This window comes from Segeticoccus sp. (assembly GCF_035708005.1).
This window is the reverse complement of the sequence record NZ_DASSTI010000020.1, coordinates 1-55,322: the sequence shown is the minus strand read 5'-3', so window position 1 is coordinate 55,322 and position 55,322 is coordinate 1. Positions and strand designations below refer to the sequence as shown.

The window sequence follows — 55,322 nt, the reverse complement described above, 5'->3', positions numbered from 1 at the left end:
AGGTTGGCCGCGACCTGGTGCAGGCGCGCCGCGTCACCGCGGACGACGAGGGGCTCGTCGGGAACGGCCAGCCGCCAGTCGTGATCGGGGCCGGCGACCGCGGCATCGCCGACCGCGTTGACCAGCAACTGAGTCAGGTCCACCGGCTCCTGCTGCAGCGGCCGGCCAGCGTCCAGGCGCGCGAGGAGCAGCAGGTCCTCCACCAGCGTGGTCATCCGGATGGCCTCCGACTCCACCCGGTCCAGGGCGTGCGCCACGTCGGGAGGTGACTGTGCGCGGCTGCGCCGCGTCAGCTCGGCATACCCGCGGATCGCAGCCAAGGGCGTGCGCAGCTCATGGCTCGCGTCCGCAACGAACTGGCGCACCCGCGACTCGCTCGCCTGGCGCGCCGTGAGGGCGGTCGCCACGTGGTCCAGCAGGCGGTTCAGGGCCGTGCCGACCTGGCCGACCTCCGTGCCCGGGTCGGTGTCCACCTCCGGGACGCGCTCGAGCAGTGCCACCTCGCCGCGCTCCAGCGGCAACGTGCTGACACGCGTGGCGGTCGCGGCCACGCGGTCAAGCGGGCGCAGGGTCCGGCGCACGATGAGGGCGCCGGCGGCCGTGGTCAGCACGAGGGCAGCTCCGGTGAGGACCAGCTCGACCAGCGCCGTCTCCCACAGGGTGGCGTTCACCGTCGACATCGGCAGACCGGTCACGACCCGGTCGCCGTCCGGCATCGTCGCAGCCACCACCCGGTAGGCACCGTGCCCGGGGATCGAGACGGTCTGCGGGCGCCCGTCCGCCGCCAGGCCCGAGAGTGCGGAAGCCTGGTTCCCGTTGAGCGGGCGGACGACACCTTCGTCGTCGAGGACGGCGGCTGCGGTCACCTGGCCGGCGACGATCCGGGCGCCCAGGGTGCCGCTGGCCTGCCCCGGTGCGAGCAGGAACCGCGCCCCACGGTGCGTGTCCGTCCGGAGGTTCCCGTCCGGGAGCGGGCCGCGGGAGTGGTGTTCGGACCCGGCGACGTTCGCGGAGCGTCCACCGGCCGAGATGAGCTGGGTGTCGAGCTGGTGCACCAGCGAGTGCTGCAGTGCCGCCTCGGTGATCCCCCCGATCACCACGCACACGAGGGCGACAAGCGTGGTGACGGCGATGAGCAGGCGGGTGCGCAGCGACCACCGGGACCAGCGTTGGCTGAGCTGGCCGGGAAGGGCCCGGGCACGGCCGGTGAGGACGGACCACATGGAGCAGGTCCCGTCAGCCGGAGGGTTTGAGGACGTAGCCGACACCTCGCACGGTGTGGATCATCGGCTCGCGACCGGCATCCACCTTCTTGCGCAGGTAGGAGATGTAGAGCTCCACGATGTTGCCCTGGCCCCCGAAGTCGTAGCTCCAGACCCGGTCGAGGATCTGGGCCTTCGACAGGACCCGGCGAGGGTTGCGCATCAGGTATCGCAGCAGCTCGAACTCCGTTGCCGTCAGGGTGATCTCGTCATCCCCACGGCGGACTTCGCGGCTGTCCTCGTCCAGCGAGAGGTCACCGACCGTCAGCACGGAGTCGTCGGCGAGCGGGTGCGCGCCGGCGCGACGCATGAGCCCGCGCAGGCGTGCCACGACCTCCTCCAGGCTGAACGGCTTCGTGACGTAGTCGTCCCCGCCGGCGGTCAACCCGTGGATGCGGTCCTCGAGCGCGTCCTTGGCGGTGAGGAAGAGCACCGGAAGGAGTGGGGACTCCTCGTGCAACCGGCGCAGCACCTCCAGACCGTCGATGTCCGGCAGCATGACGTCGAGGACCACCGCGTCCGGGCGGAAGTCCCGAGCTTGGCGCAACGCCGTGCGGCCGTCCGCTGCCGAGCGCACCTCCCAGCCCTCGTAGCGCAGGGCCATCGTGAGCAGGTCCGCCAGGGTGGGTTCGTCGTCCACGACCAGGACGCGCAGCGGGCCGCCGTCCGGGCGCCGCAGCTCGACCCCGCGCGGACCGGGCGCGGTGGCGGGTCCGTGGCGGCGGGACGTCTCAGTCGTGGTCATGGTCACAGTCTCCGGTCGCGGTTGTGTCGCGGGTCGGAAACTCCTGTGCGTTGTCTGTGAGTGCGCGTGGCCGGCGGACCGTTCACACGGCATACCTAGTGAGGGCACACGGGCCGGACAGCGGGCCTCGACAACATCTCGGCATGACGACTTCAGACCTGACCGTCAGGGAGCTCATCATCGAGCTCGCCGACCTCGAGGACGCCATCCGCACCGTGGGCACCGGACGCGGCCCCCGGCGCGCGGCGCCTGTGGTCACCGAGCTGCCGCGGCTGATCCGGCAGCAGCACCAGGTGGTGCGGGAGCTCCGGCGTCGGCGGGCGGGTGGACGGGGCACTGGTCGGTGGCCGCTGGTGTCCCCCAGCTGAGCGGTCGGTGGCACCAACGGCCACCCCGCATCACGAGGCGGCGACGGCCGGGAGGAGCTCGCGCCCGGTCACCTCGTCCGCGCGTACCCGCACCCAGAAGCTGTCCTCCGCCGGTCCCGTCCACGGTATGCCGAGCAGCTCCTCGAGCCGCGCGCACACCTGCTCGTCGTCGGCGATGTCGGCGGTTCCCTTCACCAGCACGCTCCAGCCCGCCCGCGTGGCCGCGTCGTAGCCGTCCACCTCGAAGGCCACCGGCTTGCGGCCGACGGCGGCGGCGAGCTTGGAGCCCCACGTGGTGCGGAAGGCGACCGTCAGGCCGTCGGTCACATGGTTGACGGGGAGCACGAGGACCTCGCCGGCGTCGTGGAACGCGAGCCGCCCCATGGGCGCGGCGGTCACGCGCCGGAGGCACTCCTCGAAGCCGAGCACCCGCAGGCCACGGTGGTCGACGGCCCCGGTCTCGTTCCAACTGGTTTCGTCGATGGTGGTCATCGTGGTGCTCCTCTGTCCGACCTGGTGCTGCCGCGGCGAGGAAAAGCTCATCGCCGTCACTCCACGGTCGCTCCCCGAAGCTGGTGACGGCAGGGGAAAAGGTCCCGAGTCCTGTCGGGCACACAGCATCGCCCGCGGCCGGTGGGGCCGCGGGCGATGTGCTGCGGCGGACGCCTACTTCAGGATCGGGTGGTTGCGGACGATGGTCAGCTTGTCCCAAGCCTTGCCGAGACCGAGGGTGTGGCCGGCGCCGACGGCCAGCAGGGCCAGGGCGGCGATGCCGTAGATGAGGTGGTCGTCCAGGAAGGGGTTGTTGGCCGGCAGGAGGGTGGCCGACCACATCAGGACGAGCATGGCCACCGCGGAGATGGTGGACAGGCGCATCGCGATGCCGAAGGTCAGGCCGATGCCGATGCCGGCCAAGCCGATCATGAACAGGTAGTCGGCCCAGGTGGCTCCGGCGAAGCTCTGGTAGAAGCCGGCCAGCGGTCCGATGGTACCGAACTTGAGGAATCCCAGGGTGGGGGATCCACCGTTGAGCCAGGCGTCCGGGCCGAAGACCTTCACGGCGCCGGTCTCGGGGTTGCGTCCGGTGGCGAAGCCGAGGCCGAAGGTCTTGTCCAGGAAGGCCCACAGGAAGGTCCAGCCCAAGGCGATACGGAGGGCTGCGGCCAGGTACCGGAAGGTCTTCGTGGTGGTGTGGGCGCCGTCACCGCGGTCCGCGGCCGGCGTCACGGGCACGACGCCTTCGTGCAGTCGTGGCTGGTGGGGACGGGCGATGGTCTTCATGACCTGCTCACTTTCGAGTAGTTCAACTGTCCTGTTTGGACACTTCAAGTGTGCGGTGCGTGAGCTGGGCCTACTAGGGACCAAGGACCCGAATCTCCTGTCGTTCCACCGGAATCAACGAGAACCGCCCGCGGCCGAGGTGGCCGCGGGCGGGGCGTGACCGCCAGCCGGTGAGCCGGCTGGGGGTCAGGACGCCGGGGTCTCGTCGAACTCGTGCACCTCGATGTCCTGGAGTGCGGGCAGCTGGCCTCTGCGTACGACCGCGACCGGGCAGTGCGCCCGGTGCAGTACCTTGCGGCTGACCGAGCCGAGCAGGAGGCTCGAGAAGCCTCCGCGACCGCGGCAGCCCACGACGAGGAGCTCCGCGCTGTGGCTGGCGGCGACCAGCGCGTCCGCTGGCCGCATGCGCGCCAACATCGGCTCGACCTTCACCTCCGGGAAACGGGCCTTCCACTGTCCCAGCAGCAGGTTCACCGCAGCCTGGGCCTTCGCGTCGATGTCGTCCCAGTCCGCCGGCAGCGCCGTGGGCAGGAACAGGGGGTCCACCCACCATGCGTGCAGGGGAACGAGCGGGACGCCACGGGCGGCTGCCTGTTGGAAACCGAAGCCGAGGGCGTCGTCGCACTCCGGTGAGTCGTCGAGTCCCACCACGACGGTTGCGGAGAAGCGCGTGTCGCCCTCGTCCTTGGCCTTCTCGGACGCCGTGACGGTGGGAACCACCACGACCGGGCACCTGGAGTGCGCGGCCACGGTGGCGGCCGTCGACCCCATCGTCCCCGCCACGGGGTGGCGGCCGTGACCGACCACCAACAGGGTCGCCTCCGCCGAGGCTGAGACCAGTGCCTCGCCCGGAGTGGTGTCGGCGCGCGTGGCCACGAACGGGACGTCCGGGTGCGACTCTCGGACCCGCTTGCTGAGCTCGGCGAGCACCGCCTTCGCGTTGTCCCGCAGGGCTTCCTGCACTCGGACGATGTCGCCGGCCACCGGGTAGCCCCAGCCCCAGGGGTAGTCGGCGGCGGTGGAGTCGGCGTGGACGACGCGTAGTGGGAGGTGCCGGCGGCTCGCCTCCCGCGCGGCCCACTGCAGCGCGGCGTCGCTGTCGTGGTCGGCGTATCCCACCAGGATCGGTGCCTCGATGGTCGATGCAGTGCTCATCTGTCTCCTCCTGTCGGTTGACTCGACTCTGCCCACGGCGAACCCGGAGTGCCCGGGTCCTTGGTCCCGCCATGTGCATTTGGCGCCTGGGCTTGGGGGTCATGCGAAGAGAATCGGCACCGCCCGGGGAGAACGGTCGTGACAACGTGCCAAGGAGTGGTGTCAGCCGAGTCCGAGCGCGCGCGCCTCCTCCCAGAGCTCGGCGCGGACCCGTGGGTGCGCGGCGCAGTCGATGAGGTGCCGGGCCTGCGCCCGCTCGTCGTGACCGAAGATCTCCGCCGCGCCCTGCTCGGTGATCACGGCGGTGTGCTGGAACGCCGAGGTCGGTTCATCGAGCAGCGGCACGATCGTCGACACGTCAGCCTTGTGGTGCCACGACTCGAGAGCGATGAGCGCCTGCCCCTCCTCGGCGTGCACGGCTCCCACGACGAAGTCGGTCTGCCCGCCGAAGCCCGAGTAGATGCGCGACCGGATCCGGGAGGCGTTCACCTGGGCGAAGAGGTCGACCTGCAGCGCGGTGTTGATGCTCGTCATCCGCGGGTTCTGCGCGATCCGGGCCGGAGCGTTGGTGGTCTCCGTGCGCAGCACCCGCACACGCGGGTTCCCGTCGAGCCAGTCGTAGAGCCGGCGGCTGCCCAGGGCGAAGGAGGTGACGATCTGCCGATCGGTCGCGAGTGCGCCCGCCTGCGCGAGGCCGAGTAGGCCGTCGGAAACCATCTCGCTCCAGATGCCCAGGTCGCGCCGGTGGACCAGCCGGGCGAGCGCGGCGTCGGGAATCCGGCCGATGCCCAGCTGGAGCGTCGCGCCGTCCTTCACGCGGGCGGCGACGAGCTCGCCGATGCGGGCCAGGGCGTCACCGGCCGACGCGGCGGTTGCCGGGTCCGGCGCGGGCAGCGTGGTCAACGACCCGGGCGCCTCGCAGTCGGCGGTGGTCAGCGCGCCGTCCAGGGCGGACAGCTCCAGCTCGCCGTCACCGAACGTGTAGGGCATCTCCGGATCGAGCTGCGCCAGCACCAGTCCGCCGCGTGCCCGGCACGCCTCGATGGCCGCCGGGAGGATGTTGACCTCCAGACCCAGCGACACCCTGCCGTGCCGCGGCGGCGTCGCGCGTACGCACACCACGTCCGGCGGGCAGGTCGTGCCGAACAGCAGCGGCACCTGCGACAACCGTGCCGGCACGTAGCGCAGCCGGGCCGACCCGCGCATGCCCCTGCCGACGAAGGGTGTCTCGTGGACGACGCCTGCGCGGTCGGGGATGCCGGACGGCGCGTTGAGCATGAACAGCCCGTAGCGGTCGTAGGTCTCGTCGATGAGGCGGAGCAGTCCCCACGGGACGGCCGCATTGCCCCCGACGACCACCCGCGGTGGATGGGGCAGGTCTCTGGCGAACCGGGACAGCAGGTGACCATCGACCGGCGTGATCGACACGGGTACTCCTCGGAAGGCGGGGACGGGGGGCGGCAGGCATGCTCGCCGACGGCATCGTGCCGCGCCGGCGGGCACCGCGGACAGGGCCGATGGTCCCGGCCCGCGCCGTGCGTGAGCTTCCTCCGCGGCCCGGTGCTGACTTACCCTGATGCGGCCGCAGCTTTCCCGCCCGGGAGAGGCTCCCCCTCGGCACAGGAGCACGACATGCCCATCACCCCTGCCTGCTCGTCCCACCCCTCCGGCGTGCATCGATCGCGTGCCCTCGGGCTCCGCCGAGCGCCCACCTTCGGCCTGCGCCGAACGCGGCGCTTCGTCCTCGCCGTCCTTGGGACCATCTGTCTCGTGGTCAGCACGTTCGGGTCGGCCGGCGCCGCCTCGGCAGCGCCGCCGACGCGCGCCATGTGGGTGTGGACGCAGGCTGACCCCGCTGCGGTGGTCGACTTCGCGCAGACACACGGGGTCTCGACGCTCTTCGTCGCGGTCGGCAGCGACGTCGCCACCTCCGGCGACCTTCCGCGGTTGCAGCGGCTGGTCGCCATCGCCCACGGCGCCGGCATCCGGGTCGACGCGCTGGGCGGTGACCCGAGCTGGGCGACCAACCAGACGCCGGCCCTCGCCTGGGAGAAGGCGGTGCTCGGCACCGGGCTGTTCTCCGGTGTGCACGTCGACGTCGAGCCGTACGCCCTGCCGGGGTGGTCCACGCCCAAGACCCAGACGAAGATCATCTCGTCCTACCTGTCGATGCTCTCCGCGCTGCGGCAGGGGCTTCGCGGGACGGGGCTGCCGCTGGAGGCCGATGTGGCGTTCTGGTACGGCACCGTGCCCCTCGGACGCTCCACCCTCGCCGACGAGGTGCTCTCCCGCGTCGACGCGCTCACCGTCATGAGCTACCGCGACACGGCGACGGGTCCCAACTCCATCACCGACGTCGGCGCGGACCTGCTGGCGCGTGGCGCCGCGGCCGGGCGGCCGGTGCGGCTCGCCGCCGAGACGAACCCGTTGGCGGACTGCCCCGCCTGCACCTTCTACGAGGAGGGCGAGCCGGCCCTGCAGGCCGCGCTCGCGACGGTCGACGGCGTCGAGGCCTCCAGCCCCGCCTATGCCGGGATGGCGGTCGAGGACTACGACGGCTGGGCCGCCCTCGCGAGCAGGGGGCTCTGATCCGGCATACCGGATCTCTTCAGGGAAGACACAGGTTCGGTCGGCACCATGGGCCGGCACCGTCATCACCCAGGAGTTCCCCATGGCAGAGACACGACCGGCCGAGCCCGTCGCCGAGGCACCGCGCCACTCGCTCCTGGGCTACCTCGACCTTCGCAGCCACTGGCCGACGCTCGTCATCGGCCTCGTGATTGGTTGCCTCGGCCTCGGCATCGGTGCCTACGTGACCACCGAAGGGGCCCGGCACACGGGCGAGTTGGCCCTCGACGTGATGATCTCCCGCCACCGCGACTTCGTGCTGAGCGACATCGGCCTGGCCTTCCAGGTCGGGTTCGGCCCGATGATCGCGCCACTGGTGCTGCTGGTGACCTGTGCGGTGGTGTGGGTCAAGGACCACCTGGCCGCGCTCGTCACCGCGCTGCTGACCATCCCCGGCTGGTTCTCGGTGGAGGTGGGCAAGTTCCTCTTCCACCGCGCTCGCCCGCCGGCCGGCGTCGTGCATGCCCTCGTGAACGAGCAGGCACCGGACAGCTTCCCCAGTGGGCACACCGCGTTCGTCGCCGCCCTCGTGATCGCCCTCTTCGTGGTGGCCCACGGGCACCGACGGACGCAGGGCTGGGTGGCCGCGATCGGCATACCGTTGGTGCTCCTCGTGGCAGCCACCCGGCTGGAGGTGGGGGCCCACTACCTCGGGGACGTCGTGGCCGCGCCGATGTTCGCGCTGGGCACCATCCTCGTCCTCGTGGCGATCGGGGGACCGGTGGCCACCTTCCTGCGGCAGAAGCTGCCGCAAGGCGCCTGACCGGTCGTCCGGCCGGCGACCACCGGTGCGGTTCACACCGCCGCCCGCGCGAACGCACGCCCATTTCTCAGGCTTCGGCCACATGGGCACCCGCCTCCCTGTCAAGATGAGCGCGTGACGTGAGCACGAGCCAAAGGGGGGCGAAGGGTGCGGGGGGAGGACGAGCACGGCGAGGGGCCGATCCGAGTCCTGGTGGCGGACGACCACGGGTTGTACCGCCAAGGACTCACGATGGTCCTGAACCAAGAGAGTGACATCGAGGTGGTGGCCCAGGCCGGGGGAGGCCGGGAGGCCGTCGACCTCGCGGTCCGGTTGACGCCGGACGTGGCGCTGCTGGACCTGCACATGCCGGGGGGATCCGGTCTGGAGGCGTGCCGCGAGATCCGCCAGCGGGCACCATCGGTACGGGTCGTGATGCTGACGATCTCGGACGAGGAGACCGACCTCGTCGAGGCGGTGCAGTCGGGGGCGAGCGGTTACGTCCTCAAGAGCGTGGAGGTCGAGGAGGTCCTCGACGCGGTGCGTTCGGTGTACGTGGGTGACTCCGCGGTCAGCCCGCCGATGATGTCCAAGCTGCTGAGCCAGTTCCGGCAGGTGGCGCCCGCCCCGCAGGGCCGGGAGGAGACCGAGGAGGCGCGCGACGTGTTGCCCACGCTGACCCGTCGCGAGCAGGAGGTGCTCCCGCTGCTGGGCCGGGGCCTGTCCAACGCCGAGATCGCCCGTCAGCTCTACATCTCCGAGAACACCGTCAAGACGCACGTGCGCAACGTGCTCGTCAAGCTCAAGGTCGGTTCGCGGGTGGAGGCCGGGCTGCTCGCCGGGCGGCTGGGCCTGGTCGGCCCCAGCAACGAGGGCCCGCAGGGCGAGGACTGCGCCACCGCCGACTGCTGACCGGGCCGGACCTGTGACGGCTCGGTGAGGGCCCGGTGACGGACCGGGTCGTCGCGCGGGGCGCATCCCGGTGCTTGCCCTACATTTGGGGCGATGACGGACGCACCCGAGCCGGCTGAACCGGCGTCGCCCGGAACCGGCGTCGGCCCCGCGGCCGCTGCCGCGGGCGGGCACGTCTCCGGGCGTGGGCCGGTCGGCACGGCGATGGTGCTGGCCGCGCTCGGTGTCGTCTTCGGCGACATCGGCACCAGCCCGCTCTACGCCTTCCAGACGGTCTTCACCATCGACAACGGGATCGTGCAGCCCACGCCGGCGGATGTGTACGGCGTCATCTCCCTGATGTTCTGGAGCGTCACGATCATCGTCTCCATCAAGTACGTCAGCGTGCTCATGCGCGCGGACAACAACGGGGAGGGCGGCGTCATGGCGCTCGCCGCCCTCGCCCAACGGCTGTATGCCGGCCGCTCCGGTCGCGCGGGACTCCTCCTGGTCGTCGGCATCGTCGGTGTCTCGCTGTTCTACGGCGACTCGGTGATCACGCCGGCGATCAGTGTGCTGTCGGCCGTGGAGGGCCTGGAGGTGGCTGCCCCCAGCGTGGCGCACCTGGTCGTGCCCGTGTCGGCGGTGATCCTCACCTGCCTGTTCCTCGCCCAGCGGTTCGGCACCGGCAAGGTCGGCTCGCTGTTCGGTCCGATCATGCTGCTGTGGTTCTCGGCGCTCGCGGCGATCGGGCTGGCCAAGGTCGTACCCCACCCACAGGTGCTGCAAGGGCTGTCCCCCAGCTATGCCATCGAGTTCGTCGCCGCACACCCGGTGATCACGTTCATCGCGATGGGCGCCGTGGTGCTCACCATCACCGGCGCCGAGGCGCTGTATGCCGACATGGGCCACTTCGGGCGGTCGCCGATCAAGCGCGCCTGGTTCTTCATCGTCTTCCCCGCGCTGACCCTCAACTACCTGGGCCAGGCCTCCCTGGTGCTCACCCACACGGGCGCCGCGGCCAACCCGTTCTTCCTGCTGATTCCCGACTGGGCGCGGATCCCCATGGTGGTGCTCGCGACGATGGCGACGGTGATCGCCAGCCAGGCGGTCATCTCCGGCGCGTTCTCCCTGTCCCGCCAGGCGATGCAGCTCGGACTGCTGCCCGCGCTGACCATCCGGCAGACCTCGGAGGAGGAGGGTGGACAGGTCTACCTGCCCGCCGTCAACGCGTTGCTGTTCCTCGGGGTGATGGCCGTCATGCTGACGTTCCGCTCGTCTGCACGGCTCGCGACGGCATACGGCGTGTCGGTGACGGGAGCGCTGGTCGTGGACACCCTGCTGCTGCTCCTCGTCTCGCGGCTGCTCTGGCGCTGGCGGCCCTGGCAGGTGGCGATCGCGGCGGTCGTCTTCGGTGGACTGGAGGCGACGTTCCTCACCGCCAACCTGTCCAAGGTGATCCACGGCGGCTGGGTGCCGTTGCTCATCGCCGCGCTCGTGCTCACCGTGATGACCACGTGGCGGCGCGGGCGCCAGCAGCTCATGGCCACCCGGCGACAGATGGAGGGGAGCCTGAGCTCCTTCGTCGAGGAGATCCGGGTCAAGGGCGTGCCGCGCGTCAACGGGATCGGCGTGTTCCCCCACCCGAACAAGGAGACGACGCCGCTCGCGCTGCGGGCCAACGTGGACCACAACCACGTGCTGCACCGCGAGGTGCTCATCGTGTCGATGCGCACCGCCAACGTGCCGCACGTGCCCCCGTCCGAGGCGTTCGCCTACGACGACCTCGGCTACGCCGACGACGGCATCCAGCACCTGTCCGTCCGAGTGGGGTTCTCGGACGCCCCCGACATCCCTGCGGCGCTGCGTGCCGCCTGCGCGGTCGGGGTGCTGGACGAGCGCCTCAACGACTCACCGGACGTCTCCTACTTCGTCTCGCGAGGGGCCGTCCGGCGCACCAGCGCGCCGGGGATGCCCCGTTGGCGCAAGTCCCTCTTCCTGACCCTCGCGCACAACGCCGCGAACCCGGCGGCCTACTTCGCCCTGCCGCCGGACCGGACCGTCACCATGGGCAGCGACGTCGACCTCTGATCCGTCGGGCGCCGGTCACCTCGGGTGGACGATGAGCTCGATGTGTCAGGCACGGAGAAACAGGGACCTTGGGCCCGGGTCACGAAGCGGTCACGGCCAGATCATGGGGACAGCTCCCCGCCACGACTGCTGCCGAAGGACCCACGATGCTGGTTCGCGAGATCATGTCCACGCCCGCCCTCACCATCGGTGCGGAGGAGCGGCCCCGGGAAGCCGTGCGCCTCATGGCGTCCGCGCACGTGACCATGCTGCCGGTCGTCGACACGACCGGTGCGCTGGTCGGCGTGATCGGCGAGGCTGACCTGCTGCGCCCCGCGCTAGGCCCTGACTCCCGGGCGCACCTGCAGCCCTCCAGCCACGAGGGCGCGCCACTGCCCCGCAAGGTGTCCGAGCTGATGACCTCGCCCGCGCACACGGTGACCGAGGAGACCGACGTCGCCGACCTGGCACTGACGCTGGAGGCGACCGGCTGGAAGAGCATGCCGGTGATGCGGGGCCGGGAACTGGTCGGCGTCGCGAGCCGCAGCGACATCGTGCGCGCCCTCTGGCGCACCGACTCCGACATCCGCCAGGACGTGATCGCCCGGCTGCACGACTTCGCGCTCCTGGGCGTGAAGACCGCCGTCGTCGACGGGGTGGTGCAGATCACCGGGGCGCACACGCCCTACGAGCGCCAGGTGGCGGCCGCTGTCGCCTCCGGGGTGCGCGGCGTCCGCCGCGTGCAGTGCGAGCGCTCGGTGACCACGACGCGCTGACCAGAACTGACCACTCACCACACGAAGGGACTCCCTCCACATGTGCTCCTACTGCGGGTGCCGCTCCATCAGCGTGATCGGTCGCTACTCGGCCGAGCACGAGGAGCTCGTCAATGCCTCCGGTGCGCTGGTCCGTGCCGTCAAGGGTGCCGACAGCGCCAGCGTCCGGGCCGCCGCCACCACACTGGCGCACCGGCTGGACGAGCACACGGGCTCGGAGGAGCGCGGCCTGTTCGCGGAGCTGCGACTCGACCCCGACTTCACCGAGCACGTCGACTCCTTGTGCGCGGAACACACCGACATCCACCAGCTGCTCGAGGCGATCGACTGCGGCGAGGTGGCCCTCGCCCAGCGGTTCGACGACGCACTGCGGCGCCACATCGACCGCGAGGAGAACGGCCTGTTCCCCGCCGCAGCGGTCGCGCTCGACGGGCCGGCCTGGGAGCGGGTCGTCGCGCTCGCGTGAGGGGCGGGGGAGCGGCCCGCGGCCGGGTGGCCGTGGGAGCGTGGTCTTGCCGGTGCCAGACTGACCGGGTGGCAGCCCAGGCGACGACGGTCGATGTCCCGACGAGCGACGGAGTGGCGGACGCCGTCTTCGCGGCGCCCGACGACGGTTCGCCGCACCCCGGCGTCCTGCTCTACACGGACGCCTTCGGGCTGCGCCCGCAGATCGAGCAGATGTGTGCCCGGCTGGCCGAGGCGGGGTATGCCGTGCTCGCACCGAACGTCTTCTACCGCAGCGGTCGTGCCCCGGTCGTCGAGCTCGGCGACCTGAAGGACGGCGGCCGCTCGGGCGTGTTCGGCAAGCTGCGTCCGCACATGAACGCGCTCACGCCCCCACTGGCGATGCGGGACGCAGATGCCTACCTGGACTACCTCGCCAAGGACGACCGGGTGAGCGAGGGGCCGGTCGGCACGGTGGGTTACTGCATGGGTGGGGCGCTGGCCCTGCGCACGGCAGCCCACGCGCCCGCGCGGGTGGCTGCGGTGGCGAGCTTCCACGGGGGGCGCCTCGCGACCGACGCCGAGGACAGCCCACACCGCGGCTTCGGGTCCATCCAGGCGGAGGTCTACATCGCCCACGCCGACAAGGACGGCTCCATGACGCCGGAGATGCAGCGCACGGTGGCCGAGGCGCTCGGCGCCGCAGGCGTGCACCACACGGTGGAGCTCTACCGCGGTGCGACGCACGGCTTCACCATGGCCGACACCGCGGCCCACGACGCGCGGGCCGAGCAGCGGCACTGGGACGCGCTCCTCGACCTGTTCGGGCGCACCCTGCGCTGACCGCAGTCGACGCCGGGCGCGGCGAGGGCGGCGGCCTCAGTCGCGGGCTCCCCAGACCACCCAGTTGCCGACGAAGTGCCCTCCCACCACGGGAGTTGCCGGGTCACAGGTGATGAGCCGGATCTCCGGCTGTCGGGCGCCCGGCTGCCAGATGGAGTGGTCCTGCGGCACGGCCTTCTTGCTCAGGGCAGCCGATCGGGTGACGACGAAGCGAACGCGTTCGCCACTGCTGTAGTCGACCGTGACCCGGTCGCCGGGGCGCACCCGGGGAAGGTTCCAGAACACGTCGGGCACTCCGTTCCAGCTCACGTGCCCCACGACGATCGACGAGCCGGGGAACCCGGGCCGCGGCCAGCCCGCTTCCGCGTACCAGCCGGCGCGACCGGCCACCGGCTCGAGTGCCTGGTCCCGGTTCAGGTAGGCCGGTTGCAGCGGCGCCTCAACCAGGTCACGTCCCGCGGCGCTGGCCACCCGCACGTGGACCGGGCTGCCCTCCGGCGCTGCCGTGCTGCTGAGGCGCGGGGCGGCGGCCGTGGGGGACGGCGCGGTGCTCCGCGGCGACGTGCGTGGTGTAGGTCGGGCGCTGGACGAGCTCGACTGCGGCGCAGGGCTGCTCGGACTCGGTGAGCTGCTCCGCGTGCGGACGGGGCCTGCTGCGGAGGCCCTGCTCGCCGGCGCCCGGCTCGTGGAGGTGTTGCTCGGCGCGGTCGCGATCGACGAGGGACTCACGTAGCCCGAGGGCGTCGCGGAGGCGCCGAGCAGTCCGGTGCCGACGAGGGCAGCGAACACCCCGCCCACGAGGAGCAGTGCGGCGAGGAGCAGAGCCGGCCAGGATCGGCGAACCATGGCCGGCGTCGCTCACTCGGTCGTGTCGCGACGGCGCAGAGAGGCCCCGGCGAGTCCGACACCACCGACGGTCATGGCCAGCCCGCCGAGCAGCAGGCCCGGCGAGCCGCCGGTGGCCAGGGGACCGCCGTCGGTCTGCACGACCCGGGGAACCTTGGGGCCCTGCGGCGGCTTCGGGCCGCTCACGGGAGCGGACGAGGGGTCGCTCGAGCTGGGCGAGGGCGTGGACGACGGCGTCTTGCCCGGGTGGCTCGGGTCGGACGGTGACGTCGGCTCACCCGTCGGGGTCGTCGTCGGCTGGTCGGTCGGGGTCTTGCCCGGGTGGCTCGGGTCGGACGGTGACGTCGGCTCGTCCGTCGGGTTCGACGTGGGCTCCCCGGTGGGGTTGTCCGAGGGGTCTCCCGTGGGCGACGTCGGGTCGGTGGGCGTGCTCGGCTGCTCCGTGGGCGAGGTGGTCTCGCTGGGTGACGTGCTGGGGTCGCTCGGCTGGCCGGTCGTGCTGGACGTCGGCTCACCGGTCGGGCTGGAGGTGGTCTCGTCGCTCGGCTGCGAGGTCGGCTGGCCGGTCGGGTTGTCCGTCGGACCTGACGTGGGGCCGTCGGTGGGCTCGCCCGTGGGATCCGAGGTCGGATCGTCGGTCGGCTGGCCGGTGGGACTGTCCGAGGGGTCGCCGGTCGTATTGTCCGTCGGAGCCCCGGTGGCACTGTCCGAGGGGTCGCTCGTGGGACTCGAGGTCGGCGCCGTGGTGGGGCTGCCGGTCGGGTTGGAACCGGGGTCGCTGCTTCCGGGATCCGGCTGTACCTTGGGCTGGCAGGCGGCATAGGCCGTCTGGTGGCCCTCCCAGTTCCATCCCGGGAAGTACGTCGGTTGCTGGTTCTCTTCGTACCAGAACGAGGGCACGATGTCGGACGACCCGACGCTGGAGCTGAACACCGAGTTCACGCTGATGTCGGTCAGCACCCACGTATTCGTGTGCGAGCTCGTGGCATGGCACACAAGCACCTTCGTCACGAGCGGCTCACCGTTGTAGGGAGGGCCAGCGGCGTTGGCTGCGCCCACGCCGACGACCATCGTCCCGAGACCCGCGAGCGCGACAACGGTCCCGAGCGTGACCGCCGTGCGGCGTCGACGGGTGGCACTGCGTGCACGCATGGTTTCCCCCTGCGCTAGGTGTGGTGACGACAGGACCCCCCGGTCGCCAGACGCCCCCCGGCGTCATCTCCGGACTCTAGAGCACAGGTAAGGGGAACACCAGCACTTCTTCAAGAAAAGGTAAAGAAAAGACAAATCGTGTCCGGCGCGTCCGGCCCACCTGGCCGACCCGTCGTCCCCGCTGCATGCTCCCCTCTCGTGCGATCTGCGCCCGGAACCCTGTGTCGAGAGGTCCGGGGCCGCCCGCCCCCGGCCGCCGGACCTCTACCCCTGATGGTGCCTCGGCCAGGGCCGCAGTGGAGGTGTTTTCGCAAAACGGCTGGCCCGGCACCACGAGCTTCCGCCGCCGGCGGGTCCGCCCAGCTGGCGCAGCCGCACGTCACGCGGCCGATTCGCCCACAGCCGAGCCTTGCATCTATGATAGATACATCATGTCTGCAAGCTCCACGCGCCTGCCCTCAGCCGCCGAACGTGCCTATAGCCACCTGAAGACCGGGATCCTCGACGGGAGCATCGCTCCCGGCGTCCTGGTCACCGAAGGTGACGTCGCCGAGGAGCTCGGCGTCTCGCGCACCCCGATCCGCGAAGCTCTTCTGCGGCTGGAGGTGGAGGGCCTGGTGGCCCTCTACCCGAAGAAGGGAGCACTCGTCATACCGGTGTCGGCGGACGAGGCGCGGGACGTGCTGGAGGCCCGCGAGGTGATCGAGGTCTGGGCCGCGGGACGCGCCTGGTCGCGCCGCCACGACCTGGTGGAGCGGCTCAAGGAGCACCTCAAGGTGATGAAGGGGGCGCGCACGAGCGACGACGTCGCCGGCTTCAGTGAGGCGGACCGCTCGTTCCACGAGGAGATCGTCGCCGCGGCCGGCAACCTGATCCTGACCAAGCAGTACCGCATGCTCCGCGAACGGCAGCTCTGCGTCACCAGCTCGGCGATGCGCGTCTCGCGGACGCGGATGGATCGAGCGGTCCGGCAGCACGGTGAGCTCATCAGCCTCCTGGAGGAGGGCACCAAGAGCGACTTCCTCGCCGCGATCAAGGGCCACCTCGAGGTCGCCCGGCAGCAGGCCCAGGGTGTGCGGTGACCGCTGCGATCCAGCACGTCGGGGGCGACCGCCGTTCGGTCGACCCCGCGCTGCGCTTCTCCCTCGGTGGCCGTCGCGCCTGGGTGGTGTGGGCGGCGGCGCTGGCCGTCTACGTGCTGGCCGTGTTCCACCGCAGCTCGCTCGGCGTCGCGGGGCTGCTGGCGGCACACCGCTTCCACATCAGCTCCGCGCAGCTGGCGACGTTCACGATGCTGCAGCTGGCGGTCTATGCCGCCATGCAGATCCCCGTCGGGGCGATCCTGGACCGGGTCGGTTCCAAGCGGCTGATCCTCACCGGTCTGCTGATGATGACGGCCGCCCAGGCCGCCTTCGCCTTCGTGAGCAGCTATGCCGGTGGGCTCGTCGCCCGCTTCTTCGTCGGCATGGGCGACGCCATGGTCTTCATCAGCCTGATGCGGATCGTCGCCCTGTGGTTCCCGCCGGCGCGCACGCCCATGGTGACCCAGCTCACCGGCCTGTTCGGGCAGCTCGGGGCGCTCCTCGCGGCCCGGCCGCTGTCGGCGGCCCTGCACGGGCTCGGCTGGACGACCTCGTTCCTCCTGGCCTCCAGCATCGGCGTCCTCCTCGCCGTCGTGCTCGTCGTGATCGTCAAGGACTCCCCGTATGCCGACCACCGGCGCGAGCAGCTCAAGGTGCGCGAGGTGGGGCGGGCGCTGCGCGCCAGCTGGCGCCAACCCGGGACCCGGCTCGGGCTGTGGACCCACTTCTCGACCCAGTTCGGTGCCAACGTCTTCGCCCTGCTCTGGGGCTTCCCGTTCCTGGTCTCGGGGGAGGGGCTGTCGGCAGCAACGGCGAGCAACCTGCTGATGCTCATGGTCGTGACCACCGTGGTCACCAGCCCGCTCGTGGCCCAGTTCGTGGCCCACCACCCGTTCTCGCGCTCCACCTTGGTGCTCGGAATCGTCCTCGCGATCATGACGGTGTGGGGCGTGGTCCTGCTCTGGCCCGGGCGGGCGCCGCTGTGGCTGCTCGTCGTCCTTGTCGTGGTGACCGCCATCGGCGGCCCCGGCTCGATGGTCGGGTTCGACCTGGCGCGCACGTTCAACCCACCGGCCCGCATCGGCAGCGCCACGGGAATCGTCAACGTCGGTGGCTTCGTCGCCTCGCTCACCGTGGTCTTCCTCATCGGCTTCGTGCTCGACCGGGTCGCGCCCGGAGGCCCACGGACCTACACCATCGACTCCTTCCGTCCCGCCATGGCCGTCCAGTACCTCACCTGGGGGCTGGGACTGTGCCAGCTCGTGCGCTACCGGCGGCGCGCGCGGCGCGGCCTGCTCCACGACGACCCGGAGCGGTATGCCGCGCTGAAGGCAGGTGCCCTGCACACCTGACCGGGTAGGTCCGGGACGGGCGGGCAGCCGCCGCGGGCGGCCGAATTCCCTCTCGGTTGGGCCATATCACGAACCGTTATCAGTTTGTGATGTATCAGCCCGGTGGTTGAGCGCTCAACCGCCCGCGTCCGGATTGACCTGCGGAAAAACATATGTGTGATTCGGCGTGTCGCAGCCTGCAGGAGGCCGCTGGGGCGCATGATCTGCTTGGGACCTCTGTGACAGGTGTTCACAGAGGGGTGAAACAGCCCTACTCTCGACCGGCCGACGTTCCCCGATCGAGAGGCGTTGTCCCGTGTCGTCTCCTCAGCGGTCCCCACGCCGTCTGGTGGCTGGTGCCACCGGGCTGGCGCTGGCCCTCGCCGTGGCCACGCCCGCCCTGCCGGCCTGGGCCGACCGCGTCTACCCCTCCGCCAAGGAGGTTGCCGCGGCGAAGGCGGCAGTGCAGTCGAAGGCTCAGCAGATCTCAGGGGTGGAGCAGCGGCTGCAGGACTCCTACACCCGACTGGCCCACGTGCAGGCGAAGGCGGAGCAGGCGGCGGAGGCCTTCAATGGCGCCCGGATGGAGCTGCAGCAGCGGACGGCCGCGGCACAGAAGGCCGCTGGCAAGGCGGCCACGGCGCGTCAGCAGGCGCAGGAGGCCTCGGTGCAGGTCGGCCGGTTTGCGGCCGACGCCTACATGCAGGGCGGCAGCCTGGGCAGCCTGGAGGCGTTCTTCTCCGACGCCGGTCCCCAGGCGGTGCTCGACCGCGCCTCCGCACTGTCCGTCGTCGGGGGGATCCGCAACCGCACGCTCCAGGACGCGGCGGCCTCCGCCGAGCTGGCCTCGACGTTGGAACGGCAGGCCGCCAAGGCCCGCGCCCAGCAGGAAGCGGCCGCGATGACCGCGGCGCAGGCCAAGGACACCGCGACCAGTCGCGCGACCCAGGCGGCCCAGGAGACGCAACAGATCCAGTCCCAGCAGAACGCGATGATCCGGCAGCTCGCCGAGCTGCGGAAGACCTCCGTGGCCAAGGAACGGGCTCGCCAGTCCGGCCTGCGCGCCGAGGAGGAGCGACGCCAGCAGGAGGCGATCCGACGGCGGATCCTGCAGCAGCAGCGGGAGGAGCAGGCCAAGCAGGAGGCCGCTCGTCAGGCGGCCGCCCAACGCGCCGCGGAGGAACGCGCGGCCCAGCAGCGAGCCGCTGAAGAGCGGGCGGCCCAGCAGCGAGCGGCCGAGCGGTCCCGCCAGCGCGAGCAGCGGACCCACCAGCCCGCACCAGCCCCCACGACGGTCGCCGCGCCGGCCCCGGAGCCGACGCACACGGCCGCCCCGGCGCCTCCGCCGGAGACCACGACGGCCGCCCCTGCTCCGCCGCCTCCGCCCGCCCCGGAGCCGCCGCCGGCACCCGAGCCCCCCCCGGCGCCCGAGCCACCTCCCGGCCCGGCTGCCGGGGTCGGTGCGGTGATCTCCTACGCCAGGGCGCAGGTCGGCAAGGCCTACGTGTGGGGCGCTGCCGGACCCGACGCCTTCGACTGCTCAGGGCTGACCATGATGGCGTGGCAGCAGGCCGGCGTCTACCTCGGGCACTGGACCGGTGCGCAGTGGGCGGAGACGACCCACGTGCCGATCAGCGAGGCCCAGCCCGGCGACCTGATCTTCTACGGCTACGGCGGGTCGGCGAGCAACATCTACCACGTCGGGCTCTACATCGGCGGTGGCCAGATGATCGAGGCCGCCGACCCCAGCCTCGGCGTGCAGGGGCCTGTGTCCATCTACCGGCCCAACCTCCTGGCGTATGCCGGACGGGTGGGCTGACCCTGACCCCCCGCCATCACTGACCAGCTCCCCAACCGCTCCCCACCACGAGGGCGCCGCGCCACCGGCGAGGCGCCCTTCGTGGTGGAGTGGTTTGGGGGAAGGTGTGCAGTCGTTGGTGGGAGGTGTGCAGTGGTTGGTGGAAGGTTCAGGAATCGAAGCCGAGGCCCAGGCGGTCCAGGGCCCGCAGCCAGAGGTTGCGCCGGCCGGCGTGGCGGTCGGCCCGGTCGAGGGACCAGCGAGTGAGCTGGATCGCCCCGTAGCGCAAGGGTTCCGGCGGGAACGGCATCGGCCTGCGCCGCACCATCTCCAACTGCGTCCGTGGCGTCTGGAGGCTGTCGGCGAGGTCCAGCATCACGTCCGCCGCGAACCGCGTCGCCCCGACGCCCAGACCGGTGAAACCAGCGGCGTAGACGACCTGCCCGTCGAGCGCGGTGCCGAAGAACGCGGAGAAGCGGGTGCACGTGTCGATGGCTCCGCCCCAGCGGTGGGTGAAGCGCACCCCCTCGAGCTGGGGGAACGTCGCGAAGAAGTGCTCACTGAGCCGCTCGAACGTGGCCTGACGCTGCTCCAGGGATGGCCCGAGGCCGCTGCCGTAGTAGTAGACGGCGTCGTACCCGCCCCACAGGATCCGGTCGTCGCGGGTGAGCCGGTAGTAGTGGAACTGGTTGGCGCTGTCGCCGACGCCCTGGCGCCCGGTCCACCCGACCGCCTGACGCTGCTCGGCAGTGAGCGGTTCGGACATGAGGACGTAGTCGTACACCGGCACCGTCATCAACCGGTTCCGTCGCAGCAGCGAGGGATAGGCGTTCGTGGCCAGCGCGATCCGCCGGGCGGTGACCGACCCGGTGCGGGTGCGCACCCGCACCGACTGGCCGTGGCGGTTCAGCTCCAGGGCAGGGGTGTGCTCGTGGAGGCGCACGCCCTCCTCGAGACACGCCCGCCGCAGCCCCCACGCCAGGTGCCCGGGTTCGACCATGGCGCAGCCGGTCCGGTCCCAGATCGCCCCGCGATAGGTGGGGGAGTTGACCAGCGCACGGGTGCCCTCGGCGTCCAGCAGCTCGACGTCGGCACCGGCCTCCTTCATGGCCGCGAACGCCTCCGCCAGCTCCGGGAGCTGGTAGGGCTCGGTGGCCACGGCGAGCTCGCCGGTGCGTTCGAAGTGGCAGTCGATCCCGTAGCGCTCCACCGTCTCCGCGATGCCCTCGAGGTTCTCCATGCCGAGGCGCTCGAGGGTGGGCATCTCCTCCGGCCAGCGGGCCAGGCCGTTGCCGAAGCCGTGCGTCAGGCTGGCGGCGCAGAAGCCGCCGTTGCGTCCGCTTGCGGCGTGGCCGCACGTCTCCGCCTCGATGAGGACGACGTCCCGGGAGGGGTCGCGTTGCTTGGCGCGCAAGGCGGTCCAGAGGCCGGCATACCCGCCGCCGACGACGAGCAGGTCCGTCCGCGTGGCGCCCTCCAACGGCGGCAGGGGTTCCGGCGCGGCGGGGTCGTCGAGCCAGAAGACCGACGGCTCGGCATGGCGGAGTGCCTCGGCGGGCCAGGTGCCGCCGGTGGAGGTGGTCATCGAATCAGTCCCGTCGCTTCGCGGCCACGCCGCCGAGCACCGCCAGCAGCACGCCCACCAAGAAGATGATCGTGCCCATGACGTCGGCCTGCGGTGGCACACCGAGGCGGCTCGCCCCCCAGACCCAGAGCGGGAAGGTGAGCGTCTGCCCGGCAGTGAACTGCGTGATGATGAAGTCGTCGATCGACAGGGCGAAGGCGAGCAGACCGCCGGCCAGCACACCGGGCACGATCAGCGGCAGGGTCACCAGCCGGAACGTGGTGAACGGCCCGGAGCCCAGGTCGCGGGCGGCCTCCTCCAGCGAGGTGTCGAGGCCGGCCATGCGCGCGCGGACCGTGATGGCCACGAACGGGATGGTGAACATCACGTGGGCGATGACGATCGTCCAGTAGCCGCGGGGGATCCCGATGGTGAGGTAGAGCGACAGCAGGGCAGCGCCCAGCCCGATCTCGGGGGCGGCGATGTTCGCGAACAGGACCAGGTCGGTGAAGCCCCGTCCGCGGTAGCGGTAGCGCCCGAGCGCCATCCCCATCGGGGTGCCGAGCAGCACCGCAACGATCGTGACGATGACGGCGATGGTGAACGAGTTCACCAGCGCCTCGGTCAGGTTCGGGATCGCGAAGACGTTCTCCCACCACCGCAGCGTGAAGCCCTGCCACCGGAAGTTGTAGCGACTGGTGGTGTCGTTGAAGCCGAACACCGCCATGACCAGGATCGGCAGGAACATCCACGCCAGTACCGCCCACGTGTAGGTGCGCAGCAGCGTGCCCTTGCGCTTCGGGCGGCGGCGGGCGCGGGGCCGCTCGGTGCCGCCCGGGCTCGTGCGGGTGGGTGAGGGGGCCATGGTGCTCATGCCGCGCTCACCTCCATGACGTCCTCGGTGCCGAGGGCCTTGGCGTAGGCGAAGATGCCGATGAGCAGCACGGCCATCAGGACGAACGACAACGCGGAGGCGTTCGGGTAGTCGCTGTTGGAGATGTAGAGCGTCTCGATGATGTTGCCGATCATGACCTGTCCGGTGCCACCCAGGATCGAGGCGCTCACGTAGTCGGAGGTCACCGGCACGAACGTGAGGAGCACGCCGGCGAAGACGCCGGAGAGTGACATGGGGAAGACGACCTTGAGGAAGGTCTGGGTCTTGCTGGCGTAGAGGTCGCCGGCGGCTTCGAGCACCTCGCGGTTGATCCGTTCGAGCCCGACGTAGATGGGCAGCACCATGAAGGGCACGGAGTAGTAGGTCAGGCTGGCAATCACTGCGAAGCTCGTGGCCAGCACGTGGAAGTCCGAGGGGACCAGCCCGATGTCGTGCAGTGGCCCGAGCAGCAGGCCGTCGTCGGAGAGCAGGAACTCCCACGCCAGCGTGCGCAGCACGAACGTCACGAAGAACGGCAGCAGCAGCAGGAAGAGGAAGGTCGGCTTGCGGGAACCGCCGTGGAAGGAGATGTAGTAGGCGACCGGGTAGCTGATGCAGATCGTCGCCACCGTGGTGATGAGCCCGTAGATGAGCGAGCGGACGAACTGCTCGTGGTACAGGTCGAGCACGTGCGCGTAGTTGCCGATGTCCAGCGTCTGCTGGAATCCCTGGATCAGCCCACCACTCATCGTGGACATGTTGAGCATCACCAGGATCGGGATCACGAAGAAGATCGCGATCCACAGACCACCGGGAAGGACGAGCGCGTAGGGGGTCAGCCGCGCTCCGAGTCGGTTCCTCATGTCGCTCCTGTCAGCCGGCCGTCGTGGAGTCCTCGAGCGCCGCCGCGCGCGGGCCGGCTCCGGAATCGGTGAGCAGGTAGGAGTGGTCGGGCTCCCACGACAGCCACACGTCGTCGCCCCGGCCCAGGTGCCCACGGAAGGTCGCGCTGTTCTGCTGGAACACCACGACGTCCGAGCCGGCCGCGGTGGCGACCGTGTAGTTCGTCGACGTCCCGAGGTAGACGACCTCCTTGACGCTGCCGCGCAGGGCACATCCGCGCGGCAGTGGCTCGTCCACGAGACTGATCTTCTCGGGCCGGACGGTGAGCTCGATCCGGTCGCCGGTGGCCACGGGCAGGCGCCGCGGCACGAGTACCCGGCCGCTGTCGCCGTAGTCGAGCACCGCGTGGTCCCCGTCGAGGCGGTCCACCTGCCCCGCCAGGATGTTGGAGGTGCCGATGAAGCCGGCGGTGAACTTGGTGGCCGGACGTTCGTAGATCTCCTCCGGCGTCCCGAGCTGCTCGATCCGGCCGCGGTTCATCACGGCGACCCGGTCGGACATCGTCAGCGCCTCGCCCTGGTCGTGCGTGACGTAGACGAACGTGATGCCGACTTCCCGCTGGATCCGCTTGAGCTCGATTTGCATGGTCTGGCGCAGCTTGAGGTCGAGGGCGCCGAGGGGCTCGTCGAGCAGGAGCGCTCGCGGTCGGTTGACCAGCGCCCGGGCCAGCGCGACGCGCTGCTGCTGCCCACCGGACAGCTGGGTCGGCCGGCGCTTGCCGAGGTCGCCCATCTCGACCATCTCCAGCGCCTCCTGCACCCTCGCCCTGATCTCCTCCTTGGGCACCTTGTGGCGACGCAGCCCGAAGGCCACGTTGCTGAAGATGTCCATGTGCGGGAAGAGCGCATAGCTCTGGAAGACCATGTTCACGTCGCGCTTGTTCGGGGGAGTGGTGGTCACGTCCTGCCCGTAGAGCAGCACCCGGCCCTCGGTCGCCTCCTCGAAGCCGGCGATCATCCGCAGCGTCGTCGTCTTGCCGCAGCCCGACGGGCCGAGCAGCGAGAAGAACTCGCCGGCCCCGATGGTGAGGTCGAGGTTCTGGACGGCACGGAATCCCTCGCCCCTGCGGGACTGGTAGTCCTTGACGACGCCGGACAGCTCGATGGCCGTGTCCGGTCCGGGAGGGCGCTCCGGCAGCGCTGCGTCGCTCTGGGGCATCGGCGTCTCCATCGTGGTGCTCATGTGGTCAGGCCTCGATGTTGCTCATCACGTGCTTGATGCGGGTGTAGTCCTCGAGGCTGTACATCGACAGGTCCTTGCCGTGGCCCGAGTGCTTGAACCCGCCGTGCGGCATCTCCGCAACGATCGGGATGTGCGTGTTGATCCACACGCAGCCGAAGTCCAGGCCCTTGGCCATCCGCATCGCCCGGCCGTGGTCCTTGGTGAAGACGCTGCTGGCGAGGCCGTACTTCACGCCGTTGGCCCAGCGCAGCGCCTCCGCCTCGTCGGTGAACTGCTGCACGGTGATGACCGGGCCGAAGATCTCGTCCTGGACCGCCTCGTCGTCCTGGCGGAGCCCGGAGACGACCGTGGGCGAGTAGAAGTAGCCCGCGTCACCCACCCGGCTACCGCCGGCCCGCAGGGACGCGTGGTCGGGCAGCCGGTCGATGAACCCGCTCACCCGGGCGAGCTGGTTGGCGTTGTTCAACGGCCCGTATGCCGCGTCCGCACCGGCGTCGGCCCCGGTGCGGGTGCGCTTGGCCTCCTCGGCGAGCGCGGCGACGAAGTCGTCGTGGACCCGGGGGCCGGCAAGCACGCGGGTCGCCGCGGTGCAGTCCTGCCCGGCGTTGAAGTAGCCCGCGCCGCCGATCGCCTCGACCGCTGCCTCGAGGTCCGCGTCGTCGAACACGACGACCGGGGCCTTGCCACCCAGCTCGAGGTGCGTGCGCTTGAGGTCACGCGCGGCCGAGGTGGCGACCTCCATCCCGGCGCGCACGGAACCGGTGACCGACACCATGTCCGGGATCGGGTGCTCCACCACGGCCCGGCCGGTGTCCCGGTCGCCGCAGATGACGTTGAAGACACCGGCGGGCAGGAACTCTGCCGCGATCTCGGCCATGAGCACCGTCGACATCGGCGTCGTGTCGGAGGGCTTGATCACGACGGTGTTGCCGGCAGCGAGGGCGGGGGCGAACTTCCAGACCGCCATCATCATCGGGTAGTTCCACGGCGTGACCTGGCCGCAGACGCCGATCGGCTCCCGGCGGATGAAGGACGTGTGCCCCGCCATGTACTCACCAGCCGACCGGCCCTCGAGCACGCGGGCGGCTCCGGCGAAGAAGCGGATCTGGTCCAGCATCATCGGCACCTCCTCGGCGAGCGTCACCTCCCGCGGTTTGCCGGTGTTGAGGCACTCGGCGTCGAGCAGGTCGTCGACGCGGGCCTCGAGGGCGTCCGCGAGGCGGAACAGCGCCAGGCTGCGCTCGCCGGGGGTGGCGTCGCGCCAGCCGGGGAACGCGCCCGCGGCCGCGGTCATCGCCGCGTCGACGTCCTCGGGGCCGGACACCGGCGCCTGTGCCATCTCCTCGCCGGTGGTGGGGTCGATCAGGGGCGCGGTGCGCCCGCTGAGGGCGTCGACGGACTTGCCGCCCACGAAGTTGCGGACCACGCGGGTGCCGGTCGCGGCCGTCGTCGTCATGTTCTCTTACCTCCGGTGCGTTGCTGCGGTGGGAACTGGGGGGTGAGGGATCGGTCGGGTCGGTGGTCGGTCAGGACTGGAAGATGGGCTCGAAGATGGAGTTGAACGTGTCGATCTCGTCGAGCTTGAGGGTGCGGCCGGTCGACACGGTGGCGTAGGTCTTCGGCGTCGGGAACACCGCGTAGCTGTGCGCCAGCTGGCGCAGGTCCTTGGCGTCCTTGCCCTTGGCCTTGGAGGCCTCGTGGAGCACGACCTGCTGGGCCTTGGGCACCGGCGTGACGTAGTTGACCCACTCGGCGACCTCGGCCGCGACCTTCGGCTGGTAGTAGTAGTCCATCAGCATCAGGGCATCGACCGGGTGCTTGGCGTACTTGAGGATCAGGAAGTTGTCGGTCCAGAGCAGACCGCCCTCCTTGGGGATGACGAACTTGAGGTTCGAGCCCGACAGGTTGCTCTGGAAGATGTCGCCGGACCAGGCCTGCGTCACCCAGATGTCGCCGTTGACGAGCGACTGCACGTAGTCCTGCTCGTAGTACTTGCGCACGTTGGGCTTGACCTTCTCCAGCCAGGCGGCCGCCTTCTTCCAGTCGGCCTCGGTGGAGTGCACGGCGTCGATGCCGAGCGCGAACATCGCCGCGTTGCCGAGCTCGCCGGCATCGCCGAACATGCCGATCTTGCCCTTGAACTTGGGGTCGAGCAGGTCCTCGTAGCTGGTGATCTCGCGCCCGACCTTGTCCGGGTTGTAGGCGAGTCCGCTGAAGCCGGCCTGCCACGGGATCGTGTAGCGGTTGCCGGGGTCGTAGTCGGGGTCCTTGTACTTCGCGCCGGCGTACTTCGCGAAGTTCGGCAGCTGGCTGTGGTCCAGCGGGACGAGGTAGCCCAGGGCCATCAGCCGGGTGAGCACCTGCCCGTCCGAGATGACGGCCAGGTCGTAGCCGGTGTACTGCCCGGCCTGCAGGGTCGGGCGGATCTTGGCGAAGAAGGAGGGGTTGTCCTGGATGTCCTCGCGGTAGGCGACCTTGATGCCGCTCTGCTTCTCGAACTGGTCGAGGGAGGGGTGCTTGCCCTTGCCCGCGGTGTCGATGTAGAGCGGCCAGTTGGCCCACGTCAGCTGACCGGTCTTCTTCTTGTCGGCCCAGTAGGCCTGCACCGCGTCCTGGGCGGAGGCGCTGCTGGTCGCCCCGCCCGCGCCGGTGCTGCCGGTGCCGCCGGCCGACTGGGTGCCCTGGCCACCGACGCTGCAGGCGGACAGCAGTGCGCCCGCCCCCACGGCCGCTCCTCCGACGCCGGCCATGCGGAGCACGTCACGCCGGCTCAGGCGGGACAGCCGGGGCATCGTCAGGCCCCGGAGCAGGACGGGATCCACCTGTGGTGCGTCCGGCTGCTGGGGGTCTCGGTCGGTTGAGCTCATGAGGGTCTTCCTTCCCGGCTGATGACGAGGTCAACGTAGCCGCCGACAACGGAAATCGCTAGAGGGTTGACGAATTTGCAACGCTTTTCGTCGCCCAACGACCGGATCACTGACGACCTGCCTCGTGGACGAGTCGCCCGTCGACGTAGGTCGCCAGCACCCTGGTGGCGGCGAGCTCCTCGACCGGCCCGGCGAGCGGGTCCCGGTCGAGCAGGACGAGGTCGGCGGCCTTGCCCGAGGCGATGGTGCCGCACTCGTCTGCATGGTTCACGTATGCCGACCCGGCCGTGTACGCCGTCAGCGCGGCCGTCGCGTCGATCGCCTGCCGAGGCAGCAGGGGCCGGGCACTCGGGTCCTCCGGCGGCGTGCGGTTCACGGCGACGTGGATGCCCTGCCACGGGTCCGGCGTGGTCACCGGCCAGTCGCTGCCGCCGGCCAGGGTGGCGCCGCTGGCCAGCAGGGCACCGAACGGGTACTGCCAGCCGGCCCGCTCCTGGCCGAGGAACGGGATGGTGAGGTCGTCCATCTGCGGCTCGTGGACCGCCCAGAACGGTTGCATGTTGGCGACCACGCCGAGTGCCCGGAAGCGGGGGAGGTCATCGGGGTGCACGACCTGGATGTGGGCGAGGTGGTGCCGCAGGTCGTGGGGCCCGTTGCGGTCGCGCGCCGCCTCGATCGCGTCGAGCGCCTCCCGCACCGCCCGGTCGCCGATGGCGTGGACGTGCACCTGGAAGCCGGCCGCGTCGAGCTGCGGCACCGCCTCCCGCAGCAGCTCGGGGTCGACGAAGGACAGCCCGCGGTTGTGGCCCGGGCAGCCGTGGTGGTCGAGGTAGGGCTCGAGCATCCCGGCGGTGTGGTTCTCGGCCACCCCGTCCTGCATGATCTTCACGCTCGTCGGCCGCAGGCGGCCGCCGGACAGCGAGTCGCGCCGCTCGACGAGCTCGGCCACCTGCTCCAGGCCGCGGTCCCGGCGCCACCACAGCGCGCCCACGACCTTGGCGGTCAGCAGGCCGTCGGCGTCGGCGGCGAGGTAGGCGCCGGAGGCGTCGGTCAGGTTGGCGTAGGTGCCGAGCAGCGCGTCCTGCCAGCCGGTGATTCCCAAGGAGTGCAGGTAGCGCTGGGCCTCGAGCAGCCCGGCGAGGAGCTCCTCGGGGGTGGGCTCGGGGACGAGGCGCCCGACCAGGTCCATGGCCCCCTCGTGCAGGGTGCCGGTCGGGCGTCCCCGGTCGTCACGCTCGATCCGCCCGTCCGCCGGGTCCGGGGTGCCCTCGTCGATCCCGGCGAGTCGTAGGGCGAGGGAGTTCACCCAGGCGCCGTGGTGGTCCCGGTTGGGCAGGAACGCCGGCCGGTCGGGGACGACCAGGTCGAGGTCCTCGGCCGTGGGCGTGCCGCCGGGAAAGGCCGCCATCGGCCACCCGCCCCCGAGGATCCACTCGGCACCCGGGTGAGCTCCGGCATACCGCTTGACCTGGGCGAGGCAGTCCTCGCGCGTCTCCTGGCCGGTGAGGTCGCAGCGCAGGCGCTCGAGCCCGCCCTGCACGGGGTGCAGGTGCGCGTCCTGGATGCCGGGGACGAGCAGGCGGCCGGCGAGATCGACCACCTCGGTGCGCGGGCCGATCAGCTCCTCCACCTCGCCGTGCCCGACCGCGAGGATCCGGTCGCCGCGCACGGCCACCGCCGTGGCGAACCGGCGTGCGGGGTCGCCGCAGAAGACGCGTCCACGGGTGAAGACCACGTCGGCGACGTCGGAGGAGCCGCGAGAGGGTGCAGCGGCGACGTCGGAGGAGCCGCGAGGTTCAGCGGGGGGCATGGGGCTCCTTGGGTAGGGAAATGGACGGCGTGAGGATCGACATACGGAATCCGTAGGTGAGGAGTCCATTCAACGATCTATCCGGCGGTGTCTGTCAAGAGTCTCGACTGATTCCCTTGCCAAAGTGCGTTGTGATGGGCACCATGGCTCCCATGGCCATCGACGCTTCGCTCGACCTCCAAGACACTGCCAACGCGGCGCTCCAGCAGGCGGCTCGCGACCACCTGTGGATGCACTTCACCAACATGGCGTCCTACGACGACCACGAGGTGCCGATCATCGTCCGCGGCGAGGGCGCCTACCTCTACGACTCGCACGGGCGGCGCTACCTCGACGGCCTCGCCGGACTGTTCGTCAGCCAGCTCGGGCACGGGCGCACCGAGCTCGCCGAGGCGGCGGCGCGACAGGCCGGTCAGCTCGGCTTCATGCCGATCTGGTCCTACGCGCACCCCAACGCGGTCGAGCTGGCGCAGCGGTTGTCGACCTACACCCCGGGCGACCTCAACCGCGTCTTCTTCACCTCCGGTGGCGGCGAGGCGGTGGAGTCGGCGTGGAAGCTGGCCAAGCAGTACTTCAAGCTCACCGGCAAGCCGACCAAGCACAAGGTGCTGTCCCGGTCGATCGCCTACCACGGCACCACCCAGGGCGCCCTGTCGATCACCGGTCTGCCGGACCTGAAGATGCCCTACGAGCCCTTGGTGCCGAGCACCTTCCGGGTGCCGAACACCAACTTCTACCGGGCGCCGATCCACGGCGACGACCCGGAGGCGTTCGGGCGCTGGGCCGCCGACCAGATCGCCGTGGCGATCGAGAACGAGGGCCCGGACTCGGTGGCCGCGATCTTCCTGGAGCCGGTGCAGAACTCCGGTGGATGCTTCCCGCCGCCGCCCGGCTACTTCCAGCGGGTGCGCGAGATCTGCGACGAGTATGACGTGCTCCTCGTGAGTGACGAGGTCATCTGCGCGTTCGGTCGCCTGGGCCACATGTTCGGCGCGGAGCGCTACGGCTACCAGCCGGACATCATCACCTGTGCGAAGGGCATCACGTCCGGCTACGCCCCGCTCGGCGCGATGATCGCCTCCGACAAGCTGTTCGAGCCGTTCGGCAAGGGCAACGTCTTCTACCACGGCTACACCTTCGGCGGGCACCCTGTCTCCACTGCGGTGGCGATGGCCAACCTCGACATCTTCGAGCGCGAGGGCATCAACGAGCACGTGCAGGCCAACGAGGCGGCGTTCCGGCAGACCCTGGAGAAGCTGCTCGACCTGCCCATCGTCGGTCACGTCCGCGGCGACGGGTACTTCTACGGCATCGAGTTGGTCAAGGACAAGGCGACCAAGGAGACCTTCACCGAGGAGGAGTGCGAGCACCTGCTCGCCGGCTTCCTGTCGCACGCGCTCTTCGACGCCGGCCTGTACTGCCGGGCCGACGACCGCGGCGAGCCGGTGGTCCAGCTGGCCCCGCCGTTGATCTGCGAGCAGCCGCAGTTCGACGAGATGGAGCAGATCCTGCGCTCGGTGCTGACCGAGGCGTGGAAGCGTGTGGGGTGACCCGTCGATGACGAGACCGGCATGATGAGGGGCGTGGCGGGCGAGACCAACGGCAGCTCCACGCGGGTGGGCGGAACCCACGGCCGCGGGCATGGCAACGGGAATGGGAACGGCAACGGCCACCCGTTCCACCTCGACGACGTCTCCAAGGCGATCATCGAGCAGCTCCAGCGGGACGGTCGCCTGCCCTACTCCTCGATCGGCAAGGCCGTCGGGCTGTCCGAGGCCGCCGTGCGCCAGCGGGTGCAGAAGCTCATCGACCACGGCGTGATGCAGATCGTGGCCGTCACGGATCCGTTGCAGCTGGGCTTCGCCCGGCAGGCGATGATCGGCATCCGGGCCGAGGGCAACCTCGAGCCCATCGCGGACCGCCTGGCCGAGATGCCGGAGGTCGACTACGTGACCATCACCGCGGGCTCGTTCGACCTGCTGGTGGAGGTCGTCTGCGAGAGCGACGAACACCTGCTCGAGCTGCTGTCGCACCGGATCCGGGTGATCGAGGGCGTCCGCAGCACCGAGTCGTTCATGTACCTCCGGCTGCACAAGCAAACCTACGCGTGGGGAGTGCGATGACCTCCGGTTCCGACATCTCGCTCTGGTTGGAGACCTGCGAGGACGACCTGACCCGCCGCCCGGCACTGTCGGGTCCGACTGACGTCGACGTGGCGATCGTGGGGGCGGGCTTCACCGGCCTGTGGACCGCCTACTACCTCTCGCGGATCGACCCGACGCTGCGGATCGCCGTGCTGGAGCGGGAGTTCGCCGGATTCGGCGCCTCGGGCCGCAACGGCGGCTGGGCGTCGGCGCTCTTCCCCGCCTCACGGTCGGCGCTGGCGCACCTCCCCGGAGCCAGTGCGGACGGCGCCAAGCGGCTCACCGACCACATGCGGGCCAGCGTCGACGAGGTCGCCAAGGTCAGCGCGGAGGAAGGCATCGACGCCCACTTCCACAAGGGCGGGACGGTGAGCTTCGCGCGCAGTCCCGGCCAGCTCGAGCGGGCGCGCGCGGACGTCGCCGCGGCCCGCCGCTGGGGTGACACCGAGGAGGACCTGCGGCTGCTGGATGCCGACGAGACGCGGTCCATCGCGCAGGCCAGCGAGGTGCTGGGCGGCACGTTCACGCCGCACTGCGCCCGGATCCATCCGGCTCGGCTCGTCCGGGGCCTGGCCCGCGCCGTCGAGCGGCGTGGAGTGCGCATCTACGAGGGGACCGCCGTCCGCTCCATCGCTCCCGGCCGCGTCGAGACGCCCATGGGCACGGTGCGGGCCGACGCGATCCTGCGGGCCACCGAGGGCTACACCCCGACCCTGGCCGGACTCGAGCGGGAGGTGGTGCCCATCTACTCCCTCATCGTCGCCACCGAGCCGCTGCCCGAATCCGTCTGGGAACAGGTGGGACTCGCCGATCGACCGACGTTCACCGACCAGCGCAACCTCATCATCTACGGCCAGCGCACCGCGGACGGGCGGATCGTGTTCGGCGGCCGTGGGGCGCCATACCACTTCGGCTCCGACATCAAGGGGTCCTACGACGTGGACGAGCGCGTCTTCGCCACCCTCCGCCGCACGTTGGTGGACCTCTTCCCAGCCCTGCACGGTGCGCGGTTCACCCACGCGTGGGGCGGCTGTCTCGGGGTGCCCCGGGACTGGACCGCCTCCGTCGGGTTCGACCGTCGCAGCGGCACCGGCTGGGCCGGGGGCTACGTCGGTGACGGGGTGACGACCACCAACCTCGCGGGCCGCACGCTCGCCGACTTGGTGACGGGCCAGCGCAGCGAACTGGTCGACCTGCCGTGGGTCAACCACCGCTCGCCCCGGTGGGAGCCCGAACCGTTGCGCTGGCTCGAGATCAACGCCAGCTTCCAGGTCATGCGGCTGGCCGACCAGGAGGAGCGTGCCACCGGCCGGCCCAGCCTCATCGCCCGGGGGATGTCACGCTTCCTCGGCGGTCACTGACCCTTCGCGGGCGCCCTCTCGGCCCTCTCAGCCCTCGGTGTGGCCGAGGTGCGGCCCGGGCCACCGGGCGGTGGTGAAGCCGCTGTCCTTGGCGCGCTGCACCGCCTGCTGCACGATCCGCTCGGCCTCGGCGCGGCCGGCCCAGTGCGCTCCCTCGACCGACTTGCCCGGCTCGAGGTCCTTGTAGACCTCGAAGAAGTGCTGGATCTCCAAGCGGTCGAACTCGCTGATGTGCTCCAGCTCGGTGATGTGGGCCTGCCGAGGGTCGCCCGCCGGCACGCAGAGGATCTTGTCGTCGCCACCAGCCTCGTCGCGCATGTGGAACATCCCGATCGGGCGCGCGGCGACGAGGCAGCCGGGCCAGGTCGGCTCCTCCAGGAGCACCAGCGCGTCGAGCGGGTCGCCGTCCTCACCGAGGGTGTCCTCGATGTAGCCGTAGTCGGAGGGGTAGCGGGTCGACGTGAACAGCATGCGGTCCAGCCGGATCCGCCCGGTCTTGTGGTCGACCTCATACTTGTTGCGCTGTCCCTGCGGGATCTCGATGGTGACGTCGAACTGCATGTGCGGCCCCTTCAGAGTTGTGTCGCCGGCGAGTTGCGGCGTGTCCTAGGCTCGACCGCAAGTGTCGCGTATGACCTCGGACCGGCGGAAAGGGGGCTTGGGTGCGCCGACTGCCCGTGGTCCTCACGGTCGTCCTCGTCCTCGTGCTCGCACTGGCCGGTTACGCCACGCTCGACATCTACGACAAGGTCCCCGGGATCCTCACCCGCGCGTCCGCCGCGCCCAGTGCCGACGCCCGCGCCGGAAGGAGTGCCCCCGCCCCCGGGCAGCGCGTCGTGCACGGTCCCGTCCCCGACGTCGCCGGTGCGCCGGCGCTGGTGCCGGCCGATGGACCGGGCGAGGCTGCGACCGCCGCCCCGATCCCCACGACCGCCGGGCTGCGACACGCCCTCGGCGCGGAGCTCCGCGACCCCCGCCTGGGCGGCCTGGTCGGCGCCACCATCCGCGACGGGGTGACCGGGCGACACCTGCTCGACGTGCGGGCGAACCGGCCGATGACCCCCGCCTCGAACACCAAGCTGCTCACCGCGGCAGCCGTGAGCAGCGCGCTCGACCTTGCCCGGACGCTCGACACCACCGTGGTCCGCGGGCGCGGCGCACACGACATCGTGCTGGTCTCCGGTGGGGACACCCTGCTCGCGCCCGGCCGCAGCGACCCGAGCTCCGTCGTCGGCCACGCCGGGCTCGCGACGCTCGCCGGGCAGGTCGCGAACGCGTTGCACGACAAGGGCATCGGTTCGGTCCGACTGCAACTGGACGACTCCTTCGCGGACGGGGCGCCCTACGCGCCCGGATGGGATCCCGCGGTGATCGCCCACGGCTACGTGGGCCCGGTCACCACGCTCGGCCTGGCCAGGGACCGGGCCGACGACGTGCACGCGGCCCCCAAGGACACCGCGATGAGCGCCGCCCGGGTCTTCGTCACCCAGCTGGCCCGTCACCACATCCGGGTTCGCGGCGAGGTGACCCGTGCCCGGGCACCGCAGGGGGCGCCCACCCTCGGCGCCGTCCGCTCCGCGCGGCTGGAGGACGTGCTGGCCTACGCGCTGCAACAGAGCGACAACGCGCTCACCGAGGAGCTCGCGCGGATCGCCGCCGTGCACGCCGGGCGGCCGGCAACCTTCGGCGCGACGGCCCAGTGGGTGCAGCAGACCGTGCACCGGCTCGGCATCGACACCCGTGGTGTCCACCTCGTCGACTCCTGTGGACTGTCCGACGGAACGCGCATCCCACCGCGGGTCATCGGCGACGTGCTCGGGCTCGCGCTCGACGGCCACGAGCCGGCCTTCCGCGACGTCGTCGCCAAACTCCCCGTCGCCGGGCTCAACGGCACGCTCGACGACCGATTCCGCCTGCCGGGCGGTGCTGACGCCGCCGGCACGGCCCGCGCCAAGACCGGGTCGCTGCCCGGGGTCAGCGCGCTCGCCGGGACGGTCGTCGACCACGACGGCCGGCTGCTGGTCTTCGCACTCATCGCCAACAAGTCGGCGAACCCGATCGAGACCCGCGCCGCGCTCGACCGCGTCGTCGGGACGCTGTCGGACTGCGGCTGCCGCCGCTGACGCGATCTAGGGACTTCCCGAGAGATCTCGGGAGTTTGCGCAGGGGCGAAGTGCCGAGATCGGCGGGGAAGTCCCGAGATCGGCGGGGAAGTGACGAGATCGGCAGGGAAGTCCCGAGATCGGCGGGAGAGCCCCGAGATCGGGGGGAAACTCCCGAGATTTGCGATGGCGGGGCGTCCCGTAGCGTGGGCCCATGACGTCTGCGCACGACAGCGGGCACGCACGGGCCGACGAGGGTCACGCACGGGCCGACGAGGGCTCTGCACGGGCCGACGAGGGCTCTGCTGCCGGTGCCCCGGGTCGCGGCTACGTGGACTGGGGCATGGCCAAGGCGACCGCGCGCCGCCTGGTGCCGCCCGGCCCGAGGGCCAACGCCGACCAGATCGCCGAGCTCGTCGGCGACCTGCGCCAGGCGGCCCAGCGCTCGCAGACGCCGGTCGCCGAGACCGCCCGCCTGCAGACGCCCGACGGCGGCAGCCCGGTGCTGGTCGTCGACCGCACCGGCTGGATCGACGCCAACGTCGACTCGCTGCAGTCGATGCTCGACCCGGTGATCCGCAAGATCACGGCCAAGCAGGACGCCAAGCACCCGGGGCAGGCCACGGCCGGCATCCGCAAGGTGGGCGGCAAGGTCACCGGCGGCGAGGCCGGGGCGCTCATGGCCTTCCTCGCCGGCAAGGTGCTGGGGCAGTACGACATCGCCCCGCAGGGCAACCCCCGGCTGCTGCTCGTGGCCCCCAACGTCATGCAGACCGAGCGCGAGCTCGACGTGGTGCCCGCTGACTTCCGGCTCTGGGTGTGCATGCACGAGGAGACCCACCGGGTGCAGTTCACCGCCGTCCCGTGGCTGCGCGAGCACGTCATCGAGTCGGCCCGGCGCCTGTCCCTCGACCTCGTCCCGGACATCGAGCAGCTCCCGGCCCGGCTGCAGCAGATCGCCCGCAGCATCCCCGACGTGGTGCGCGGCACCGGCAACGGCCTGGTCGACCTGTTCGCCAGCCCCGAGCAGCGCGCCGAGCTGGCCAAGATCACGGCGGTGATGTCGCTGCTCGAGGGTCACGCCGACGTGGTCATGGACGACGTGGGGCCGCAGGTCATCCCCACCGTCGCGCAGATCCGTGCGCGCTTCCAGGTGCGCCGCCGCGGCAGCGGCTCGGTCGACCGGGTGCTGCGCCGCCTCCTCGGCCTCGACGCCAAGATGCGGCAGTACCGCGACGGCGCCCGCTTCGTCCGCGAGGTCACCGAGCAGGTCGGTGTGGACGGCTTCAATGCCGTCTGGACCTCCCCGGAGACCCTGCCGCTGCCCACCGAGATCGAGCAGCCGCGGGACTGGGTCGCCCGCGTGCACGGCTGACCGGTCCGTCCCCTCCGATGTCGGTATGCCGGGTCCGCCTCCTGCCGTCGCCCGCACCCGGGTCGCCGTGCGCCGGGCCCTCGCGGGCCTCGCGCCGGGCTCCCTCGTGCTGGTCGCCTGCAGCGGCGGTGCCGACTCCCTCGCCCTGGCCGCAGCGGCGGCCTTCACCGTGCCGCGGCTCGGTTCCCGCGCCGGCGCCGTCGTCGTCGACCACCGGCTGCAGCCGCACTCCGGCGAGGTCGCCGAGCGCGCCGCCGGCGCCTGCCGCGACCTGGGCCTCGCCCCGGTCCACCTCGTGCCCGTCGAGGTCCCGGCCGGCGACCGTCCGGGTGGCCCCGAGGCGCGGGCGCGCGAGGCGAGGTACGCGGCACTGGACGCGGTCGCGGACCGCGAGCACGCGGCATACCTGCTGGTGGGGCACACGCGGGATGACCAGGCCGAGCAGGTGCTCCTCGGTCTGGCGCGCGGCTCCGGCGTCCGCTCACTGGCCGGTATGCCGCGTGCCCGCGGCCGCGTGCTGCGTCCCCTCCTCGACGTGGACCGGCAGGTGACGCGGCAGGCCTGCGCGGCCCAGGGGCTCGTGCCGTGGGACGACCCGCACAACGAGGACCCGGCCTACCGGCGGGTGCGGGCGCGGCGGCTGGTCGCCGAGCTGGAGGAGCAGCTGGGCCCGGGGATCGTTGCGGGACTGGCCCGCAGCGCCGACCTGCTGCGCGACGACGCCGACCTGCTCGAGGAGCTGGCCGGGCAGGCGGGGGAGCGGCTCGGTGAGCCGCCGTGGCCGGTGGACGCCCTCGCCGCCCTGCCTCGGGCACTGCGCACCCGGCTGCTGCGCTCCCTGGCCACGGGCGCGGGCGCGCCGCCCGGCTCGACCTTCGCGGCCCACGTGGAGGCGATCGAGGCGCTGGTCACCGACTGGCACGGCCAGGGACCGGTCGACCTGCCCGGCGGGGTGCGCGTCTCCCGGCGGGACGGGCGCCTGCTCGCCGAGCCGCACCGTCGGGTTCAATAGGCGGGCACGAGCCGAACGCAGGAGACCGCCCGGGGCGGGCCGACAGGAGTGATCGTGGACGCTGCCGACATGGGGTCCAAGCTGGAGAAGGTCCTCGTGACCGAGGAGGAGATCCGGACCCGGCTGGCCGAGCTGGCCGAGCAGATCTGGGAGGACTACAAGGACAAGGACGTCCTGCTCGTCGGCGTGCTCAAGGGTGCCGTCATGGTGATGGCCGACCTGATGCGGGCGCTGCCCGGCACGGTGCCCATGGACTGGATGGCCATCTCGTCCTACGGCTCGGGGACCAAGTCCTCCGGTGTGGTGCGGATCGTCATGGACCTGCGCACCGACATCACCGACAAGCACGTGCTCATCGTCGAGGACATCATCGACTCGGGCCTGACGCTGTCGTGGATCAAGGCCAACCTGGAGTCCCGCAAGCCGGCGTCGGTGGAGATCATGACGCTGCTGCGCAAGCCCGACGTGGTCAAGGTCGACATCCCGGTGAAGTACGTCGGCTTCGACATCCCCAACGAGTTCGTCGTCGGCTACGGCCTGGACTATGCGGAGAAGTACCGCAACCTGCGGGTCGTGGGCACCCTCGCTCCGGAGGTCTACTCCTGACGCCCGGGCGGTTCGTGCCGTCCGGGCGGTTCGCGCCACCCGGATCGGCCGCCTGAACGGCACCGGCGGCGAAATTGTCGTGGTCTCGAGTTTTCGCTGTCGGCGGACGTGCGGAACACTGGGGGGAGACCACACGTTGACCTGCACGGATGTCGTATGCGGCGCCCGTGTACCGTCGGTGCGACTGTCGGGCGCGCGGCAACCGCGGACGACTTGGCTACGGAGCAGGAGGGACGGGGCGCGCCCCGCTGATCAATGAACTTCAAGCGCATCCTTCGCACGCCGATGATCTGGATCCTCCTGATCATCGCGCTCGGCCTGTTCTGGTTCACGGTCGGCGACAACGGGGGCTTCCAGCGGGTCAACACGTCCACTGCGGAGAAGCTGATCAGCCAGGACAAGGTCTCCTCGGCACGGCTGACGCCGACCGAGCTGGACCTCACCCTCAAGAGCGGGCAGTCCTACACCAGCCCCAGCGACATCACCGGTGAGCAGGCCAAGAACGCCCACAAGGTCAAGGCGTTCTACGTCGATGCGCGCGGTCCCCAGCTCGTCCAGCTGCTCGACAAGCACCAGCCGCCGCAGGGCGTCAACGACGACCCGCAGACGCAGAGCTGGTTCACCAGCATGCTCATCACCGTCCTGCCGCTGCTCGTGGTGCTGGGCCTGTTCTGGTTCCTCATGAGCCAGATGCAGGGCGGCGGCTCCCGGGTCATGCAGTTCGGCAAGAGCAAGGCCAAGCTCGCCAGCAAGGACATGCCCAAGGTGACGTTCGCCGACGTGGCGGGCGCCGACGAGGCGGTCGAGGAGCTCGTCGAGATCAAGGAGTTCCTCTCCGACCCGGCCAAGTTCCTCGCGGTCGGCGCGAAGATCCCCAAGGGCGTGCTGCTCTACGGCCAGCCCGGCACCGGCAAGACCCTGCTCGCCAGGGCGGTCGCCGGTGAGGCGGGCGTGCCGTTCTACTCGATCTCCGGCTCGGACTTCGTCGAGATGTTCGTCGGCGTCGGCGCCTCCCGCGTCCGTGACCTGTTCGAGCAGGCCAAGGCCAACTCGCCGGCCATCGTCTTCGTCGATGAGATCGACGCCGTCGGCCGCCACCGTGGCGCCGGCCTCGGCGGCGGGCACGACGAGCGCGAGCAGACGCTGAACCAGCTGCTCGTCGAGATGGACGGCTTCGACGTCAAGACCAACGTCATCCTCATCGCCGCCACCAACCGGCCGGACATCCTCGACCCGGCGCTGCTGCGCCCGGGCCGCTTCGACCGGCAGATCGCCGTCGACCCGCCGGACATGCTGGGCCGCCACCACATCCTGCAGGTGCACGCCAAGGGCAAGCCGATGGCGCCCGACGTCGACCTGATGGCCGTCGCCCGGCGCACCCCCGGGTTCACCGGCGCCGACCTGGCCAACGTGCTCAACGAGGCGGCCCTGCTCACGGCGCGCAGCAGCGCCAAGCTCATCGACAACCACGCGCTCGACGAGGCCATCGACCGGGTGGTCGCCGGCCCGCAGAAGCGCACCCGGGTGATGAGCGCCAAGGAGAAGAAGCTCACCGCCTACCACGAGGGCGGCCACGCCCTGGTGGCCTCGGCCCTGCGCAACACCGACCCGGTCACCAAGGTGACGATCCTGCCGCGCGGCCGGGCCCTCGGCTACACGATGGTGCTGCCGCTGGACGACAAGTACTCCACCACCCGCAACGAGCTGCTCGACCAGCTCGCCTATGCCCTCGGTGGCCGCGTCGCCGAGGAGATGGTCTTCCACGACCCGACCACCGGTGCCGCCAACGACATCGAGAAGGCCACGGGGCTCGCCCGCAAGATGGTCACGCAGTACGGCATGAGCGAGCGGGTCGGCGCGATCAAGCTCGGCCAGGAGCAGGGCGAGGTCTTCCTCGGCCGCGACTACGGCCACGAGCGCGACTACTCCGAGGAGGTCGCCGGGATCGTCGACGAGGAGGTCCGCCGTCTCATCGAGTCCGCCCACGACGAGGCCTGGCACATCGTCAACGACAACCGCGAGGTGCTCGACCGGCTCGTCCTCGAGCTGCTCGAGAAGGAGACGCTGGGCAAGGACCAGCTCGCCAAGGTCTTCGCCGACGTCGTCAAGCGCCCGCCGCGCCCGGTCTGGCTCTCCAGCGACCACCGGCACGTCAGCGACCTGCCGCCGGTGCTCACCCCGGCCGAGAAGGCCGCGATGGCCAACGGGCACAACCCGGACGCGAACCAGAACCACGACGAGCACCCGCCGAGTGAGATCCGTCCGGTGCCCGAAGGCGGCCATGTCGACCCCGACTCCCATTGACCAGGACCGCGCCGCCGCGGCGGTGCGTGAGCTGCTCATCGCGATCGGGGAGGACCCCGATCGCGATGGGCTGAGGGACACCCCCGAGCGGGTCGCCCGCGCCTGTGTCGAGATGTTCGCGGGGCTGCACCAGAAGCCCGGCGACGTGCTCACCACCTCCTTCGAGATGGGCCACTCCGAGCTGATCCTCGTGCGGGACATCGAGGTCTACAGCACCTGCGAGCACCACCTGGTGCCCTTCCACGGGCTGGCCCACGTCGGCTACATCCCCGGCGAGCACGGCCGGGTGACCGGCCTGTCCAAGCTGGCTCGGCTGGTCGACATGTTCGCCCGCCGACCGCAGGTCCAGGAGCGGCTCACCACGCAGATCGCCGACGCCCTCGTGGAGTACCTCGAACCGCAGGGCGTCATCGTGGTCGTGGACTGCGAGCACCTGTGCATGTCGATGCGCGGCGTGCGCAAGCCGGGCGCCCGCACCGTCACCTCCGCGGTCCGCGGCCAGCTGCGGGACCAGGTCACCCGGGCCGAGGCGATGAGCCTCGTGCAGGGGAGCCGGTGACCGCCCGGACCCCGCTGGTCATGGGTGTCGTCAACGTGACACCCGATTCGTTCAGTGACGGCGGCCTCTGGTTCGAGCCGGAGGCGGCCGTCGCGCACGGCGAGGAGCTGCTCGAGCAGGGGGCCGACATCCTCGACGTGGGAGGGGAGTCGACGCGCCCCGGCGCCGAACGGCCCAGCCAGGAGGAGGAGCTGCGCCGGGTGCTCCCGGTCGTGCGTGCCCTCACCTCCGCGGGTGCCCGGGTCTCCATCGACACGATGCGGGCCGAGGTGGCCCTGCGTGCCCTCGAGGCCGGTGCCTCCCTGGTCAACGACGTCAGTGGGGGCCTCGCCGACCCCGGTATGCCGGGTGCCCTCGCGGGCACGGACGTCCCCTTCGTGGTCATGCACTGGCGTGGGCACAGCGCCGACATGCAGTCCCGTGCCGTCTACGACGACGTGGTCGCCGACGTCTGCCGCGAGCTGCGGGGCCAGGTGGACACCCTGGTCGAGCAGGGTCTGCGCCGCGAGCAGCTGCTGCTCGATCCCGGGTTGGGCTTCGCCAAGACCGCGCAGCACAACTGGTCGCTGCTGCGCCACCTCGACGCCCTGCAAGGGCTCGGGCTGCCCGTGCTGGTCGGCGCCTCCCGCAAGGGGTTCCTCGGCCGGCTGACTCCGCTGCCGGACGGCCGGCCACGTCCGGCGGCCGACCGGGACGCCGCCACCGTGGCCACCAGCGTGGTCGCCGCCCAGGCGGGCGTGTGGGGCGTGCGGGTGCACAACGTGCGCGACACGGTTGATGCGCTGCGCGCCGTGGCGGCGGTCGAGGACGCACCATGAGCGACCGGATCGCGCTGCACGGCATCGCCGCTCGGGGCTTTCACGGCGTGCTCGCCGAGGAGAAGGCCGTGGGGCAGCCGTTCTCCGCCGACGTCGTGCTCGAGGTCGACACCGCCCGGGCCGGCGCGAGCGACGACCTGTCGCACACCGTCAACTACGCCGAGGTGGCGGCGGTCGCACACGGGATCCTCGCCGGCCCCTCGCTCGACCTGGTGGAGACCGTGGCGAACCGGATCGCGGAGGCGAGCCTCCGGCATACCGTCGTGGAAGCCGTGGAGGTCACGGTGCACAAGCCGCAGGCCCCCGTGGGGGTGCCGTTCGACGACGTGACGGTCAGCGTGCGGCGCGAGCGCGACGTGCCGGTCGTCGTGGCGCTGGGGGCCAACCTGGGGCTGCCCGCCGAGACGCTGGCGTCGGCCGTGCGGGAGGTGGACGCGCTCGACGGCGTGACCGTGCAACGGGCCTCCCCGCTCGTCGAGACCGATCCCGTCGGAGGACCGGAGCAGCCCACCTACCTCAACGCGGTGCTCGTCGCCCGGACCCGCCTGTCCCCGTGGCACCTGCTGCGCGAGCTGCACGCGGTCGAGGCACGGCACGGGCGCCGGCGCGAGGTCCGGTGGGGCGCGCGCACGCTCGACCTGGACCTCGTGCAGTACGGCGACCCGCGGGCCGGCGGCGACGTGGTCCTCGACGACCCGGAGCTGACGCTGCCGCACCCGCGGGCGCACGAGCGCGCGTTCGTGCTGGTGCCGTGGTCGGAGGTCGACCCCGCGGCGCGGTTGCGGGTCGGTGCGGACGTGGCCGACGTGCCCGGGCTCGCCGCGCGACTCGACTCCGGCGGGGTCCGGCCCGGTCCCCCGTGGCCGGCGCCGTGGTGGGGGAGCGCGCCGGCGGGGGAGCGGTCGCGATGAGCCAGGAGCAGGGGGTCACCGTCCGGTTCACCCTCGGGGTGCTCGTGGTGGTGGGGGCGCTGTCGTGGGTCGTGCTGACGCTGTGGGTCAACGGCGGCCGCGCCCTGCCGCACACGTCGTGGATCGGCATCGTCGTGATGGTGCTCATGGCGCTCGCGGTGCTGGCGGCGGCGTGGGACATCCGGCGCTACCTGCGCGGCCGGTCCCGGCGGATGCCCAGCCCGCAACGGGGACGACGCACCCTCGTCGCGGCCCAGGCCTGCGCGCTCGGCGGCGCGGCGGTGCTCGGGTGGTACCTCGCCCAGGTCGTCCTGTTGCTGCCCGACACCGACGTGCCCAGCGTGCGGGGGCACCTGTGGTTCGTGCTCGGGCTGATCGGCGCCTCGGCGGTGCTCTGGGTGGCCGGCCTGCGGGCGCAGGCCTGGTGCCGGATCCCCGACCCGCGCCGGCACGACGACGATGACGACGACCGCTGACCCGAAACCCGGTAGAGGCCGAGCGAGCCGAGCCGTTAAGGTCCACAGCCATGGCCGAACTCGTCCCTCCCGACCGCAGGTTCCACGACTCGTTCCTCGAGGCGCTCGACGAGTTCGGTGACGTGCACCTCGACGGGGGAGGTCTGGACGCTGCGCCTGACCGGGCGCGTCTGGGTGACGCCGACGCCTTCGCCGCCTTCGTCGGGCACCTGCGTGCCGACGCGCTCGCGGAGACACCACGCCCGGAGGGCTGGGTGCCGTGCACCTTCCTCTGGATCGCCGAGGGCGACACCTTCCTCGGTTTCCTGGCGATCCGGCACCGGTTGACCCAGCACCTGCTCGAGGTCGGCGGCCACATCGGCTACAGCATCCGCCCGAGCGCCCGGCGGCGCGGGCTCGCCGCGCAGGCGCTGCACGACGCCCTTCCGGTCGCGCGGGACCTCGGGCTGGACCAGATCCTGCTCACCTGCGACGAGGACAACGTCGGCTCGCGCCGCACGATCGAGAAGAACGGCGGGGTCTACGAGGACAGCCGGCAGGGCAAGCGCCGCTACTGGATCGACCTCACCCGCCGCTGACCGCTGTCCGGGGCCGGCTACTTGTCGATGTCGCCGACCACGAAGAACATCGACCCCAGGATCGCGACCATGTCGGCGATCAGGTTGCCCGGCAGGGCCTCGCCCAGCACGGCGATGTTGTTGAACGACGCCGACCGCAGCTTCAGCCGCCACGGCGTCTTGTCCCCGCGCGAGACGAGGTAGTAGCCGTTGAACCCCAAGGGGTTCTCGGTCTGGCTGTAGATGTGCCCCTCGGGCACCCGCAGCACCTTGGGCAGCTTGACGTTGATCGGTCCCTGCGGCAGCGACCCGAGCACCCCGACGCAGTGCTCGGCGAGGTCGAGGCTGACGTGGACCTGCTCCATCAGCACCTCGAGCCGGGCGAGGCAGTCGCCCTCGGTGCGGGTCACCACCCGACCGGGGCCACCCGGGGCGAACAGCTCGGCATAGGCGAGGTAGGGGTCGTCCCGGCGCAGGTCGAAGTCGACGCCGGAGGCACGCGCAATGGGACCGGAAACACCATACGAGGCAATGGTTTCCGGTGAGAGCACGCCGATCCCGCGCGTGCGCGCGTGGAGGATCTCGTTGCCGATGAGCATGCTCTCGAGGTCCGGCATACGACCGCGCACGGCGTGGATCGCCTGCTCGACGCGGCCGAGCCAGCCGGCGGGCAGGTCCTCCTTGAGCCCGCCGACCCGGTTGAACATGTAGTGCATCCGCCCGCCGGAGGCCTCCTCCATGACGGCCTGCAGCTCCTCGCGCTCCCGGAAGGAGTAGAAGATCGGCGTGATCGCGCCGAGCTCGAGCGGGTAGGACCCGAGGAACATGAGGTGGTTGAGCGCCCGGTTGAGCTCGGCGAGCAGCGTGCGCGCCCAGGTCGCGCGCTCGGGGACCTCCATCCCCAGCATGGTCTCGACGGCGAGGGCGACGCCGATCTCGTTGCAGAACGCCGACAGCCAGTCGTGCCGGTTGGCCAGGACGAGGATCTGCCGGTAGTCGCGGACCTCGAACAGCTTCTCGGCCCCGCGGTGCATGTAGCCGATGATCGGCTCGGCGCTGACGATGCGTTCGCCGTCGACGACGATCCGCAGCCGCAGCACGCCGTGCGTGGCCGGGTGCTGGGGGCCGATGTTGAGCACCATGTCGGCCGTCGCCAGCTCCCCGGCGCCGACGCCGACGGTCAGCTCGCGCTGGGTCTCGGTGCTCATGGCGGCCAGTCTGCCAGTCGTTCAGGTGAGGTAGCGGAACGCCCAGAGGAAGTCGCCCAGCCCTCCCGGGGCGGTGAGCGCCGCGGCTGCCGAGCTCTCCGCCAGCTGCACGAGGTATGCCGAGGGGTCGCGCCGCGCGAGCGCGTGCGCCGGAGTGCCCGCCCGGACCCCGAGCCGGTGGAGGGCCTTGCGCTGGTCGAGCAGGTCGTCGTGGTCGAGGCTGTCCATGGCCACGTGCGCCGTGAGGTCACAGCTGCCGTCGGGGACCGGCCGGACCTGGTGCCCGGAGCGGTAGCCGGTCAGCGTCCCGTGGCGGGGCCGTTCGACCCGCCGGTGGCCGTAGTCCACCGCCACGGCGATCCCGCGGCCGACGATCTTGAGCGCCCGCTCCCACGCCTCGTCGCGGGCGCGGCCGACTTCGACCCGGTCCCCCGGCACGGCCTGCTCCAACGGCCAGTGCCGGGCGCACCACTGCAGGTCCTCCCCGGGCAGCGGGTCGCCGAGCCGCTCCTCACCGCTGCTCGGCTCGACCAGGACACGGCGCACCAGCCCGTGGTCGTCGACCTCCCCGATCTCGCAGGGCACGACGTCCAGCCACTCATGGGCCAGCAGCAGTGTGCCGCCGGGCAGACCGACGAGGTCGTCGGGCAGCTCGGCGCCGCCGGGGGACTGCACCCAGTCGACGTCCTCGGGCAGGTCCGCCGGCCGCGGCACGACGTCCACCCCGAGCAGGCGCACGTGCGGCAGCAGGGGGCGCAGGTGCCCGAGCAGCTCACCGCGGCCGCAACCGAGGTCGACGACCGTGTCGAAGCGGTGCTCATCGGCCAGGGTCGCGACCGCGCGCGCGAACAGCGCGCCCCCACCCGGGATGCCCTGCGTCGACGTGGCGAAGTGGCCGCCCGGTCCCGCGGGCGAGCGGTAGAAGCCGTGGCCGGCATACAGGGCGTCGTGCCAGGCCCGCGGCCAGGGGACGCTCGTCATGCCGGTCATACGGCCTTGCCTACGCGCATGCCGGCCCCGAGCGCAAACCCGCGGTCGCTACCGTTCCCGGTGTGACCTCACCGAACGAGCGACCCGCACGGCTCGACGTGGGCGTCGTGGGCACCGGCCGGGTGGGGGCGGTGCTGGGCGCGTCCCTGCGCACGGCGGGCCACCGCGTCGTGGCGGCCTCCGCGGTCACGGAGGCCTCCCGCGACCGGGCCGCCACCCTGCTGCCGGGGGTTCCCGTGCTCGACGTGCCCGAGGTGGTCGAGCGCGCCGAGCTGGTGCTGCTCACCGTGCCCGACGACGCCCTGGTCGACCTGCTGCGCGGGCTCACGACGACCGGCGCGTGGCAGGCGGGGCAGATCCTGGTGCACACCTCCGGGCGGTTCGGGGCGCGGGTCTTCGACGTCTGCGCCCGCGCCCACGTCCTCGGCCTGGCGCTGCACCCGGTGATGGCGTTCACCGGCACCGCGATGGACCTCGAACGGCTGCCGGACTGCCGCTTCGGGGTCACTTCGGCCGAGCAGCTGCGGCCGGTCGCGGAGGCGCTCGTCGTCGAGATGGGCGCCGAGCCGGTGTGGATCGCCGAAGCGGACCGGCCCCGCTACCACGCGGCGCTGGCGCACGGCTCGAACCACCTCGTCACCCTCGTCGCGCAGGCCATGCAGGTGCTCGGGCACGCCGGGGTGGAGGACCCGCGGCGGATGATCGAGCCCCTGCTCGAGGCCAGCCTCGACAACGCGCTGCGCCTCGGGGACGCCGGGCTGACCGGACCGGTCGCGCGCGGCGATGCCGGCACGGTTGCCAGCCACCTGCGCGAGCTGCACGCCGAGACCGCCGACGTGCGCCCGAGCTACCTCGCGCTGGCCCGGGCGACCGCCGAACGGGCGCTCGCGGCCGGTCGGCTCTCCCCGTCCGGAGCCGCCGAGCTGGTGGAGGTCCTCGCCGACCTCGGCGACGACGGCTTGCGTGACAACGGTTTCGGCGGCGACGCTTCCGGCGACGACACGGAAGGCGACCGGTGACCTCGGTGGGTGAACGGACCCGGCCCACGCTGGCGCGGACCCGGGAGGAGCTCGCCGCCGCGCGGGCCGAGCTTCCCGGCGAGGTGGCGGTCGTCATGACGATGGGCGCGCTGCACGAGGGCCACGCCGAGCTGATCCGCACCGCACGCCGGCGCGCGCAGCACGTGCTCGTGACGATCTTCCTCAACCCGCTGCAGTTCGGTGCGGGGGAGGACCTCTCGCGCTACCCGCGGACCCTCGACGTCGACCTGGGCATCTGCGCCCGGGAGGGCGTGGAGCTCGTCTTCGCGCCCACCCCGGACGTGGTCTACCCCGAGGGCGACCCCGGCGTGCGGATGAGCGCCGGCCCGCTGGGCGAGGTGCTCGAGGGACGGTCCCGGCCGGGGCACTTCGACGGGGTCCTCACGGTCGTGGCCAAGTTGTTGCACCTGACCCGCGCCGACCGGGCCTACTTCGGCCAGAAGGACGCCCAGCAGCTGCTGCTGATCCGCCGGATGGTGCGTGACCTGGACTTCCCGGTCGAGGTCGTCTCGGTGCCCACCGTCCGCGAGGGGGACGGGCTCGCGATGAGCAGCCGCAACACCTACCTGACGCCCTCCGACCGCGAGGCGGCACTGAGCCTGTCGCGAGCCCTGCGCGCCGGCGCGGACGCTGCGGTCGAGGGACCCTCCGCCGTTCGCCGGGCGGCCCGCTCGGTGCTCGTGGCCGAACCGCTGGTCCTCGTGGACTACCTGGTCCTCGTCCACCCGACGACGCTTCAGGACGTGCCGGAGTGGTACCACGGCGAGGCGCTGCTCGCGGTCGCCGCGCGCGTCGGCACCACGCGGCTCATCGACAACCAGCCGCTGCGCGTGGGCCCCGGCGGGGGCCCGCTCGAGGTGTCGGTGGTCGGGGGCACGATGGGGTCATGACCCGGCCGGTCGCCACCGCCCACGTCGTCGTCGACAGCCCCATCGGTCCGCTGACCGTCGGCGCCGACGACGGCTCCGTCACGGCCGTCTACATGCGCACGCGCCGGCACGCGCCCGCCGACGACGGCCTCGGCCGCGAGGTGGACGTCGCGGACGTACCGGTGCTCGCGGAAGCAGCCCGCCAGCTCGCGGAGTACTTCGCCGGCGACCGGCAGGAGTTCCAGCTGCCCCTCGCCCCCGTGGGCACGGACTTCCAACAGCGGGTATGGCGTGCGCTCACCGAGATCCCCTACGGCACCACGGAGTCCTACGGCGACCTGGCGCGCCGGATCGGGGCCGGCCCGTCGGCGAGTCGTGCCGTGGGCCTGGCCAACGGCCACAACCCGATCAGCATCGTCGTCCCTTGCCACCGCGTGATCGGTGCGTCCGGGTCGCTGACCGGCTACGGCGGCGGGTTGGAGCGCAAGCGGTTCCTGCTCGACCTCGAGCACCGGGTCGCGGGGCTCGCGCTCTTCTGACTCGGCGGGCGACCGGAGACCGGCCTGTGCCGCCCAGCAGGGTGGGTTCAGCGGCGCCGCAACCGATAGCAGCGGGTGGCCATCGGGATCGTCACCATCCCCTCGGCGTCGGCGACCCGCTCGCCCAGGGCTCGCACCTGCTCCAGCAGCCGCTCCCGCCCGGGGTGGATGGCCACGTAGGACCACGTCGAGGCATGCCGCACCAGGTCCTCCACGTTCTGCCGCATCGCGTAGTCGAACAGCTCGGTCTCGGCCGGCTCGAACTCCGGCCCGGTGGGTGGGCACTCGGGGTCGTCCGGCTGGTTGGACTCGCGCTCCACGATCGCGGACAGCTCACGCTGCCAGCCCTCGTCCTCGAGTCGGTGGTGCCACGCCATCGACAGCCAGCCACCCGGGCGGAGCACCCGGGCGGCCTCGCCCGCCGCCCGCTCCGGGTCGAACCAGTGCCACGCCTGGAACGCCGTGACCGCGTCCGTGGAGCCGGCCTCCAGCGGCACCGACTCGGCGTCGCCGGCGCGCACGGCGATGCGGGCGGCGACCTCGGTCGGCAGCCCGCGCAGGGACTCCTCCAGGGCCGCCCGCATCCCGCCGGCGGGTTCGACGGCGATCACGTGGGCGCCCAGCCCGGCGATCGTCCGGGTCCCCTTCCCGGTCCCGGCGCCGAGGTCGACCACGGTGAGCTCCGGGCATACCTCTGGGGTGGGGGAGCCGAGCAGCCAGCGGACCGTCGCGGCCGGCCACTCGGGGCGCACGGCGTCATAGGTCGCGCCGAGGCCGCCGAAGGAGGCGCGGCGGGCGGTGAAGCTGTCGTCGGAGGGCGGATGCTCCATGCCCGGAAACTACCGTCAGGGGCACCGCGCGCCGCTGGTTACCCTTGACAGGTGAGCGACCACGACTCTCCCGTGCCCGAGACCGACCTCCCGGAGCAGATGAAGGTCCGCCGGGAGAAGCGCGCCCGCTTGCTGGAGGAGGGCACCGCGCCGTACCCCGTTCAGGTGCCGCGGACGCACACCCTGGCCGAGGTCCGCGACCAGTGGGGACACCTGCAGACCGGCGAGGAGACCCAGGACCGCGTCGGGGTGGCCGGTCGCGTCATGTTCATCCGCAACACCGGCAAGCTGGCCTTCGCCTCCCTGCAGGAGGGCGACGGAACCCGGCTGCAGGTCATGCTCAGCCTCGCCGAGGTGGGCGCCGAGGCGCTCGCCGCCTGGAAGGCCGATGTCGACCTGGGCGACTTCGTCTACGTCCACGGCCGAGTCATCAGCAGCAAGCGGGGCGAGCTGTCGGTGATGGCCGACGAGTGGCGTATGGCCAGCAAGGCGCTGCGCCCCCTGCCGACCCTGCACAAGGAGCTGTCCGAGGAGGCCCGGGTGCGGCAGCGGTATGCCGACCTGATCGTGCGCCAGGAGGCGCGCGACATGGTGCGGACCAGGGCGACCGTCCTGCGCTCGTTGCGCCAGACCCTCGACGACCACGACTTCATCGAGGTCGAGACACCGCAACTGCAGCTCGTCCACGGTGGTGCCGCGGCACGTCCCTTCGGCACCCACCTCAACGCGTTCGACATCGATGTGACCCTGCGCATCGCCCTGGAGCTGTTTCTCAAGCGAGCTGTGGTCGGGGGTGTGGAACGGGTCTATGAAATCGGAAAGACCTTTCGGAACGAAGGCATTGACTCCACCCACGCGGCTGAGTTCACGATGCTCGAGTTCTACCAGGCCTATGGCGACCAATTCACGGCCGCCGAGCTGACCAAGCGGCTCGTTCTCAACGCGGCGGAGGCAACAGGCAGCGGCACCGTCGTCCACGACTACCGGGGGCACGAGATCGACCTCGGTGGAGAATGGCGCTGGTTGCCGATTGTGGACGCCGTCAGCGAGGCGGTGGGGGAGTCCATTGACGCGGCCGAAACGGTCGACAATGCCGAACGCCTGCGCAAGGTCGCCGCAAAGCAGGACGTGGCGCTGCAGCCGCAATGGGGAGCGGGCGCCATCATCGTCGAGCTCTATGAGCAGCTGGTCGAGCCCTCGCTCACCCAGCCGACGTTTGTCTGCGACTACCCCGAGTCGGTCAAGCCCCTGGCTCGCGGGCACCGGTCCAAGCCAGGACTGGTCGAGGCGTGGGACCTGATCATCGGGGGCGTGGAGCTGGCCCCGTCCTACTCCGAGCTCGTCGACCCGGTGATCCAGCGGGAACGGCTCACCGAGCAGTCGCTGCTGGCGGCCAAGGGAGACCCGGAGGCCATGCAACTCGACGAGGACTTCCTGCGAGCCCTCGAATACGGCGCGCCCCCCATGGGTGGGACGGGGTTGGGGGTGGACCGGCTGATCATGCTGTTGACCGGGAAACCCATGCGCGAAGTCATCTTGTTTCCCACCGTCAAGCCGGAGTGAAGTGATGTGACCATGGGCACACTGTTGACGTGGCTGGCCGCCTTGTTCCCGACGGCCGGAATTCTCTACCTGTTCTGGCTCGTCATGAAGAACCTCGTGGAGGCGGATCGTCGTGAGCGTCTCGCGCATTCCCGCTGGGAGGCCGAGCACGGGATCGACGACAATACCCGCACCGTGCCGCCGCGCCGCCCGCACTGACCCGCCGCGACGCCGAGTGGCGTCGCCCGGGATATCTTGCGACAAATTCCGCGGGAGAAGTTTCTCCACATCTTCGGGAGTGCTTTTCGCCGCGAGGACTGCTTTTCCTCTACGATCATCCCAGCAACCTTGAAATCCCTGTCGAGGTCGCTGTGGAAAAATCAACCAGGAAAAGGAGTGCCGATGGCCCAGCGTGTGCAGGTGCTGCTCGTCGATGACCTCGACGGTGGCGATGCCGCCGAGACCGTCACCTTTGCCCTTGACGGCGTGACCTACGAGATCGACCTCAACGACACCAACGCAGCGCAGCTGCGGGAGGACTTCGCGGAGTGGATCGGTCACGCCCGCCGTTCCGGTGGCCGTCGTGCCGCCGGTCGTCGTCGCGCCAACGGGGGCGCCAAGCGTGACGACCTGAACGAGATCCGCGACTGGGGGCGCAAGAAGGGGTTCAAGGTCAGCGACCGCGGGCGCATCTCGCGGGAGCTGCAGGAGGCCTACGACAAGGCTCACTGAGCACCCTGACGGTGACGGAGGCCCGCGGCGTACGCGCCGCGGGCCTCTGCTGTCTCCGGGGTGGACGCGCTGGTCTCACGTCTCCGGACCGAGCAGCTCCTCGAGCAGGTCGCCGTCGCGGTCCACCCGCTCGAGTGCCTCGTCGATGTCCAGCTGCCGCAACCGCTCGGGATCGTCGGCGCCACGCTCGACCTCCGCCCACGTCCGTGGTGCCGCGACCCACGGCGCCTCCCGACCGCGCACTGAGTAGGGCGAGATCGTCGTCTTCGCCGCGACGTTCTGCGACCAGTCGAGCAGCACCTTCCCGGGGCGCAGGGACTTGGTCATCTTCCACAGCACCAGCTCGGGGTGGGCCCCGGTCAGCTCCTGCGCGAGCTCACGGGCGGTGTCGCGCACCTCGTCCGAGGACTGCTCGCCGGGCAGCCGGGCATACAGCTGCATCCCCTTGCTGCCGCTGGTGACCGGTGCGGACCGCAGTCCCCGACCCTCCAGCCGCTCCCGCACCAGCAGCGCCACGCGGGCGCACTCGTGCAGCCCGGCCGGCGGCCCGGGGTCGAGGTCGATCACGAGCCGGTTCGGCGGCAGCGGTTGCTGGTCGCCGTCGACCTGCCACTGCGGGACGTGCAGCTCCAGCGAGGCGAGGTTGGCCAGGTAGGTCAGCGTGGCGAGGTCCTCGACGAGGGGGTAGGTGATCGTCTCGTTCCCGGCCTGCGAGCCCGGTGCGGGCAGCGTCACCGACGGCAGCCAGGACGGCGCTCCGCTGGGCAGGTTCTTCTCGAAGAACGACTGGTTCGACACCCCCTCGGGCCAGCGGATCCGCGTGACCGGCCGCCGCGCCAGGTGCGGCAGCAGCACCGGTGCGATGCGGGCGTAGTAGTGCAGCACCTCCCCCTTGGTCGTCTCGGTCGCGGGGAAGAGCACCTTGTCGAGGTTGCTCAGCTTGAGCGAACGTCCCTCGATGCTCACCATGGTCGTGCTCTCGGCCGCCATGTCACCCCTCACCGTCCAGCGTCAGGTCGTGCGGGGACAGGTCCGTCCGCACCCCGCGGTATGCCGGTTGCCGGAGTCGTCCGCCCCGCGTCACCCCGAGGGCCTCGACGTCCACGACGAGTTCGGGGCGCAGCCAGGTGGTGCCCAGCGCGTCGGCGCGGGGAACCTCGTCGCAGAACGGGGAGCCGTCGGTGGCCAACGGCGCCAGCTGCTCCAGCAGTGCCTGCCCGGTACGGCCGGCGAGGCCGGAGCCCACCTTCCCCCGGTAGGACAGTCCGCTCGACGTGGGAGCCCCGACCAGGAGCGCGCCGAGCCGGCTGGCGCTGTCGGTCTCGAGCCGCCAGCCGCCGACGACGAACGAGAACGACGGGCGGACAGGGAACTTCAGCCAGTCGCTGCTGCGCCGGCCGGGGAAGTAACGGGAGGCCACCCGCTTGCTCACCACGCCCTCGAGGTGCTGCTGCCGGGCGGCATCGGCGAGGAGCTCTCCGTCGTCGTAGACCGGTGGAACGCGCCATGCGCCCGGCCCGAGGGCCAGCGACTCCAACAGCTCCCGGCGCCTGCTCAGGGGCCGGGGGGTGAGGTCCTCGGCATCCAGCCGGAGCAGGTCGAACACCATGTAGGTGACCGGCACCGTCGCGGCGAGGCGCTGGGCGCGACGGGCGTCCTGGACGTGCATCCGCTCGGCGAGGGCCTGGAAGGACGGGACGCCGTCGTGCAGCGCGACGACCTCCCCGTCGAGCAGCAGGTCGTCTCCGGCCTGCGCGAGCCCGGCGAGCTCGGGAAAGCTGACGGTGACGTCGTTCTCGTTGCGCGAGGACAGCTGCAGCCGCCCGCCGTGGACGTCGGCGAGGATGCGCATGCCGTCCCACTTCACCTCGTGCACCCACTCCGCACCGGTGGGGATCCGGCGGCCGGGGGTGGCGAGCATCGGGCGCATGGGGCCATCCTGACGGACAATGGCGTGCGAGCCACACAGCACACCACACTGGTCACCCGCGAGACACCGGGGCAACCCCGGCTGCAGAGGAGAGTGGAAGCAACCGTGCGTGCGATCTGGAAGGGTGCGGTGTCCTTCGGGCTGGTCAACGTGCCGGTCAAGCTGTACTCCGCCACCGAGAACCACGACGTGCAGTTCCGCCAGGTCCACCGCGAGGACGGTGGGCGGATCCGCTACAAGCGGGTCTGCAGCATCGACGGCGAAGAGGTCTCCTACGACGAGATCGCCAAGGGTTACGAGACCGAGGACGGGCAGATGGTCGTCCTCGACGACGACGACCTCGCCGAGCTGCCGGTGAACAGCAGCCGCGAGATCGCGGTGCAGAAGTTCGTGCCCGCCGACCAGATCGACCCGATGACGCTCGAGAAGTCCTACTACCTCGAGCCGGAGAAGGCGGCGGCCAAGCCCTATGCCCTGCTGCGCGAGGCGCTGCAGGAGGCCGACCGGATGGCCGTCGTCACCGTGTCGCTGCGGACCCGCACGACCGTGGCGGTGCTGCGCGTCAAGGACGACGTCATCGTCATGCAGACCATGCTGTGGCCCGACGAGGTGCGCCAGCCCGACTTCGGCACCCTCGACGCGACCGAGAACGCCGCCACCGCGAACGAGCTGAAGATGGCCCGCATGCTCGTGGAGTCGCTCTCCGGGGACTACGACGCCGACGAGTTCGAGGACGAGTACGAGGCCGCCGTCAAGGAGCTCGTGGAGGCCAAGCTCGAGGGCGGCGAAGTCAAGCAGCAGCCCCACGAGCAGGAGGAGGGCGGCGAGGTCGTCGACCTGCTGGCGGCCCTGCAGGCCAGCGTCGAGCGGGCCAAGAAGGCCCGGGGCGACGCGGGCGCGGACACCGCCGGCGAGCAGGAGGAGTCCTCCGCCGCGGCGGAGGACTCCGAGGCGGCCGATGAGGGCGAGGAGGAGCAGCAGGAGCAGCCGAGCAAGCGCACCGCGAAGAAGACGGCGGCCAGGAAGCAGCCGGCGAAGAAGAGCGCCAGCAAGAGCGGGTCCACGAAGACGACCGCCAAGAAGTCGACGAAGTCGACCACGAAGCCGACGAAGAAGACCCAGCGCAAGAAGGCCGGCTGACCGCGGGGCGGGGCAGGGTCGGGATCAGGTCAGCCGCACCCGACGGCGTCTACGGGGGCGTCTACGGGTCAGGGGCGACCGGGCGCGGCGGCGGGACGCTGACGAGCGTGGGCGCTCCCGGTGACCGGCCCGGCACCGGTGAAGCCGGCGCGGTCGGAGGCCGCCCGCGGAGTGACCACGGTCTCCCGGGGGCAGACCCAGCCGCAGGCGCGGTGGTCCCACCAGCACAGGTGGCCGTCGTGTCGGTGCGATTCCATCGGGCCTCGCTCTCTGTCCCCACTCGAGCCGTGTCCGCTCGACCCAAGACCCCCCAGTCTGCCCCAGTCGGCTCCCGCCGGACAGCCCTTTTGCCGAACGCGCCGTGGTCAGCCCGCCAGGATCACTCGCAGGGTGCGCGGTCCGTGCACGCCCTCGACCCGGCTCAGCTCGATGTCGCTGGTGGCGCTGGGTCCGCTGATGAAGGTCAACGGCCGCTCCGGGTCCAGCTCCACGAGCGCCTCGGGCACGGTCTGCACCACGTCAGCGGCCCGTACGACGCACACGTGCACGTCCGGCACCAGCGACAGGATCCGCCGCCCGCTGGCACCGCTGCCGTCCAGGACGATCGTGCCGGTCTCGGCGATGCCGACGGCGGACCCGGTCACCACGGCGTCGACCGTGTCGAGGTCCTCGGAGGTGAGAGATCCGTCGTCCACGGTCACCCGCCGGTCGGGACCCGGCGCGCCGAGCCAGCGGGCGCAGGCCTCCTCCGGTGCCACCACGACCCGTGCGGACAGCTCCTCGAGTGTGGTGCGCACCGCCTCCGCGACCGCCTCGTCGCTGGGCCCGCACCGGGTCACCGTCGCCTTGTAGTCCTCCACCCGCTCGATGAACAGCCCCTGCAGCTCGCCGTTGAGCAGCGATCCCTCGGCCCGGTAACCCCGCGGTATGTCGACGCGCACCTTCGTGCGTCGCTCGCCGAGGGCCTCGCGCACCCGGCGCAGGACCTCCTCGCGGGCGACGGGGTCGGGGGAGGAGGCCGGCTGGTGCTCGGGGTGCTCGAAGTCCCCGGAGTTGGGCGGATCGGACGACTCGTCAAGCATCACGGCGAACCTCCTGCTCGGCGTGGGTCCGCCGCCACCACTGGCGGAAGGTCTCCGGCGGCGGGCTGGGCACGTCGCGGGATGCGGTCCAGCCGGACAACGGCGGCGGGAGGGGCAGTCGGGCCCGGCCTCCACGGATCATCGGCCGGCCCAGGGAGGCGGCCCGGCCGGCTCGGTCGAACCGCTCCTCGTCGCCCATCACCCACGCCGCTGCCGCCATCGCGACCGCCTCCGGGGAGGGCAGCCGGTGACGCTCGGCGGCGCGCTCGGTGTGCTCCGCGCGCAGCTGCACGAGGATCGAGGGGATGTCGATCTTGACGGGGCACACCTCGAAGCATGCCCCGCACAACGACGACGCGTAGGGCAATGAGTCATTCGGCTCGTTCCCGCCGGTGACCCCGGTGAGCTGGGGCGAGAGCACCGCCCCGATCGGCCCGGGATAGACCGACCCGTAGGCGTGCCCGCCGGTCCGCTCGTAGACCGGGCAGACATTGAGGCACGCCGAGCAGCGGATGCAGTGCAGCGCGGTGCGGCCCAGCTCGTCGGCCAGGACGTGGGTCCGGCCGTTGTCCAGCAGCACG

Annotated in this window: 56 protein-coding genes (1 of these 56 running past the window's edge); 32 read left to right on the top strand and 24 right to left on the bottom strand. The window is 71.4% G+C overall.

The annotated features are described in order from the left end of the window. Together VFL99_RS02105 and VFL99_RS02100 are read right to left on the bottom strand one after the other, a co-directional pair. On the bottom strand, positions 1–1,223 hold the 5' portion of the coding sequence (locus VFL99_RS02105; RefSeq protein ID WP_325104666.1) for a sensor histidine kinase. It extends 370 nt beyond the left edge of the window; the window shows 1,223 of its 1,593 coding nt (coding positions 1–1,223); its start codon is at positions 1,221–1,223; its stop codon lies beyond the left edge, outside the window. Between the two features lie 13 nt (positions 1,224–1,236). Then, positions 1,237–2,007 (bottom strand): response regulator transcription factor, encoded by a 771-nt coding sequence (locus tag VFL99_RS02100; protein WP_325104665.1) that lies wholly within the window; start codon positions 2,005–2,007, stop codon positions 1,237–1,239. Between the two features lie 143 nt (positions 2,008–2,150). Here VFL99_RS02100 and VFL99_RS02095 point away from each other — a divergent pair, with 143 nt between their 5' ends. Beyond that, positions 2,151–2,375: a hypothetical protein gene (locus VFL99_RS02095; RefSeq protein WP_325104664.1), complete on the top strand. Its 225-nt coding sequence runs from the start codon at positions 2,151–2,153 to the stop codon at positions 2,373–2,375. A gap of 30 nt (positions 2,376–2,405) precedes the next feature. On the opposite strand, the gene VFL99_RS02090 is transcribed toward VFL99_RS02095, so the two are convergent. From VFL99_RS02090 to VFL99_RS02075, 4 genes are all read right to left on the bottom strand, one after another. Next, the gene (locus VFL99_RS02090; protein WP_325104663.1) at positions 2,406–2,867 is read right to left on the bottom strand and encodes a pyridoxamine 5'-phosphate oxidase family protein; all 462 of its coding nucleotides are present in this window, start codon (positions 2,865–2,867) and stop codon (positions 2,406–2,408) included. 174 nt (positions 2,868–3,041) lie between these two features. After that, on the bottom strand, positions 3,042–3,656 hold the full coding sequence (locus tag VFL99_RS02085; protein WP_325104662.1) for a hypothetical protein: 615 nt from the start codon (positions 3,654–3,656) through the stop codon (positions 3,042–3,044). A 186-nt stretch (positions 3,657–3,842) separates the two neighbouring features. Next, complete coding sequence (locus tag VFL99_RS02080; RefSeq protein ID WP_325104661.1) at positions 3,843–4,811, bottom strand: universal stress protein; 969 nt, start codon at positions 4,809–4,811, stop codon at positions 3,843–3,845. A 162-nt stretch (positions 4,812–4,973) separates the two neighbouring features. Beyond that, positions 4,974–6,239: an acetyl-CoA hydrolase/transferase family protein gene (locus VFL99_RS02075; RefSeq protein WP_325104660.1), complete on the bottom strand. Its 1,266-nt coding sequence runs from the start codon at positions 6,237–6,239 to the stop codon at positions 4,974–4,976. 204 nt (positions 6,240–6,443) lie between these two features. On the opposite strand from VFL99_RS02075, the gene VFL99_RS02070 reads away from it, so the two are divergent. From VFL99_RS02070 to VFL99_RS02040, 7 genes are all read left to right on the top strand, one after another. After that, positions 6,444–7,400 (top strand): hypothetical protein, encoded by a 957-nt coding sequence (locus VFL99_RS02070; RefSeq protein ID WP_325104659.1) that lies wholly within the window; start codon positions 6,444–6,446, stop codon positions 7,398–7,400. A gap of 82 nt (positions 7,401–7,482) precedes the next feature. Further along, the gene (locus VFL99_RS02065; protein ID WP_325104658.1) at positions 7,483–8,202 is read left to right on the top strand and encodes a phosphatase PAP2 family protein; all 720 of its coding nucleotides are present in this window, start codon (positions 7,483–7,485) and stop codon (positions 8,200–8,202) included. Positions 8,203–8,349: 147 nt separating this feature from the next. Then, on the top strand, positions 8,350–9,093 hold the full coding sequence (locus VFL99_RS02060; protein ID WP_325104657.1) for a response regulator transcription factor: 744 nt from the start codon (positions 8,350–8,352) through the stop codon (positions 9,091–9,093). A gap of 93 nt (positions 9,094–9,186) precedes the next feature. Continuing rightward, on the top strand, positions 9,187–11,163 hold the full coding sequence (locus tag VFL99_RS02055; RefSeq protein WP_325104656.1) for a potassium transporter Kup: 1,977 nt from the start codon (positions 9,187–9,189) through the stop codon (positions 11,161–11,163). A gap of 146 nt (positions 11,164–11,309) precedes the next feature. Then, positions 11,310–11,918 carry a CBS domain-containing protein gene (locus tag VFL99_RS02050; RefSeq protein ID WP_325104655.1) on the top strand — a complete coding sequence of 203 codons (609 nt, stop codon included), beginning with the start codon at positions 11,310–11,312 and terminating at the stop codon, positions 11,916–11,918. Positions 11,919–11,958: 40 nt separating this feature from the next. Next, positions 11,959–12,384 (top strand): hemerythrin domain-containing protein, encoded by a 426-nt coding sequence (locus VFL99_RS02045; protein WP_325104654.1) that lies wholly within the window; start codon positions 11,959–11,961, stop codon positions 12,382–12,384. A gap of 68 nt (positions 12,385–12,452) precedes the next feature. Beyond that, positions 12,453–13,205 (top strand): dienelactone hydrolase family protein, encoded by a 753-nt coding sequence (locus VFL99_RS02040; protein WP_325104653.1) that lies wholly within the window; start codon positions 12,453–12,455, stop codon positions 13,203–13,205. Between the two features lie 36 nt (positions 13,206–13,241). On the opposite strand, the gene VFL99_RS02035 is transcribed toward VFL99_RS02040, so the two are convergent. Next, entirely contained in the window at positions 13,242–13,682 is a 441-nt protein-coding gene (locus tag VFL99_RS02035) for a class F sortase (protein ID WP_325104652.1), read from the bottom strand. Positions 13,683–13,710: 28 nt separating this feature from the next. Here VFL99_RS02035 and VFL99_RS02030 point away from each other — a divergent pair, with 28 nt between their 5' ends. Further along, on the top strand, positions 13,711–13,938 hold the full coding sequence (locus VFL99_RS02030) for a hypothetical protein (protein WP_325104651.1): 228 nt from the start codon (positions 13,711–13,713) through the stop codon (positions 13,936–13,938). Positions 13,939–14,063: 125 nt separating this feature from the next. Here VFL99_RS02030 and VFL99_RS02025 read toward each other — a convergent pair whose 3' ends face one another. Further along, on the bottom strand, positions 14,064–15,203 hold the full coding sequence (locus tag VFL99_RS02025; RefSeq protein WP_325104650.1) for a hypothetical protein: 1,140 nt from the start codon (positions 15,201–15,203) through the stop codon (positions 14,064–14,066). A gap of 431 nt (positions 15,204–15,634) precedes the next feature. Here VFL99_RS02025 and VFL99_RS02020 point away from each other — a divergent pair, with 431 nt between their 5' ends. From VFL99_RS02020 to VFL99_RS02010, 3 genes are all read left to right on the top strand, one after another. Beyond that, the gene (locus VFL99_RS02020) at positions 15,635–16,285 is read left to right on the top strand and encodes a GntR family transcriptional regulator (RefSeq protein WP_325104649.1); all 651 of its coding nucleotides are present in this window, start codon (positions 15,635–15,637) and stop codon (positions 16,283–16,285) included. Continuing rightward, the gene (locus tag VFL99_RS02015; RefSeq protein ID WP_325104648.1) at positions 16,282–17,637 is read left to right on the top strand and encodes an MFS transporter; all 1,356 of its coding nucleotides are present in this window, start codon (positions 16,282–16,284) and stop codon (positions 17,635–17,637) included. The genes VFL99_RS02020 and VFL99_RS02015 overlap by 4 nt, the downstream gene beginning before the upstream one ends. 328 nt (positions 17,638–17,965) lie before the next feature. Next, positions 17,966–19,435: a C40 family peptidase gene (locus tag VFL99_RS02010; RefSeq protein WP_325104647.1), complete on the top strand. Its 1,470-nt coding sequence runs from the start codon at positions 17,966–17,968 to the stop codon at positions 19,433–19,435. Between the two features lie 148 nt (positions 19,436–19,583). On the opposite strand, the gene VFL99_RS02005 is transcribed toward VFL99_RS02010, so the two are convergent. The 7 genes from VFL99_RS02005 to VFL99_RS01975 form a co-directional block, all read right to left on the bottom strand. Continuing rightward, positions 19,584–20,999: an NAD(P)/FAD-dependent oxidoreductase gene (locus tag VFL99_RS02005; protein ID WP_325104646.1), complete on the bottom strand. Its 1,416-nt coding sequence runs from the start codon at positions 20,997–20,999 to the stop codon at positions 19,584–19,586. Between the two features lie 4 nt (positions 21,000–21,003). Further along, on the bottom strand, positions 21,004–21,852 hold the full coding sequence (locus VFL99_RS02000; RefSeq protein ID WP_325104645.1) for an ABC transporter permease: 849 nt from the start codon (positions 21,850–21,852) through the stop codon (positions 21,004–21,006). Then, positions 21,849–22,715, bottom strand: a complete 867-nt coding sequence (locus VFL99_RS01995) for an ABC transporter permease (RefSeq protein WP_325104644.1) — start codon at positions 22,713–22,715, stop codon at positions 21,849–21,851. Before VFL99_RS01995 ends, VFL99_RS02000 begins: the two co-directional genes overlap by 4 nt. Before the next feature lie 10 nt (positions 22,716–22,725). Next, positions 22,726–23,937, bottom strand: a complete 1,212-nt coding sequence (locus VFL99_RS01990; protein WP_325104643.1) for an ABC transporter ATP-binding protein — start codon at positions 23,935–23,937, stop codon at positions 22,726–22,728. A gap of 4 nt (positions 23,938–23,941) precedes the next feature. Then, positions 23,942–25,393, bottom strand: a complete 1,452-nt coding sequence (locus VFL99_RS01985) for a gamma-aminobutyraldehyde dehydrogenase (RefSeq protein ID WP_325104642.1) — start codon at positions 25,391–25,393, stop codon at positions 23,942–23,944. A 70-nt stretch (positions 25,394–25,463) separates the two neighbouring features. Beyond that, complete coding sequence (locus tag VFL99_RS01980) at positions 25,464–26,804, bottom strand: polyamine ABC transporter substrate-binding protein (protein ID WP_325104641.1); 1,341 nt, start codon at positions 26,802–26,804, stop codon at positions 25,464–25,466. A gap of 106 nt (positions 26,805–26,910) precedes the next feature. Then, positions 26,911–28,614 carry an amidohydrolase gene (locus VFL99_RS01975; protein WP_325104640.1) on the bottom strand — a complete coding sequence of 568 codons (1,704 nt, stop codon included), beginning with the start codon at positions 28,612–28,614 and terminating at the stop codon, positions 26,911–26,913. A 152-nt stretch (positions 28,615–28,766) separates the two neighbouring features. Between VFL99_RS01975 and VFL99_RS01970 the strand changes: the two genes are divergently transcribed. The 3 genes from VFL99_RS01970 to VFL99_RS01960 all read left to right on the top strand — a co-directional run bounded on the left by VFL99_RS01970 (position 28,767) and on the right by VFL99_RS01960 (position 32,119). Then, positions 28,767–30,164, top strand: a complete 1,398-nt coding sequence (locus VFL99_RS01970) for an aspartate aminotransferase family protein (RefSeq protein WP_325104639.1) — start codon at positions 28,767–28,769, stop codon at positions 30,162–30,164. Between the two features lie 66 nt (positions 30,165–30,230). Then, the gene (locus tag VFL99_RS01965) at positions 30,231–30,737 is read left to right on the top strand and encodes an Lrp/AsnC family transcriptional regulator (protein ID WP_325104678.1); all 507 of its coding nucleotides are present in this window, start codon (positions 30,231–30,233) and stop codon (positions 30,735–30,737) included. After that, positions 30,734–32,119 (top strand): NAD(P)/FAD-dependent oxidoreductase, encoded by a 1,386-nt coding sequence (locus VFL99_RS01960; RefSeq protein WP_325104638.1) that lies wholly within the window; start codon positions 30,734–30,736, stop codon positions 32,117–32,119. Before VFL99_RS01965 ends, VFL99_RS01960 begins: the two co-directional genes overlap by 4 nt. A gap of 27 nt (positions 32,120–32,146) precedes the next feature. On the opposite strand, the gene VFL99_RS01955 is transcribed toward VFL99_RS01960, so the two are convergent. Further along, positions 32,147–32,680, bottom strand: coding sequence for an inorganic diphosphatase (locus tag VFL99_RS01955; protein WP_325104637.1), 534 nt, complete (start codon positions 32,678–32,680; stop codon positions 32,147–32,149). 101 nt (positions 32,681–32,781) lie between these two features. Between VFL99_RS01955 and dacB the strand changes: the two genes are divergently transcribed. From dacB to VFL99_RS01905, 10 genes are all read left to right on the top strand, one after another. Then, complete coding sequence (gene dacB, locus VFL99_RS01950; protein ID WP_325104636.1) at positions 32,782–34,242, top strand: D-alanyl-D-alanine carboxypeptidase/D-alanyl-D-alanine endopeptidase; 1,461 nt, start codon at positions 32,782–32,784, stop codon at positions 34,240–34,242. A gap of 193 nt (positions 34,243–34,435) precedes the next feature. Continuing rightward, complete coding sequence (locus VFL99_RS01945; protein WP_325104635.1) at positions 34,436–35,596, top strand: zinc-dependent metalloprotease; 1,161 nt, start codon at positions 34,436–34,438, stop codon at positions 35,594–35,596. Between the two features lie 25 nt (positions 35,597–35,621). Next, a complete protein-coding gene (gene tilS, locus VFL99_RS01940; RefSeq protein ID WP_325104634.1) occupies positions 35,622–36,608 on the top strand; it encodes a tRNA lysidine(34) synthetase TilS in 987 nt (328 codons plus the stop codon). A 54-nt stretch (positions 36,609–36,662) separates the two neighbouring features. Beyond that, entirely contained in the window at positions 36,663–37,214 is a 552-nt protein-coding gene (gene hpt, locus VFL99_RS01935) for a hypoxanthine phosphoribosyltransferase (protein ID WP_325104633.1), read from the top strand. 255 nt (positions 37,215–37,469) lie between these two features. Further along, a complete protein-coding gene (ftsH, locus tag VFL99_RS01930) occupies positions 37,470–39,518 on the top strand; it encodes an ATP-dependent zinc metalloprotease FtsH (protein WP_325104632.1) in 2,049 nt (682 codons plus the stop codon). Continuing rightward, the gene (gene folE, locus VFL99_RS01925) at positions 39,496–40,077 is read left to right on the top strand and encodes a GTP cyclohydrolase I FolE (protein WP_325104631.1); all 582 of its coding nucleotides are present in this window, start codon (positions 39,496–39,498) and stop codon (positions 40,075–40,077) included. Before ftsH ends, folE begins: the two co-directional genes overlap by 23 nt. Before the next feature lie 20 nt (positions 40,078–40,097). Continuing rightward, positions 40,098–40,895, top strand: coding sequence for a dihydropteroate synthase (gene folP, locus VFL99_RS01920; protein WP_325104677.1), 798 nt, complete (start codon positions 40,098–40,100; stop codon positions 40,893–40,895). Further along, the gene (gene folK / locus VFL99_RS01915) at positions 40,892–41,806 is read left to right on the top strand and encodes a 2-amino-4-hydroxy-6-hydroxymethyldihydropteridine diphosphokinase (RefSeq protein WP_325104630.1); all 915 of its coding nucleotides are present in this window, start codon (positions 40,892–40,894) and stop codon (positions 41,804–41,806) included. The genes folP and folK overlap by 4 nt, the downstream gene beginning before the upstream one ends. Next, complete coding sequence (locus VFL99_RS01910; RefSeq protein ID WP_325104629.1) at positions 41,803–42,282, top strand: DUF3180 domain-containing protein; 480 nt, start codon at positions 41,803–41,805, stop codon at positions 42,280–42,282. Before folK ends, VFL99_RS01910 begins: the two co-directional genes overlap by 4 nt. Positions 42,283–42,332: 50 nt before the next feature. Then, positions 42,333–42,860, top strand: coding sequence for a GNAT family N-acetyltransferase (locus tag VFL99_RS01905; RefSeq protein WP_325104628.1), 528 nt, complete (start codon positions 42,333–42,335; stop codon positions 42,858–42,860). 17 nt (positions 42,861–42,877) lie between these two features. Here VFL99_RS01905 and VFL99_RS01900 read toward each other — a convergent pair whose 3' ends face one another. Both VFL99_RS01900 and VFL99_RS01895 read right to left on the bottom strand, forming a co-directional pair. Continuing rightward, positions 42,878–44,047, bottom strand: coding sequence for an NADH-quinone oxidoreductase subunit D (locus VFL99_RS01900; protein WP_325104627.1), 1,170 nt, complete (start codon positions 44,045–44,047; stop codon positions 42,878–42,880). Between the two features lie 21 nt (positions 44,048–44,068). Continuing rightward, a complete protein-coding gene (locus tag VFL99_RS01895; protein ID WP_325104626.1) occupies positions 44,069–45,037 on the bottom strand; it encodes an SAM-dependent methyltransferase in 969 nt (322 codons plus the stop codon). Positions 45,038–45,099: 62 nt separating this feature from the next. On the opposite strand from VFL99_RS01895, the gene VFL99_RS01890 reads away from it, so the two are divergent. From VFL99_RS01890 to VFL99_RS01880, 3 genes are read left to right on the top strand one after another with little or no spacing between them, the layout of a single operon-like run. Further along, the gene (locus VFL99_RS01890) at positions 45,100–46,056 is read left to right on the top strand and encodes a Rossmann-like and DUF2520 domain-containing protein (protein ID WP_325104625.1); all 957 of its coding nucleotides are present in this window, start codon (positions 45,100–45,102) and stop codon (positions 46,054–46,056) included. 5 nt (positions 46,057–46,061) lie between these two features. Next, complete coding sequence (gene panC / locus VFL99_RS01885; RefSeq protein ID WP_325104624.1) at positions 46,062–46,967, top strand: pantoate--beta-alanine ligase; 906 nt, start codon at positions 46,062–46,064, stop codon at positions 46,965–46,967. Beyond that, positions 46,964–47,485 carry a methylated-DNA--[protein]-cysteine S-methyltransferase gene (locus VFL99_RS01880; RefSeq protein WP_325104623.1) on the top strand — a complete coding sequence of 174 codons (522 nt, stop codon included), beginning with the start codon at positions 46,964–46,966 and terminating at the stop codon, positions 47,483–47,485. The genes panC and VFL99_RS01880 overlap by 4 nt, the downstream gene beginning before the upstream one ends. 47 nt (positions 47,486–47,532) lie before the next feature. Here VFL99_RS01880 and VFL99_RS01875 read toward each other — a convergent pair whose 3' ends face one another. Continuing rightward, complete coding sequence (locus tag VFL99_RS01875; RefSeq protein WP_325104622.1) at positions 47,533–48,315, bottom strand: class I SAM-dependent methyltransferase; 783 nt, start codon at positions 48,313–48,315, stop codon at positions 47,533–47,535. A gap of 99 nt (positions 48,316–48,414) precedes the next feature. Here VFL99_RS01875 and lysS point away from each other — a divergent pair, with 99 nt between their 5' ends. The 3 genes from lysS to VFL99_RS01860 all read left to right on the top strand — a co-directional run bounded on the left by lysS (position 48,415) and on the right by VFL99_RS01860 (position 50,589). After that, positions 48,415–49,878, top strand: a complete 1,464-nt coding sequence (gene lysS, locus VFL99_RS01870; RefSeq protein ID WP_325104676.1) for a lysine--tRNA ligase — start codon at positions 48,415–48,417, stop codon at positions 49,876–49,878. A 12-nt stretch (positions 49,879–49,890) separates the two neighbouring features. After that, complete coding sequence (locus VFL99_RS01865) at positions 49,891–50,076, top strand: hypothetical protein (RefSeq protein ID WP_325104621.1); 186 nt, start codon at positions 49,891–49,893, stop codon at positions 50,074–50,076. 183 nt (positions 50,077–50,259) lie between these two features. Further along, positions 50,260–50,589 carry a histone-like nucleoid-structuring protein Lsr2 gene (locus VFL99_RS01860; protein ID WP_325104620.1) on the top strand — a complete coding sequence of 110 codons (330 nt, stop codon included), beginning with the start codon at positions 50,260–50,262 and terminating at the stop codon, positions 50,587–50,589. A 75-nt stretch (positions 50,590–50,664) separates the two neighbouring features. Here VFL99_RS01860 and ligD (VFL99_RS01855) read toward each other — a convergent pair whose 3' ends face one another. Next, entirely contained in the window at positions 50,665–51,579 is a 915-nt protein-coding gene (gene ligD, locus VFL99_RS01855; RefSeq protein ID WP_325104619.1) for a non-homologous end-joining DNA ligase, read from the bottom strand. A 1-nt stretch (position 51,580) separates the two neighbouring features. Further along, positions 51,581–52,519 (bottom strand): non-homologous end-joining DNA ligase, encoded by a 939-nt coding sequence (ligD, locus tag VFL99_RS01850; protein ID WP_325104618.1) that lies wholly within the window; start codon positions 52,517–52,519, stop codon positions 51,581–51,583. Positions 52,520–52,624: 105 nt separating this feature from the next. On the opposite strand from ligD (VFL99_RS01850), the gene ku reads away from it, so the two are divergent. Continuing rightward, positions 52,625–53,659 carry a non-homologous end joining protein Ku gene (ku, locus tag VFL99_RS01845; protein ID WP_325104617.1) on the top strand — a complete coding sequence of 345 codons (1,035 nt, stop codon included), beginning with the start codon at positions 52,625–52,627 and terminating at the stop codon, positions 53,657–53,659. Positions 53,660–53,727: 68 nt separating this feature from the next. On the opposite strand, the gene VFL99_RS01840 is transcribed toward ku, so the two are convergent. From VFL99_RS01840 to VFL99_RS01830, 3 genes are all read right to left on the bottom strand, one after another. Beyond that, the gene (locus VFL99_RS01840) at positions 53,728–53,916 is read right to left on the bottom strand and encodes a hypothetical protein (protein ID WP_325104616.1); all 189 of its coding nucleotides are present in this window, start codon (positions 53,914–53,916) and stop codon (positions 53,728–53,730) included. Between the two features lie 108 nt (positions 53,917–54,024). Continuing rightward, positions 54,025–54,741, bottom strand: a complete 717-nt coding sequence (locus VFL99_RS01835) for a LutC/YkgG family protein (RefSeq protein ID WP_325104615.1) — start codon at positions 54,739–54,741, stop codon at positions 54,025–54,027. After that, on the bottom strand, positions 54,734–55,322 hold a 589-nt coding region (locus tag VFL99_RS01830), incomplete at its 5' end, for a 4Fe-4S dicluster domain-containing protein (RefSeq protein ID WP_325104614.1). The genes VFL99_RS01835 and VFL99_RS01830, both read right to left, overlap by 8 nt.

Excerpts from the sequence above, each read along its gene's own strand:
- VFL99_RS02100 (WP_325104665.1), bottom strand. The coding sequence starts at position 2,007 with ATGACCACGACTGAGACGTCCCGCCGCCACGGACCCGCCACCGCGCCC.
- VFL99_RS02095 (WP_325104664.1), top strand. The coding sequence starts at position 2,151 with ATGACGACTTCAGACCTGACCGTCAGGGAGCTCATCATCGAGCTCGCC.
- VFL99_RS02090 (WP_325104663.1), bottom strand. The coding sequence starts at position 2,867 with ATGACCACCATCGACGAAACCAGTTGGAACGAGACCGGGGCCGTCGAC.
- VFL99_RS02085 (WP_325104662.1), bottom strand. The coding sequence starts at position 3,656 with ATGAAGACCATCGCCCGTCCCCACCAGCCACGACTGCACGAAGGCGTC.
- VFL99_RS02080 (WP_325104661.1), bottom strand. The coding sequence starts at position 4,811 with ATGAGCACTGCATCGACCATCGAGGCACCGATCCTGGTGGGATACGCC.
- VFL99_RS02070 (WP_325104659.1), top strand. The coding sequence starts at position 6,444 with ATGCCCATCACCCCTGCCTGCTCGTCCCACCCCTCCGGCGTGCATCGA.
- VFL99_RS02065 (WP_325104658.1), top strand. The coding sequence starts at position 7,483 with ATGGCAGAGACACGACCGGCCGAGCCCGTCGCCGAGGCACCGCGCCAC.
- VFL99_RS02055 (WP_325104656.1), top strand. The coding sequence starts at position 9,187 with ATGACGGACGCACCCGAGCCGGCTGAACCGGCGTCGCCCGGAACCGGC.
- VFL99_RS02050 (WP_325104655.1), top strand. The coding sequence starts at position 11,310 with ATGCTGGTTCGCGAGATCATGTCCACGCCCGCCCTCACCATCGGTGCG.
- VFL99_RS02045 (WP_325104654.1), top strand. The coding sequence starts at position 11,959 with ATGTGCTCCTACTGCGGGTGCCGCTCCATCAGCGTGATCGGTCGCTAC.
- VFL99_RS02025 (WP_325104650.1), bottom strand. The coding sequence starts at position 15,203 with ATGCGTGCACGCAGTGCCACCCGTCGACGCCGCACGGCGGTCACGCTC.
- VFL99_RS02020 (WP_325104649.1), top strand. The coding sequence starts at position 15,635 with ATGTCTGCAAGCTCCACGCGCCTGCCCTCAGCCGCCGAACGTGCCTAT.
- VFL99_RS02005 (WP_325104646.1), bottom strand. The coding sequence starts at position 20,999 with ATGACCACCTCCACCGGCGGCACCTGGCCCGCCGAGGCACTCCGCCAT.
- VFL99_RS02000 (WP_325104645.1), bottom strand. The coding sequence starts at position 21,852 with ATGAGCACCATGGCCCCCTCACCCACCCGCACGAGCCCGGGCGGCACC.
- VFL99_RS01995 (WP_325104644.1), bottom strand. The coding sequence starts at position 22,715 with ATGAGGAACCGACTCGGAGCGCGGCTGACCCCCTACGCGCTCGTCCTT.
- VFL99_RS01990 (WP_325104643.1), bottom strand. The coding sequence starts at position 23,937 with ATGAGCACCACGATGGAGACGCCGATGCCCCAGAGCGACGCAGCGCTG.
- VFL99_RS01985 (WP_325104642.1), bottom strand. The coding sequence starts at position 25,393 with ATGACGACGACGGCCGCGACCGGCACCCGCGTGGTCCGCAACTTCGTG.
- VFL99_RS01980 (WP_325104641.1), bottom strand. The coding sequence starts at position 26,804 with ATGAGCTCAACCGACCGAGACCCCCAGCAGCCGGACGCACCACAGGTG.
- VFL99_RS01975 (WP_325104640.1), bottom strand. The coding sequence starts at position 28,614 with ATGCCCCCCGCTGAACCTCGCGGCTCCTCCGACGTCGCCGCTGCACCC.
- VFL99_RS01970 (WP_325104639.1), top strand. The coding sequence starts at position 28,767 with ATGGCCATCGACGCTTCGCTCGACCTCCAAGACACTGCCAACGCGGCG.
- VFL99_RS01960 (WP_325104638.1), top strand. The coding sequence starts at position 30,734 with ATGACCTCCGGTTCCGACATCTCGCTCTGGTTGGAGACCTGCGAGGAC.
- VFL99_RS01955 (WP_325104637.1), bottom strand. The coding sequence starts at position 32,680 with ATGCAGTTCGACGTCACCATCGAGATCCCGCAGGGACAGCGCAACAAG.
- VFL99_RS01945 (WP_325104635.1), top strand. The coding sequence starts at position 34,436 with ATGACGTCTGCGCACGACAGCGGGCACGCACGGGCCGACGAGGGTCAC.
- tilS (WP_325104634.1), top strand. The coding sequence starts at position 35,622 with ATGCCGGGTCCGCCTCCTGCCGTCGCCCGCACCCGGGTCGCCGTGCGC.
- ftsH (WP_325104632.1), top strand. The coding sequence starts at position 37,470 with ATGAACTTCAAGCGCATCCTTCGCACGCCGATGATCTGGATCCTCCTG.
- folE (WP_325104631.1), top strand. The coding sequence starts at position 39,496 with ATGTCGACCCCGACTCCCATTGACCAGGACCGCGCCGCCGCGGCGGTG.
- folP (WP_325104677.1), top strand. The coding sequence starts at position 40,098 with ATGGGTGTCGTCAACGTGACACCCGATTCGTTCAGTGACGGCGGCCTC.
- folK (WP_325104630.1), top strand. The coding sequence starts at position 40,892 with ATGAGCGACCGGATCGCGCTGCACGGCATCGCCGCTCGGGGCTTTCAC.
- VFL99_RS01910 (WP_325104629.1), top strand. The coding sequence starts at position 41,803 with ATGAGCCAGGAGCAGGGGGTCACCGTCCGGTTCACCCTCGGGGTGCTC.
- VFL99_RS01905 (WP_325104628.1), top strand. The coding sequence starts at position 42,333 with ATGGCCGAACTCGTCCCTCCCGACCGCAGGTTCCACGACTCGTTCCTC.
- VFL99_RS01900 (WP_325104627.1), bottom strand. The coding sequence starts at position 44,047 with ATGAGCACCGAGACCCAGCGCGAGCTGACCGTCGGCGTCGGCGCCGGG.
- VFL99_RS01895 (WP_325104626.1), bottom strand. The coding sequence starts at position 45,037 with ATGACCGGCATGACGAGCGTCCCCTGGCCGCGGGCCTGGCACGACGCC.
- VFL99_RS01880 (WP_325104623.1), top strand. The coding sequence starts at position 46,964 with ATGACCCGGCCGGTCGCCACCGCCCACGTCGTCGTCGACAGCCCCATC.
- VFL99_RS01875 (WP_325104622.1), bottom strand. The coding sequence starts at position 48,315 with ATGGAGCATCCGCCCTCCGACGACAGCTTCACCGCCCGCCGCGCCTCC.
- lysS (WP_325104676.1), top strand. The coding sequence starts at position 48,415 with ATGAAGGTCCGCCGGGAGAAGCGCGCCCGCTTGCTGGAGGAGGGCACC.
- VFL99_RS01865 (WP_325104621.1), top strand. The coding sequence starts at position 49,891 with ATGGGCACACTGTTGACGTGGCTGGCCGCCTTGTTCCCGACGGCCGGA.
- VFL99_RS01860 (WP_325104620.1), top strand. The coding sequence starts at position 50,260 with ATGGCCCAGCGTGTGCAGGTGCTGCTCGTCGATGACCTCGACGGTGGC.
- ligD (WP_325104619.1), bottom strand. The coding sequence starts at position 51,579 with ATGGCGGCCGAGAGCACGACCATGGTGAGCATCGAGGGACGTTCGCTC.
- ligD (WP_325104618.1), bottom strand. The coding sequence starts at position 52,519 with ATGCGCCCGATGCTCGCCACCCCCGGCCGCCGGATCCCCACCGGTGCG.
- VFL99_RS01840 (WP_325104616.1), bottom strand. The coding sequence starts at position 53,916 with ATGGAATCGCACCGACACGACGGCCACCTGTGCTGGTGGGACCACCGC.
- VFL99_RS01835 (WP_325104615.1), bottom strand. The coding sequence starts at position 54,741 with ATGCTTGACGAGTCGTCCGATCCGCCCAACTCCGGGGACTTCGAGCAC.